54 protein-coding genes (2 of these 54 only partly in view) are annotated in these 57,671 nt (G+C 37.3%); 42 read left to right on the forward strand and 12 right to left on the reverse strand.

Annotated features, from left to right (window positions below; genetic code table 11):
- From IGL32_RS02245 to IGL32_RS02270, 6 genes are all read left to right on the forward strand, one after another.
- Positions 1–273, forward strand: partial view of a hypothetical protein gene (locus tag IGL32_RS02245; RefSeq protein WP_185931621.1) — the 3' portion only. The gene continues 789 nt to the left of window position 1, outside the view; only the last 273 of its 1,062 coding nucleotides appear in the window; its start codon lies beyond the left edge, outside the window; the stop codon is at positions 271–273.
- A 359-nt stretch (positions 274–632) separates the two neighbouring features.
- Positions 633–1,814: a protein kinase domain-containing protein gene (locus IGL32_RS02250; protein ID WP_202569254.1), complete on the forward strand. Its 1,182-nt coding sequence runs from the start codon at positions 633–635 to the stop codon at positions 1,812–1,814.
- 2 nt (positions 1,815–1,816) lie between these two features.
- Positions 1,817–2,101: a hypothetical protein gene (locus IGL32_RS02255; RefSeq protein ID WP_010825032.1), complete on the forward strand. Its 285-nt coding sequence runs from the start codon at positions 1,817–1,819 to the stop codon at positions 2,099–2,101.
- 487 nt (positions 2,102–2,588) lie between these two features.
- The gene (locus IGL32_RS02260; RefSeq protein ID WP_002355544.1) at positions 2,589–3,032 is read left to right on the forward strand and encodes a DUF3290 domain-containing protein; all 444 of its coding nucleotides are present in this window, start codon (positions 2,589–2,591) and stop codon (positions 3,030–3,032) included.
- A 15-nt stretch (positions 3,033–3,047) separates the two neighbouring features.
- Positions 3,048–3,695, forward strand: coding sequence for a DUF421 domain-containing protein (locus IGL32_RS02265; protein WP_002368017.1), 648 nt, complete (start codon positions 3,048–3,050; stop codon positions 3,693–3,695).
- A 66-nt stretch (positions 3,696–3,761) separates the two neighbouring features.
- Positions 3,762–4,832, forward strand: coding sequence for a lipoprotein (locus IGL32_RS02270; RefSeq protein ID WP_002371485.1), 1,071 nt, complete (start codon positions 3,762–3,764; stop codon positions 4,830–4,832).
- 42 nt (positions 4,833–4,874) lie between these two features.
- Here IGL32_RS02270 and IGL32_RS02275 read toward each other — a convergent pair whose 3' ends face one another.
- Together IGL32_RS02275 and IGL32_RS02280 are read right to left on the reverse strand one after the other, a co-directional pair.
- Entirely contained in the window at positions 4,875–5,189 is a 315-nt protein-coding gene (locus tag IGL32_RS02275; protein WP_002355547.1) for a DUF1827 family protein, read from the reverse strand.
- A gap of 194 nt (positions 5,190–5,383) precedes the next feature.
- Positions 5,384–7,624, reverse strand: coding sequence for an AAA family ATPase (locus IGL32_RS02280; protein ID WP_430600082.1), 2,241 nt, complete (start codon positions 7,622–7,624; stop codon positions 5,384–5,386).
- Between the two features lie 301 nt (positions 7,625–7,925).
- On the opposite strand from IGL32_RS02280, the gene IGL32_RS02285 reads away from it, so the two are divergent.
- The 3 genes from IGL32_RS02285 (at position 7,926) to ptsP (ending at position 10,281) form a co-directional block, all read left to right on the forward strand.
- Entirely contained in the window at positions 7,926–8,117 is a 192-nt protein-coding gene (locus IGL32_RS02285) for a hypothetical protein (RefSeq protein WP_002366170.1), read from the forward strand.
- Between the two features lie 170 nt (positions 8,118–8,287).
- Positions 8,288–8,554 carry a phosphocarrier protein HPr gene (locus IGL32_RS02290; RefSeq protein WP_002355551.1) on the forward strand — a complete coding sequence of 89 codons (267 nt, stop codon included), beginning with the start codon at positions 8,288–8,290 and terminating at the stop codon, positions 8,552–8,554.
- Positions 8,554–10,281 carry a phosphoenolpyruvate--protein phosphotransferase gene (gene ptsP, locus IGL32_RS02295; RefSeq protein WP_002361251.1) on the forward strand — a complete coding sequence of 576 codons (1,728 nt, stop codon included), beginning with the start codon at positions 8,554–8,556 and terminating at the stop codon, positions 10,279–10,281. Before IGL32_RS02290 ends, ptsP begins: the two co-directional genes overlap by 1 nt.
- A gap of 44 nt (positions 10,282–10,325) precedes the next feature.
- On the opposite strand, the gene IGL32_RS02300 is transcribed toward ptsP, so the two are convergent.
- From IGL32_RS02300 to IGL32_RS02310, 3 genes are read right to left on the reverse strand one after another with little or no spacing between them, the layout of a single operon-like run.
- On the reverse strand, positions 10,326–11,405 hold the full coding sequence (locus IGL32_RS02300) for a DUF916 and DUF3324 domain-containing protein (RefSeq protein ID WP_002386937.1): 1,080 nt from the start codon (positions 11,403–11,405) through the stop codon (positions 10,326–10,328).
- A gap of 35 nt (positions 11,406–11,440) precedes the next feature.
- Positions 11,441–12,178: a WxL domain-containing protein gene (locus IGL32_RS02305; protein ID WP_002358689.1), complete on the reverse strand. Its 738-nt coding sequence runs from the start codon at positions 12,176–12,178 to the stop codon at positions 11,441–11,443.
- A 54-nt stretch (positions 12,179–12,232) separates the two neighbouring features.
- Positions 12,233–14,608, reverse strand: a complete 2,376-nt coding sequence (locus IGL32_RS02310; RefSeq protein ID WP_002361253.1) for a hypothetical protein — start codon at positions 14,606–14,608, stop codon at positions 12,233–12,235.
- Positions 14,609–14,871: 263 nt separating this feature from the next.
- Between IGL32_RS02310 and tig the strand changes: the two genes are divergently transcribed.
- Together tig and IGL32_RS02320 are read left to right on the forward strand one after the other, a co-directional pair.
- The gene (gene tig, locus IGL32_RS02315; protein WP_002355556.1) at positions 14,872–16,155 is read left to right on the forward strand and encodes a trigger factor; all 1,284 of its coding nucleotides are present in this window, start codon (positions 14,872–14,874) and stop codon (positions 16,153–16,155) included.
- A 111-nt stretch (positions 16,156–16,266) separates the two neighbouring features.
- Positions 16,267–16,929 carry a hypothetical protein gene (locus tag IGL32_RS02320; protein WP_002366175.1) on the forward strand — a complete coding sequence of 221 codons (663 nt, stop codon included), beginning with the start codon at positions 16,267–16,269 and terminating at the stop codon, positions 16,927–16,929.
- A gap of 44 nt (positions 16,930–16,973) precedes the next feature.
- Here the strand turns inward: IGL32_RS02320 and IGL32_RS02325 are convergent, their stop codons facing one another.
- The 4 genes from IGL32_RS02325 to IGL32_RS02340 form a co-directional block, all read right to left on the reverse strand.
- Positions 16,974–18,896, reverse strand: coding sequence for a PTS fructose transporter subunit IIABC (locus IGL32_RS02325; protein ID WP_002366176.1), 1,923 nt, complete (start codon positions 18,894–18,896; stop codon positions 16,974–16,976).
- Between the two features lie 23 nt (positions 18,897–18,919).
- Positions 18,920–19,837: a 1-phosphofructokinase gene (pfkB, locus tag IGL32_RS02330; RefSeq protein ID WP_002358692.1), complete on the reverse strand. Its 918-nt coding sequence runs from the start codon at positions 19,835–19,837 to the stop codon at positions 18,920–18,922.
- Complete coding sequence (locus tag IGL32_RS02335; RefSeq protein ID WP_010706705.1) at positions 19,834–20,586, reverse strand: DeoR/GlpR family DNA-binding transcription regulator; 753 nt, start codon at positions 20,584–20,586, stop codon at positions 19,834–19,836. The genes pfkB and IGL32_RS02335 overlap by 4 nt, the downstream gene beginning before the upstream one ends.
- Before the next feature lie 138 nt (positions 20,587–20,724).
- Positions 20,725–22,284: a ClC family H(+)/Cl(-) exchange transporter gene (locus IGL32_RS02340; protein ID WP_002361257.1), complete on the reverse strand. Its 1,560-nt coding sequence runs from the start codon at positions 22,282–22,284 to the stop codon at positions 20,725–20,727.
- A 164-nt stretch (positions 22,285–22,448) separates the two neighbouring features.
- On the opposite strand from IGL32_RS02340, the gene pcrA reads away from it, so the two are divergent.
- The gene (gene pcrA / locus IGL32_RS02345) at positions 22,449–24,707 is read left to right on the forward strand and encodes a DNA helicase PcrA (RefSeq protein WP_002363179.1); all 2,259 of its coding nucleotides are present in this window, start codon (positions 22,449–22,451) and stop codon (positions 24,705–24,707) included.
- A gap of 125 nt (positions 24,708–24,832) precedes the next feature.
- Positions 24,833–26,863, forward strand: a complete 2,031-nt coding sequence (gene ligA, locus IGL32_RS02350; protein WP_116495119.1) for an NAD-dependent DNA ligase LigA — start codon at positions 24,833–24,835, stop codon at positions 26,861–26,863.
- On the opposite strand, the gene IGL32_RS02355 is transcribed toward ligA, so the two are convergent.
- The gene (locus tag IGL32_RS02355) at positions 26,860–27,075 is read right to left on the reverse strand and encodes a hypothetical protein (RefSeq protein WP_002399765.1); all 216 of its coding nucleotides are present in this window, start codon (positions 27,073–27,075) and stop codon (positions 26,860–26,862) included. The genes ligA and IGL32_RS02355 overlap by 4 nt on opposite strands.
- Between IGL32_RS02355 and IGL32_RS02360 the strand changes: the two genes are divergently transcribed.
- The 8 genes from IGL32_RS02360 to IGL32_RS02395 all read left to right on the forward strand — a co-directional run bounded on the left by IGL32_RS02360 (position 27,035) and on the right by IGL32_RS02395 (position 33,915).
- Positions 27,035–27,127 (forward strand): putative holin-like toxin, encoded by a 93-nt coding sequence (locus IGL32_RS02360; protein WP_306297391.1) that lies wholly within the window; start codon positions 27,035–27,037, stop codon positions 27,125–27,127. The genes IGL32_RS02355 and IGL32_RS02360 overlap by 41 nt on opposite strands.
- 317 nt (positions 27,128–27,444) lie before the next feature.
- Positions 27,445–27,750, forward strand: coding sequence for an Asp-tRNA(Asn)/Glu-tRNA(Gln) amidotransferase subunit GatC (gatC, locus tag IGL32_RS02365; RefSeq protein WP_002355569.1), 306 nt, complete (start codon positions 27,445–27,447; stop codon positions 27,748–27,750).
- The gene (gene gatA / locus IGL32_RS02370) at positions 27,750–29,219 is read left to right on the forward strand and encodes an Asp-tRNA(Asn)/Glu-tRNA(Gln) amidotransferase subunit GatA (protein ID WP_002361259.1); all 1,470 of its coding nucleotides are present in this window, start codon (positions 27,750–27,752) and stop codon (positions 29,217–29,219) included. The genes gatC and gatA overlap by 1 nt, the downstream gene beginning before the upstream one ends.
- On the forward strand, positions 29,219–30,649 hold the full coding sequence (gatB, locus tag IGL32_RS02375) for an Asp-tRNA(Asn)/Glu-tRNA(Gln) amidotransferase subunit GatB (RefSeq protein WP_002358703.1): 1,431 nt from the start codon (positions 29,219–29,221) through the stop codon (positions 30,647–30,649). The genes gatA and gatB overlap by 1 nt, the downstream gene beginning before the upstream one ends.
- An 18-nt stretch (positions 30,650–30,667) precedes the next feature.
- On the forward strand, positions 30,668–31,756 hold the full coding sequence (locus tag IGL32_RS02380; protein WP_002355572.1) for a diacylglycerol kinase: 1,089 nt from the start codon (positions 30,668–30,670) through the stop codon (positions 31,754–31,756).
- Positions 31,757–31,955: 199 nt separating this feature from the next.
- Positions 31,956–33,329, forward strand: a complete 1,374-nt coding sequence (gene rlmD, locus IGL32_RS02385) for a 23S rRNA (uracil(1939)-C(5))-methyltransferase RlmD (protein WP_156210138.1) — start codon at positions 31,956–31,958, stop codon at positions 33,327–33,329.
- Positions 33,330–33,458 carry a hypothetical protein gene (locus tag IGL32_RS02390; RefSeq protein WP_002355577.1) on the forward strand — a complete coding sequence of 43 codons (129 nt, stop codon included), beginning with the start codon at positions 33,330–33,332 and terminating at the stop codon, positions 33,456–33,458. It begins immediately after the preceding gene.
- A gap of 139 nt (positions 33,459–33,597) precedes the next feature.
- A complete protein-coding gene (locus tag IGL32_RS02395) occupies positions 33,598–33,915 on the forward strand; it encodes a thioredoxin family protein (protein ID WP_002355583.1) in 318 nt (105 codons plus the stop codon).
- Positions 33,916–33,957: 42 nt separating this feature from the next.
- Here the strand turns inward: IGL32_RS02395 and IGL32_RS02400 are convergent, their stop codons facing one another.
- Positions 33,958–34,803, reverse strand: a complete 846-nt coding sequence (locus IGL32_RS02400; protein WP_002392183.1) for a helix-turn-helix domain-containing protein — start codon at positions 34,801–34,803, stop codon at positions 33,958–33,960.
- Positions 34,804–35,201: 398 nt separating this feature from the next.
- Here IGL32_RS02400 and ptcA point away from each other — a divergent pair, with 398 nt between their 5' ends.
- The 9 genes from ptcA to IGL32_RS02445 all read left to right on the forward strand — a co-directional run bounded on the left by ptcA (position 35,202) and on the right by IGL32_RS02445 (position 44,665).
- Entirely contained in the window at positions 35,202–36,221 is a 1,020-nt protein-coding gene (gene ptcA / locus IGL32_RS02405; protein WP_002355587.1) for a putrescine carbamoyltransferase, read from the forward strand.
- A 66-nt stretch (positions 36,222–36,287) separates the two neighbouring features.
- Entirely contained in the window at positions 36,288–37,664 is a 1,377-nt protein-coding gene (locus IGL32_RS02410) for an APC family permease (RefSeq protein WP_002355588.1), read from the forward strand.
- Positions 37,657–38,754, forward strand: a complete 1,098-nt coding sequence (gene aguA / locus IGL32_RS02415) for an agmatine deiminase (protein ID WP_156210137.1) — start codon at positions 37,657–37,659, stop codon at positions 38,752–38,754. Before IGL32_RS02410 ends, aguA begins: the two co-directional genes overlap by 8 nt.
- Before the next feature lie 11 nt (positions 38,755–38,765).
- Positions 38,766–39,695 (forward strand): carbamate kinase, encoded by a 930-nt coding sequence (gene arcC, locus IGL32_RS02420; RefSeq protein WP_002363186.1) that lies wholly within the window; start codon positions 38,766–38,768, stop codon positions 39,693–39,695.
- 196 nt (positions 39,696–39,891) lie between these two features.
- Positions 39,892–41,478, forward strand: coding sequence for an amidase family protein (locus IGL32_RS02425; RefSeq protein ID WP_002386948.1), 1,587 nt, complete (start codon positions 39,892–39,894; stop codon positions 41,476–41,478).
- Between the two features lie 555 nt (positions 41,479–42,033).
- Complete coding sequence (gene pnuC, locus IGL32_RS02430) at positions 42,034–42,732, forward strand: nicotinamide riboside transporter PnuC (RefSeq protein WP_002364798.1); 699 nt, start codon at positions 42,034–42,036, stop codon at positions 42,730–42,732.
- 8 nt (positions 42,733–42,740) lie between these two features.
- The gene (locus IGL32_RS02435; RefSeq protein WP_002355594.1) at positions 42,741–43,385 is read left to right on the forward strand and encodes a deoxynucleoside kinase; all 645 of its coding nucleotides are present in this window, start codon (positions 42,741–42,743) and stop codon (positions 43,383–43,385) included.
- 349 nt (positions 43,386–43,734) lie between these two features.
- Positions 43,735–44,166, forward strand: coding sequence for a hypothetical protein (locus IGL32_RS02440; protein WP_002386950.1), 432 nt, complete (start codon positions 43,735–43,737; stop codon positions 44,164–44,166).
- Positions 44,167–44,278: 112 nt separating this feature from the next.
- Positions 44,279–44,665 (forward strand): DUF1149 family protein, encoded by a 387-nt coding sequence (locus tag IGL32_RS02445; protein ID WP_002358717.1) that lies wholly within the window; start codon positions 44,279–44,281, stop codon positions 44,663–44,665.
- A gap of 46 nt (positions 44,666–44,711) precedes the next feature.
- Here the strand turns inward: IGL32_RS02445 and IGL32_RS02450 are convergent, their stop codons facing one another.
- Positions 44,712–45,047, reverse strand: a complete 336-nt coding sequence (locus IGL32_RS02450; RefSeq protein WP_002358719.1) for a hypothetical protein — start codon at positions 45,045–45,047, stop codon at positions 44,712–44,714.
- A gap of 297 nt (positions 45,048–45,344) precedes the next feature.
- On the opposite strand from IGL32_RS02450, the gene IGL32_RS02455 reads away from it, so the two are divergent.
- The 12 genes from IGL32_RS02455 to IGL32_RS02510 all read left to right on the forward strand — a co-directional run.
- Positions 45,345–46,736: an L-cystine transporter gene (locus tag IGL32_RS02455; protein ID WP_002355598.1), complete on the forward strand. Its 1,392-nt coding sequence runs from the start codon at positions 45,345–45,347 to the stop codon at positions 46,734–46,736.
- Between the two features lie 132 nt (positions 46,737–46,868).
- Entirely contained in the window at positions 46,869–47,249 is a 381-nt protein-coding gene (locus IGL32_RS02460) for a VOC family protein (protein WP_002358720.1), read from the forward strand.
- Between the two features lie 152 nt (positions 47,250–47,401).
- Positions 47,402–48,568 (forward strand): serine hydrolase domain-containing protein, encoded by a 1,167-nt coding sequence (locus IGL32_RS02465; protein WP_002386952.1) that lies wholly within the window; start codon positions 47,402–47,404, stop codon positions 48,566–48,568.
- Positions 48,569–48,667: 99 nt separating this feature from the next.
- On the forward strand, positions 48,668–49,378 hold the full coding sequence (locus IGL32_RS02470; protein ID WP_002386953.1) for a DUF1003 domain-containing protein: 711 nt from the start codon (positions 48,668–48,670) through the stop codon (positions 49,376–49,378).
- Positions 49,379–49,966: 588 nt separating this feature from the next.
- Positions 49,967–50,917 carry a rhodanese-related sulfurtransferase gene (locus IGL32_RS02475; protein WP_002355603.1) on the forward strand — a complete coding sequence of 317 codons (951 nt, stop codon included), beginning with the start codon at positions 49,967–49,969 and terminating at the stop codon, positions 50,915–50,917.
- A gap of 178 nt (positions 50,918–51,095) precedes the next feature.
- Positions 51,096–51,479 (forward strand): LPXTG cell wall anchor domain-containing protein, encoded by a 384-nt coding sequence (locus IGL32_RS02480; RefSeq protein WP_167591296.1) that lies wholly within the window; start codon positions 51,096–51,098, stop codon positions 51,477–51,479.
- The gene (locus tag IGL32_RS02485; RefSeq protein WP_002361269.1) at positions 51,479–52,210 is read left to right on the forward strand and encodes a WxL domain-containing protein; all 732 of its coding nucleotides are present in this window, start codon (positions 51,479–51,481) and stop codon (positions 52,208–52,210) included. Before IGL32_RS02480 ends, IGL32_RS02485 begins: the two co-directional genes overlap by 1 nt.
- Positions 52,211–52,226: 16 nt before the next feature.
- A complete protein-coding gene (locus IGL32_RS02490; protein WP_002355607.1) occupies positions 52,227–53,006 on the forward strand; it encodes a WxL domain-containing protein in 780 nt (259 codons plus the stop codon).
- Positions 53,007–53,025: 19 nt separating this feature from the next.
- Positions 53,026–55,125 (forward strand): lectin-like domain-containing protein, encoded by a 2,100-nt coding sequence (locus IGL32_RS02495; RefSeq protein ID WP_002386956.1) that lies wholly within the window; start codon positions 53,026–53,028, stop codon positions 55,123–55,125.
- Positions 55,126–55,147: 22 nt separating this feature from the next.
- On the forward strand, positions 55,148–55,888 hold the full coding sequence (locus IGL32_RS02500) for a WxL domain-containing protein (RefSeq protein ID WP_002355609.1): 741 nt from the start codon (positions 55,148–55,150) through the stop codon (positions 55,886–55,888).
- A 75-nt stretch (positions 55,889–55,963) separates the two neighbouring features.
- Positions 55,964–57,058 carry a DUF916 and DUF3324 domain-containing protein gene (locus IGL32_RS02505; protein ID WP_002361272.1) on the forward strand — a complete coding sequence of 365 codons (1,095 nt, stop codon included), beginning with the start codon at positions 55,964–55,966 and terminating at the stop codon, positions 57,056–57,058.
- 201 nt (positions 57,059–57,259) lie between these two features.
- Positions 57,260–57,671, forward strand: the 5' portion of a protein-coding gene (locus IGL32_RS02510) for a hypothetical protein (protein WP_002363200.1). 38 nt of this gene lie beyond the right edge of the window; the window shows 412 of its 450 coding nt (coding positions 1–412); its start codon is at positions 57,260–57,262; its stop codon lies beyond the right edge, outside the window.

Consider the following 57,671-nt stretch of genomic DNA (forward strand, 5'->3'; position numbering starts at 1 on the left):
GTCCAACTAAACCTAATAGCGTATACAGCTTTGGGAGAAAAACAATCTTTATTTGCAACACTGACAAACTATCACTCGTTTGTTAAACAAGTGTTAATGAAAGAAAACGAAAGCGGAAGAACTATTGCGTGGTTATTAGATAATGCTCACGTGGGTGATGATGGAAGAATTCAGAAATTAACTAATGATTTGTCTACAAAAATTGAAGTGCTCATAGCAACTTATAATAATGAAAGGACAGACGTGACTGAAAATGAAAGAATCGAAAATTAAGACTTGTAAGTATCCAAATTGCAACAAAGAAGTTCCATCAGATAAATCTTTATTTTGTATGGAACATAGTCGTAGCTTAAAGGAAAAAAGAAATTTAGTTGGAACTGCTTTAGGTAGCGTAGCTATTCTAGGAGTGACTACTTTAGCAAACAGTATTATCAAGAAAAAGATATAGTTGGAATGTTTAATCATGTTATAGTCAAAAGATGAATTTAATAGAAAATTAATCTTTATTGAAAGCCATTTATTAAAGTTTAAATAGTTTTATAATAAAAAGCCTTTAATTAGGCTTTTTACTATATTACGACATATATTTCATTAGATATGATTACTTATAATAATGTTTGGAGTTGAAACTTGTGAATGTGGACTATATTCTAGATGAAAATGTTGATTTTTTTAAGGATTTTTCCAATAAAGTAATGGGGCAATTAACGGAAGAACAGTTATATGAAAATGTAGAAGATGAACGACTAAGATTTTGTTTCGCAGTATTTCAAAATCAGTTCAATTCTCTGTTATCTTTCTTGAATGAAAAAGCAAAGTTTAATAATCATTTTAATGCATCCTACAGTAAGAATTTAATTATATTAATTGATAAATATGAAGAATTGGAGAATGCACTATCTAAAACAGATTTTGCCTTTAAATTAATTGATGGTTATGTAGATACCATTCGATTTATTCAGCCGCACCTCAGTAATTATGGTGGGTCAGTTATTCCAGAAGACTATCAGTTGCTAATCATCGTTAAATACGAACCAATCATTTATTTTAAAAAGCAAATTGAAATTGTTAAGGAGAATAACAGTTTATATTCCTCTTTAAAACTGGTTAATTCAGGTTCTTATGCAATGGTTTATAAATTTAAAGACACTTTTTATAATCAGATTTTTGCGTTAAAAAGAGCAAGAAAAGAACTAACATCTGCTGAGTTAGTACGATTTAAAAAAGAGTTCGAAAATATGAAAAATATGGATTCCTTATATGTATTAAAAGTTTATAGCTATAATGATGATGCGAATGAATTCATTATGGAATATGTGAAACAAACTCTTAAAGAATATATTGATTCGAATAACACAAAATTACAATTATTTGAAAGAAAAAGGTTAGTTACTCAACTTTTTAATGCGTTTAAATATATTCATTCTAAAGAAATCTTTCATAGAGATATTTCTTTATCCAATATATTAGTAAAGGAATATGATGACAAAACAGTTATCTTAAAAGTCTGTGATTTTGGTTATCTAAAAGAATCAGATAGTACATTGACTCGCCAAAATACTGAGTTTCAAGGTAGTTTGAATGACCCACAGTTAAAAATTATGGGAGCGGATAAATACACTATTCAACATGAGATTTATGCGTTAACTCAAGTAATTTTTTATATAATGACTGGGAGAAAGAATTTGAATAATAATAAAAATAAAGAAGTAAAGAAGTTCATTGATTCAGGCATGAATACGGATTTATCTAAAAGAGTAAAAACTTTAGAGGAATTGAAAGAAGTATTCTTGAAAACAGATTGGAGTAGATAAGTTTGAATATCCAGAAAGCTTTAATAGAACTAACAATAGATGAATCGGTCACATGTAAACAACTTGCCGATTTTTATGATACTTTTCATACTGATAAAGAATTTACAGATGCAGTGGATTTTTTAAGTAGAAGTATTCATGTAGATATGGCTCAAATAAAAGAAGAACTCCGAAATTCCGAAGATAAGGGAAGTTTAGGTGTTTTGGAATATATACAGAAACACTATCTTTCAGCAATGTTGTTCATGAATCTACTCCCTCAAGAAAAACGCAGATTTATCCATTAAACAGTTTGGATTAGGTACAATTGATAGAATAGAAAAGTCACATTAAATAACATATAATTTTCAACTTTTGTTTTGTGATAATTGTCTAATCAATTTTCCTACTAAAATTAATGATTAAGAAGTAATAGGTGTATTGAGAAAAATAAAGGTTACACATTGCGTTGGTTTGTAGCAGAAATGGATTGCTTTCTAAGATTATTTATTGTATGATGAAGCCTGATAAAAAGGGACTTTCACTTATTTGAAAACCAATTTGCGGAACGCTGGTTTGCGGATAAATATCCAGATGTTGAACTGAAAAGTTTGATGTAAAATTAATTTGTAATCAATCGGTAGCTGAATCTTTAGAAGATTGAAGCTCGGCGCAATCATTCTCAAGATGATTGCGCTGAGCTTTTTCTTGTTATAAGGTATTAAAGTAGGCGTGATTGTTTTTTTTGAGATAGAATACTTACTATAACGAACCTATCAAGGAGTGGACAAGAACATGAATTTTTATGGCATCGAGTATTTAAAAAGCCAATCTAATTTAAATGATTACTTAAAGTATTTTTTTATTTTTGCTTTGTTAATCGGGCTAGTCATTGTGTTTAGTTTTTATGTGCGACATCAAATTCAAACGAAATATCGTGAATTAAGTATTATTATTTTTTTATCATTATTATTTGTTTTAGGGGTTCAATATTCCAATTATCAACTGAACCAAAATCAGCATTCACAATCTTCACAAATGGTACATTTTGTCGAACAAGTGGCACAGGAAAAAAAAGTTTCTCCAGAAAAAGTTTATGTCAATGGTACACAATTGGCTGACGGAACCATAGTTAAAATTGACGAAGTGTTTTACAAAATGAGTTTAAGTACGGATCAGCAGTCTTATACGTTACAAGAAACGTATTTATTAACACCAACGATTGAAATCATAAAGTAAAGTGAGGGAAAATTAATGCAGTTTTATAGTCCAATTATTATTAAATTTGCTTTAGGTATTATTTGTTTAATTGTCCAAATTAATTTGATGGGAAAAGGGAATTTGGCGCCCACATCGGCTATGGACCAAGTGCAAAACTATGTATTGGGGGGCATTATTGGTGGTGTTATTTATAATGATTCAATTACGGTGCTCCAATTTGTATTAGTGTTAATTTTGTGGACATTATTAGTCTTAATTTTAAAATTTGCAAAAGAACACAATCGCTATGTGAAGCAAATTGTGGATGGTAAACCCATTACTTTAATCAAGGATGGACAGGTTGTGGTGAAGGAATGTTTGAAAAATGGTATTTCTGCAAATGATCTAATGTTTAAATTACGAGCAAATGGTATTTATGAAGTCCAGCTTGTTAAACGGGCGGTTTTAGAACAAAATGGTCAATTAACAATCGTCGAATATGGCGATGAAAGTATTCGTTATCCGATTATTGTGGACGGTCAAGCCAACATGGATGTCCTAGAGTTAATCAAAAAAGATGAGCACTGGCTATTAACGCAAATCCAAGAACAAGGATTTCAAAGATTACAGGAAATCTATTTAGGTGAGTATTTATCTGGACAGTTAAGTTTATCGCCGTATGAAGAAAAAACGATTGCTTAGCTATACTTTTCATTCTACTTATATTAAAATTAAATGGTAATTCAATGAGTTTTAAAAGGAGGGAAAATGAAAACTAAAAAGATAGTTGTCGGGTTATTTTGTTCAATGATTGTTTTAATGGGGTGCCAACCAGATCAACGAACTGAAAAAATGAAAGAAAGTACTGAAGCAGAAGCAGTCCAAGTAACGAGTGGTGCCTCGGCAGCCACTAATGCCACTTCTGTAAAGCGGGAGGAGCAGACAAACACGAATGATCAACCGAAGGAGAGTGCTGCCAAAGTGAGTTATGAGCGTAATGGACATACCTTTGAAGTTGATGCTGTTTCTGGCGCTACAGTAGAAGCTAATAATGGACAATCAGGAATTAGTCCAGAAGAAAAAGCTCAAAAGATGTATTGGTCAGGTCGTCCAGAAATCGGGGAAGTTCAAGGGGATTATTATCATCATGAAGTCGTGTTTGATGGCGGCTATACGGCTTTAATTGATGTCGTTGTTAAGGATCAACAAATTCAGTTAGTGGAATTTGATGAACGTGGACCTAAAAACTATTATTCTGAAGAATGGGCAGGAGTGACAAAACGTTTATCCGGCTATGCAAATTTTCAAGCGAACAACGCCCGAACTGATCAATCGTTAGTGACCGTTGTTAATACGATGACTTTTCTAGAAAATCAAATGGTTGCTGAAAATCGCCTAGATGGCGCCTTCCAGACAGCCAAAGGTCAATCCAATAGCGCTAATAATGGCTATCTTCCTGCTGCTAGGGCTTTAGCCAAGGAAATCAAAGAACCTTCAAAAGAACATTATACAAGTCTAACAGAAGATTTTGAGGAGGGGCTTTCTGGACGTTTAACTGTTATTACGTTAAAAGATTCAGGGAAAATAACCGATCTTCGTTATGATGAATATTTTGCAGATACAGAAGAAGAGATTAAAGATGCGAAACTGAAGGCTTATTCTCGCCAATCAAAATATTTTTCTAAAGATTATGCTCAAAAATCGGGGGAAAATTTCAAAAAAGAAGTGGATGACTTAAGAAAAAAAGCAATCGAGGAAAATAAATTAGTCAGTCCGACAAATGAGGAAGCCTGGTCGGAAAATTATCAAAGTCTTGTAAAAAAAATAACGTCACAATAAATTAAAAAAACTGCCGAAGTGGGGAAACTTCGGCAGTTTTTTTTAGTTTTCCATGAGGGAAACTTTTAATGGAACAGACACTTCGGTCACATGGTTTAACTCAATGATAGAAATTTCATCTGGGTCATAAGCCTCTTTAGGTAATCGTTTTAACAGTTTTGCTAAAATTTCTTTTACTTCTGTCGGACGAATGCGACGATTTTTATTCATAATCAGAACTTCCACATGGTGAGCTGCTTCTGAATAGACAGCGGTCGTATTTCCTGCTGAGTAGACTTTTACAAAGTAAGCATCCGTGTTTTCCAATTGTTTATTTACTAATTGTTTGTAGCTATTGGTCACATTCACTAATTTCATTTTATCACCTCATTATAGTTGTGTGCTGCAAAAGAGCGTTTCCAATTATGTACAGGAGTTCCAGATTGAATTTTTTCTATGAGGAACAAGTATACGAATATCTTTCTTCTATTATAGTTTTTTTTGATGAAAATAAAAAGTGAAAAGCATAAAAAAATCCGCACGCATTGTTATTAATGCGTGTGGATTTTTGATTATTCTGCTTGGTCAGATGTTGAAGTTTCTGTTTTAGTCACTTCTTGTGCGCCAGTTACGATAATTTTACCTTCGTTATCTAACGCTGCGACTAATTGATGATTTTCAGGATGATCTAGATAGTATTCAGCAATGCCGTCTTCAATTTGTTCTTGAATTGTTCGACGTAAAGGACGAGCGCCCATTGCAGGATCATAACCTAAATCAACGAGTTTCTCTTTGACTTCTGTTGGAACCTCAATGTGTAATTTTTGTTTAGCTAATAAGCCATTTACTTCTTCTAACATCAAGCTGACAATGTTCATCAGGTTTTCTTTGCTTAATGCTTTGAATTCGATAATACCATCGAAACGGTTAAGGAATTCGGGGGTGAAGAAGTTGTTCAATTGACCTAAAACAGATTTAGTCACACCTTCACGGGCAGCACCGAAGCCAACGTTGGCTTCCACAGCTCCTGTTCCAGCATTACTTGTCATGATAATGATGGTGTCTTTAAAGCTGACTGTACGACCTTGTGCATCTGTTAAACGACCATCGTCGAGAATTTGTAAAAACATGTGTAAAACATCAGGATGCGCTTTTTCAATTTCATCCAATAAAATTAAACTATAAGGATTACGACGGACTTTTTCTGTGAGTTGTCCAGCTTCGTCATAACCAACATAGCCTGGAGGAGAACCAATCAGTTTAGAAACACTGTGTTTTTCCATATACTCACTCATATCAAAACGAACCATCGAATCTTCTGAACCGAATAGCTCAAAAGCTAATTGTTTTGCTAATTCTGTTTTACCAACGCCTGTTGGCCCAACAAATAAGAAGGAACCAATTGGGCGGTTTTGTTTGCCTAGGCCTATACGATTGCGACGAATCGCTTTAGCTACTTTATCGACGGCATCATCTTGTCCGACAACATGAGCTTTTAAGTCAACAGCTAAATTTTTCAATTGGGTTTGTTCTTTTTCTTTTAAGTCACCGACAGGAATGCCAGTTTTTTGTTCCACAATGGCTTCAATATCTTTTTCAGTGATGACGGGTGTTTCTTCATCGCTGATTTGTTTTTCTTTCATTGCTTGTAATTTATTGATTTGATCACGATAATAAGCCGCTTTTTCAAAATCTTCTTCTGCGGAAGCTTGTTGTTTTTGTTGTTCCGCTTCTGCTAATTTTTTATCAATTGTTTTTGGATCGACGAGTTGGATAGTTAGATTCATTTTTGAACCAGATTCATCTAACAAGTCAATCGCTTTATCTGGTAAAAAGCGATCTTGAATGTAACGATTGGATAAGTTTGCTGCTGCGTTAATCGCTTCATCTGTATATTTAACATGATGATAATCTTCATAACGTTTTTGCAAACCATGTAAAATCGTTATGGTTTCGGCAACGGTTGGCTCATCTACTTGGACTGGTTGCATCCGACGTTCTAAGGCAGCATCTTTTTCAATAATACGGTACTCATTTAAAGTTGTGGCACCGACTAATTGTAATTCACCACGTGCTAAGGCTGGTTTTAAAATATTGCCAGCATCCATATTGCCATCACCAGCAGCACCAGCACCCACAATTTCATGGACTTCATCAATAAATAAAATGACATTTTCAGCTTCAGTGATTTCTTCAATCAATTTTTGCATCCGTTCTTCAAATTGTCCGCGAATACCAGTTCCTTGAACAAGTGAAACCACATCTAAACGAATGACTTCTTTGTCCAATAATTTTTGGGGCACATCGCCATCGACAATTTTTTGGGCTAAACCTTCGACAACGGCTGTTTTACCAACACCTGGTTCACCGATTAAAACGGGGTTGTTTTTTGTACGGCGATTTAAGATTTCAATGACACGCTTAATTTCTTGGTCACGTCCTACCACAGGATCGATATCTCCTTGGCGTGCCGCTTCGGTGATGTTAATCCCATACTCGCCTAGTAAACCTTGACCAGCGCCAGCGCCTCCGCGAGGGGGTTGACCTCCATTACCACCATCACCAAATTGAGTGGGTGGTGTTTGTTGTTCATAAGGATTACCTTGTTGCATTTGGCGAGAAAGAGAACGATATAAATCGTCTAAACTCCCAAAGCCAAAAGGGTCTTGTCCCATATTTTGAGGGGAATTATTTGCTTGATTTTTTAATTTTTGATAGCAGCTTTGGCAATAGTCCAGTTGTTTTCTTTGACCATTCACATTTGCATATAAATGAATTGTTGCTTCATTTTGTTGACAATTTTGACAAATCATTGAATGAAACACATCCTTTCAAAATAACTGAGGCCAGAAAAATAGTTGTTTGCTCTATTATTTCTAATAAACAGACCATTTTTCCTCAAACCAGCCAAGTACTAGATAGCAGGAATAAATTCTGTCTATAAAACCACTTGACCATTTTTGACCTTTGAGGTTATTATAGCATTTTTTGTAAGAGAATCAAGTAAAAGACCTTGTTTAAAAAAAGGCAAAGATTCGATTTTTTTACAGACAATTGCGCCATTTTCAAGTAAACTATAAGAGTTGATATTTAAGAGAAAGAGTGGTGAAATCAATGGCTGAAAATCCTTTTGTAGAAAAAATTGCTTCATTAAAAGCTGGAGAAATCTCTGAATTAATCGTGGAGCAAAATGAATTTTTCCAATTTCGTGATGCTTGGATTTCTTTACCTGACCGCGCGGAAATTGTTGGAGAAGCGGGGTTAAATGGACGAATCATTTATCGTTACCAAAAAGAGGAAGAATAGTCAGTGCAAAACATCACGAAATTTAAGCAAAAAGTGTTGTGTAAGATAGAAAAAAATGGTAATCTTAGAAACTGAAAGGGTCTTTTTTCGAGTAGACGTTTGATTTTAGCGTATCAAGAAAGGAAAACCCTAACATAAAAATTTTTTATTTACGAAGGAGACCGATTTATATGGAAAAGAAAGAATTTCACATTGTAGCAGAAACAGGAATTCACGCACGTCCAGCTACTTTATTAGTACAAACTGCAAGCAAATTTAACTCAGATATTAACTTAGAATACAAAGGTAAATCTGTTAACTTAAAATCAATCATGGGCGTTATGTCTTTAGGCGTTGGTCAAGGTTCTGACGTAACAATCACTGTTGATGGTGCTGACGAAGCTGAAGGAATGGCAGCAATCGTTGAAACATTACAAAAAGAAGGATTGGCTGAATAATGTCTGAGATGCTAAAAGGGATTGCCGCAAGTGATGGCGTTGCTGTTGCTAAAGCTTACCTGCTAGTTCAACCTGACTTGTCTTTCAACAAAACTTCCGTAGAAGATACTGATGCAGAAGCAACTCGCTTAGACGATGCTTTAGCAAAATCTACTGAAGAGTTGCAAGCAATTCGCGACAAAGCAGCTCAAAGCCTTGGTGAAGCAGAAGCGCAAGTTTTCGATGCTCATTTAATGGTTTTATCTGACCCAGAAATGGTTGGTCAAATCAAACAAAATATCCAAGACAACAAAGTCAATGCAGAAGCTGCCTTGAAAGAAGTTACGGATATGTATATTGGTATGTTTGAAGCAATGGACGACAATGCTTACATGCAAGAGCGTGCAGCAGATATTCGTGACGTTGCCAAACGTATCTTAGCACATTTATTAGGTGTGACTCTTCCAAATCCTTCAATGATTAACGAAGAAGTAATCGTGGTTGCCCATGACTTAACACCTAGTGATACTGCACAATTAGACCGTACGTATGTTAAAGCCTTTGTGACAGACATCGGCGGACGTACTTCTCACTCAGCCATCATGGCTCGTTCGTTAGAAATCCCTGCAATCGTTGGTACAAAAGAAATTACTGACAAAGTAAAAGCAGGCGATATTTTAGCAGTGAACGGAATCATTGGGGATGTTATTATTGACCCAACAGATGCTGAAAAATCTGAATTTGAAGCAGAAGCAAAAGCTTATGCAGATCAAAAAGCAGAATGGGATAAACTAAAAAATGCAGAAACAGTGACAGCTGACGGCAAACATGTTGAGTTAGCTGCAAACATTGGTACACCAAAAGATTTAGAAGGCGTACACAAAAACGGCGGCGAAGCTGTTGGTTTATATCGTACAGAATTCTTATACATGGATTCATCTGACTTTCCAACTGAAGAGGACCAATACCAAGCGTATAAAGCAGTTCTTGAAGGAATGGAAGGAAAACCAGTTGTGGTTCGTACAATGGATATTGGTGGGGACAAAGAGCTTCCTTACCTAACATTACCACACGAAATGAACCCATTCTTAGGTTACCGTGCATTACGTATTAGCTTATCAGAACTAGGTGACGGCATGTTCCGTACACAAATGCGTGCATTATTACGTGCGTCTGTTCATGGTAACTTACGTATCATGTTCCCAATGGTTGCTACTTTGAAAGAATTTAGAGCAGCGAAAGCAATCTTTGAAGACGAAAAACAAAAATTAGTCAACGAAGGTGTTGAAGTTTCAAACGATATCCAAGTAGGTATTATGATTGAAATTCCAGCAGCTGCCGTATTAGCTGATAAATTTGCCAAAGAAGTTGACTTCTTTAGTGTTGGAACTAACGACTTAATCCAATACACAATGGCGGCAGACCGTATGAACGAACGCGTTTCTTACTTATACCAACCATACAACCCATCAATCTTACGTTTAATTAAAAATGTAATTGATGCAGCACACGCTGAAGGTAAATGGGCTGGTATGTGTGGTGAAATGGCGGGCGATCAAACAGCTGTTCCATTACTATTGGGTATGGGCTTAGATGAGTTCTCAATGAGTGCTACATCTATCCTTAAAACACGTAGCTTGATGAAACGTCTAGACACAACTAAAATGGCTGAACTTGCTGACCGCGCATTAAAAGAATGCGACACGATGGAAGAAGTCGTTGCATTAGTTGAAGAATATACAAAATAATTAAGTGATTATGAAAGCACATCGACAATTGTCGATGTGCTTTTTTATTGTTGCGATTCACGTATTTTTTTCTTGAAATAATAAATCGTGCTTCCCAAAATGAATAGAAAAACCAGCGTGATGCTACTCACCAGTTTCCAAGGGAAATTGGTGTGTTTTTCAGGTGGGAGGTTGACGGCGGTAGCATTGTATTTTTTAGCTTCTTTTTCTTGGATGACTAAGTGTTTTTCCCACGAATAGTCTTGATAGCCATCGTTTGCTTTGATTTTTACAGTATAATTTCCAGGAACAAAAGGTTGTTCCTTTAAGTCAATCCGATAATTAAAATTTGTATTAGGAGCCATTGTTAACGACTCTTGGTGATTTTCGTAGCGAGGTTTGGTTTCTTTTTCATAATACAAAGAGGCATCGACTTGTAATTTTTTAATCATAGCCGCTTGTTTGTTTTGGAGATTCATTAATACGCGGTTACGACCGTTAGCTTGATCGGTTTTTACTTCATTTAAAGATAATTCTGGCTGAACAGGTTCATCTGTTTCACTAAGTAAGACACCGACTACATAAGAAAAACGATTATTGATGGCCACACCGTTTTCTGAGTGAGCAGGTTGTTCATCTGACTTTTGTTCAAAGTAGAGTCCTCCTAAAACGTACCCATTAAATGGTTTTTCCGGTAAAGTAAGCTGACATTCAACAGTCTTGGTTGAGTGTTTAGGTAGGTGGATTTCTTTTGGCAATTGCGCAATCTCATTAAAAGTAAAAGGTGCAGACGGATCTTTTTTTGTTTCAGCATGAGAATAATCTGCCAAGCCATTATCATTAGTAATCGCTGCATTGGCTGAAGCTAGCACGGTAATGTCGTTGGCTGTTTGATTCGTTAGTTCGATTTGTAGCTTTTGTGTTTGGTTTGGAGCGACACGTAAATCAAAATAACTTGTCTCTTTGGTTCGTTGATTGTCGGGTAAAATGGCTTTTACAGAAAAAGTCATTTCGCTTGCTTCTACAGAATAAGAGCCAATAAAAAATAAAAAAATGATGACGCTAATAGCATGGAGCCATTTAAAAAGCTGCTGATTCATAGTGTGCACTCCTTTTTGACAATTTTTTATAACAAGGTATTGCATGAAGTTGTTTCATGCAATACCTTGTTTGTTTTCTTTTAAAGTGGTGTATCATCCAAAATCCAAGTAAGCGTTGTTTTATATTGTTTAGCTGCAACTTTTTTCGTTGTCGCAGGAACAGTTAATTGAATGCCTTGAGCAGCGGTCGCTCCGCTACCAAAAGCTAATGTCCAAGTGCCCATTCCTGTTGAAAGAGCGGCAGTCGCCACAGGAGAAGTGGCGGCACCAGTTGGATCCAAGGTTACTGGGACCGTTAATGGCGCCAAAGAAAGTAACTGTGTTGAATTGGGTGTTGCTGCTAAAAAGGTCAAGGATGCATTATCCAAAACAGCGGGTGTTGAATCACTTGTAGCAAATTGCGCACTCTGTTTAACTGATAATTTCCAGCCAAGATTTAGACCACGTTTGTCAGTTACTTGAACATAGTTTGGCACGCTAATTAAATCGCCAGTACTATTTTGCACTTGATCCAGTTGTGCCGAATAGATCGCTGTTCCGGCTTGAATTTGTTTTGATCCAAAATGGATATTTGAAACATAGTCAATACTAAGGGGTCCGGCTGTACCAGGTTGATGAGGATCAGCAGGATTAGGTGTCACAGGCTGAGAAGGGTTCGTCGGGTTGACAGGTGGCGTGACAGTATTATCAAGAGCAAACGTAATATCAGCGTTGGATTGAATAGAAGCGACTTGAGCTGCTTCAACTTTTGGACTATTTAAAAGCATAAGAGGCGTAGCAACGAACAAAATGCTTGAAATGCGCACGATCTTTTTCATTTTTTATTCCTTCTTTCTTGTTTATTTTTAACTTTTAAAAAAGCTAAATCCTAATTAGAGGGGTGTATCAGAAAGAATCCATTGTAATTCGGCAGTGTAAGATTCTTTGACCGTTAAATTAAGGTCAGGAGCAACGCTTAAAAAAAGTCCATTTTGTTGGTTCCAAGGAATTTCTACATTGTTATCGTCCGTTGCGGTGTGTTGATAAACTTCGGTTGCTAAAGAGGAGAGAGGAAAATCACTGCCATTTTTTCGATAAATGAAAGCTTGCTGGATCGTTTTATTTGTAGAAGTTGAATGCATGGGCTGACTCTCTCTTACCAACAAATGCCATGGTGTTTTTGCAACTCGACCATCGGCAATGAGGAAAGGAGCGCTGATGGTCGATGGTGAGTATATGGTTCGTTTGCTGGGGAAAGGTAAATTTTTAAAGGAAACTGTAGTTGGCATCTGCACAAAACGGAGGGTACCGTTTTTGATAGGTAAAGATTGTTCTTTAGTGATTGGCGTAATTGGCGTTCCGCCACCATCATTGCCAGTAACCGTGCTAGAAAATAAAAGAAATTGGTTTATCCATTCTTCTGTAACCGTTGCTGTATATTGTAAGGTGAATTGTGTATTGGCTTCCGTAAAATTATCTGCTGGCAGCGAATTATGATAACTCCAATACGGCAAACCAGTGGAACTATCAGTTAAAAGTTGAAGCCCAGCTATTGGCGTACTTAAACCTGCTGCTGATTGTTTTGTTAATGTAGCAGCTGAAAGTTGGGACAGTCCTTTAGGCACCGTTGCTCGTAATTGCTGATTCATCCACGTTGCTGGTTGATTGGTTAAACGTGTGGTTAACGTAAAACGAATGATTTGACCACTTACGACAGAGTTTGCAGCTTCCCAGAGCCCTTGTGCATTTTTCCGCTCAATGATTTGCGTAACCGTTAGTTGAGGCACAGGATAAGCAACTGTTTGAGAAACAGTAGAACTGGTTAACAAAGGCAGGCCAGTGCGATTGCTGAGACCTTGGACCCACAAGCTGACCGTTTCTCCCCCTTGGAAAGTGGGTAAATTAGCAAATTGAAAATGGCCATTGGAATCTAAGGACGTTGTGGAAATAGAACCACCATTTATTTGTACTTTAACTTGATAGGTTCCGTTAGATACTTGAGAAGCTTTACCTGAAAGTTGAGTTGAGCCGGCATTGGCGACTACGTTTGTGACTGGTTGGATTGACCAATTGACACTTTGGTCAGCTGAGGGGCTGCTTTGAATATAGTCGGTTGACGTTTTTGAACGAGCAAAGACAATTGTAGAGAGCGTGTCGCCATATTCTAATGGTGAAGCTAACGATGTCGAGAAATTTCCGGCTGCATCGACAGAAATCCCTTTCACCACAATGGGGGTAGTGGTGCCATCATGGCGGTTCAAGGTTAATTGAACAGAGTAGTTATAGTTTGGGTCTTGTACTTGTTGAATGGTCCCTGTTACAGTAGTGTCCAGATGATTTGGTTGAGTTAGTTTGGCTGGTGTGACTTGAGGAACGGGATAATTACCTAAACTAAGTTGAGCTTTGCTAATTATGCCTGTTTTTGTATTATTCCCAATAATAATATTAATTGCGCCTAATCCAGTGCCGACATCTGTAAAGGTTCCTCGAATCGGATAGTCTTTGCCGTTAAGAGCAGGAGGGATTGAAATTCCTCGTTTATAAAGTGCGCCCACATCAAACGAAATGGCGGCAGACCATTTGGTTCCGGGAAGTAACACCAAGGTGCTACTTGGAAAAGTCAGATAAACAGAATGATAAGTGCTACTATAAGAGAGGCTGACGCCGTTAGTTGAACTGTGAATATCTTGAGTGGCTGTTCCTGGATAACTGACAGTCCCTGTTAAAAGAGTCAGAAAATCTTGTTGCTTTAGAGTGTCGTTATCTAACTGGCTTGAAATTTCTGTAGGAAGTTGAATAGCAATAATCGGTCGATCATTAATTGCTAAGCCGATAAGTGTCACACTGTATTCATACGAAAGTGTGATAATATCTTGGTTATACGTTCCCGTGCTTAAGGTACTTTTTAAGGTGCTATTACCAACAGAAACACTAGCTGGCGTAGGTGCCATAGGTTCATCGTTTTCAGAGGAAGCATGGGTTTGCTCGGTTTCTTGTTCCACGATATCGGTTGCTTGAGTTGTTTGTTGTTCTGTTGAAACTGAAGTAAATGTTTCACTAAAAGTAGAGGCGTGAGTTGTAGGGTTCAGTGTTTCAGAATGAGCTATCAAAGGTTGAGTCAGCGATAAAAAAAGCCATGATATGATGCAAGAAAAGATTCCCCATACGAACTTATTCAAAACCATCCTCTCCTTTTTTGATATTATATGTATAATGACGAAAATATATAATGTGTAAATATTAAGTACATACATTCTATAATGGGCCATTCATAAAGTAAAGCGATTACATCCGATGGTGAACAAGATATTTTGTTCACAATCTTTTAGTGTTTTAAGAAGGAAATTTCTCGAAATTCTATGCTTTTTTAATCCGAAAAAATTAAAAAACTGATAGTTTGCTAAAAATCGAGTCTTTCTTTCACTTCTTAGCACTTAAAATATTTACATTTTCCTAGGGATAGTGTACTATTTAAAGGTATGCATAAATAAAGTTTGATGTATAAAATTAAATGTTATTCGGAGGGAAACAAATGTCTGCGAAATGGGAAAAAAAAGGCACTAATGATGGTGTATTAACTTTTTCAATCGAACAAGCAGTAATCGAAAAAGGATTAACGCAAGCGTTCAATAAAGTGAAAAAAAACTTAAACGTACCTGGTTTCCGTAAAGGAAAAGTATCACGTACTGTTTTTAACCGTATGTATGGAGAAGAAGCGTTATACGAAGATGCGTTAAACGCTGTTTTACCAGAAGCATATGAAGCGGCTGTATTAGAAGCAGGAATTGAACCAGTAGCACAACCAAAAATTGATGTTGAAAGCATGAATAAAGGGGAAGACTGGGTTATCACTGCTGAAGTAACTGTAAAACCTGAAGTAAAATTAGGCGAATACAAAAACTTAACAGTGTCTAAACAAGACCGTGAAGTAACAGATGAAGACGTGGAAGCACGTTTGAAACGCGAACAAGAATCTCAAGCTGAATTAGTAATCAAAGAAGATGCCGCTGCTGAAAATGGCGATACTGTAGTTATCGACTTTGAAGGCTTCTTAGGCGACGAAGCATTTGAAGGCGGCAAAGGCGAAAATTACTCATTAGAACTAGGTTCTAATTCATTTATTCCAGGCTTTGAAGACCAATTAGTTGGCAAAAAAGCTGGCGAAGAAGTAGAAGTAAACGTTACTTTCCCTGAAGATTACCAAGCAGAAGATTTAGCTGGTAAAGAAGCAGTCTTCAAAGTAACTGTTCATGAAGTAAAAGCAAAAGAATTACCAGAATTGGATGATGAATTTGCAAAAGACGTTGACGATTCAGTAGAATCATTAGACGAATTAAAAGAAAAATTCCGTAAAGAATTGACAGAAGCAAAAGAAGCAGCAGCTGAAGAAGCAAAAGACGAAGAAGCAATTCGTTTAGCTGTTGAAAATGCTGAAATCGTTGAATTACCACACGTAATGGTTCACGACGAAGTTCACCGTTCAATGGATGAATTCTTAAACAACATGCAACGCCAAGGAATTTCTCCTGAAATGTACTACCAATTAACTGGTTCTACAGAAGAAGATTTACACAAACAATTTGAAGGCGAAGCAGAAACACGCACAAAAACAAACTTAGTGATTGAAGCAGTTGCCAAAGCTGAAAACATCGAAGTAACACAAGAAGACATCGATGCTGAAGTGAAAGATTTAGCAGAACAATACAACATGCCTGAAGCGCAAGTACGTAAAGTATTAAACAACGACATGTTAGAACACGATATTCGTATGAAACGTGCTGTTGAAACAATTACTGAAACAGCTGTTGAAAAATAAACATTTTTAATAAGCTCTTCATTCGATAGAGTTTTCTAAAACTGTAGATGGAAGGTGTCTTTCATCTACAGTTTTTTTCATATAAAATAACTTTTGAAAGGGTGTGTCAAAATGGATAAAAATTATTCGAAAATTAAATATGGATTAGTGGTGTTTGGCATCTTATGCTTGACGTACAATCTCTGGGAATTTTTTACGGCTAAGTATTCAACAAAACAAGGTGTGACGTTTGTTATCGAATGTTTACTTGGAATTGGTCTAATCTTTTTACCGGATCTTGTCAATAAATTTTTAAAAATTATTATGCCACCGACTATCGTTTATTTTTACTGGTTTTTCTTATTTATTTCAGTATTCCTAGGAACCTCGTTGCATATGATCTCAATCATTTCGTTCTGGGATAAAATTTTACACTTTGTTAGTCCGATGCTGTTAACTGCTGTGGGTTATGGTATTGCTGGTTTCCTATTGAAGAAAACGAAGTACGCCGATGTTTCCCCGTGGTTATTTTTATTATTTGGGTTTGCATTTGCAGGGCTTTGTGGCGTCTTCTGGGAATTCTGGGAATTTATCTGCGATTCATTAGGGAACATGAACTTACAACGCTATAATATGTCCAACGGCCAACCATTTATTGGGCGTGCTGCTTTAATGGATACGATGGGGGATTTATTTACCAATACCCTTGGGGCCTTTGTGATGGGCGTGTACACGTATATCAGAAGCAAAGGAAATCCTGAGTATTTAGAAAATTATGCGATAAAGAGAAAATAATAAAAAAGCGATTCAACCATGGTTGAATCGCTTTTTTGCTTTTTTTAAGCAGGTACTTCGACAGGTTTTTTCAAAAGTCCGTAGACAATTCCTGAAATAATCGCCCCAATTAAGATGAACAATAGATATAGTAATGGATTACTTAATAGGAAGACGACGAAGATTCCTCCATGTGGTGCCAATAATTTGATACCAAACGCACCAACCAACGCACCAGTAAAGGCAGAACCTACCACGAAACTTGGAATCACACGTAATGGGTCAGCTGCTGCAAAAGGAATTGCCCCTTCAGTGACAAAAGAAAGTCCCATTACAATATTGGTTAAGCCGGCATCTTGTTGATCTTTTGTAAATTTATTTTTAAATAAACGAGTTGCTACGAAAATTGCTAATGGAGGAACCATTCCGCCAGCCATTACAGAAGCCATGACCACGCTGCCACCTTCTGCAACAGTACTTGCTAGCGTAGCTGTACCGAAAACATAAGCAGCTTTGTTAACTGGTCCACCTAAGTCGATGGCCATCATACCAGCTAATAAGGCACCAAGTAAAGCAGCATTTGTGCCATCTAAGCCAAGTAGGAAATGATTTAACGCATCATTAATTGCTTTCATTGGGATGTTAATGACTAACATTAATAAGCCTGTAATAATCAAACCAAAAACTGGATAGAATAAAATGGTTTTAATTCCATCTAATGATTTTGGCAAGCCTTTGAAAACTTTACGTAAAAGAACCACTACATAACCAGCTAAGAAACCACCGATTAGGGCCCCAAGGAACCCAGCTCCTCCGGCGTTTGCTAATGCACCAGCCGCGAAACCAGCAACTAAGCCTGGACGATCCCCGATACTAGAAGCAATAAAACCAGCTAAGACAGGTAACATAAAGCCAAATGCTGCGCCACCAATTTGGTTAAACCAGCTAGCTACGTCATTGTAATTCCCTAAATTGGCTAATTGATCTTGAGGAACCCCGATAAATTGATCAATCATAAAGGAAAGAGCAATGGCAATTCCGCCACCAATAACGAAAGGTAACATATGAGAAACACCATTCATTAAATCTTTATAGATACGAGAACCGATTGAACCTTCCGCTGAATCCTCTTGGTCGCTTGCAGCCGAGTCACTGCCATGGAAAGTAGGAGCTTCACCACTAATGGCTAAGTTAATTAGTTCTTCGGTTTTACGAATTCCATCACTGACGGGACGATTGACTAATTTTTTACCATCAAATCGATTCATTTCTACTTTTTTATCGGCTGCGACAATCACGCCATCAGCACGAGCAATATCTTCAGCAGTTAAACGATTTTTAATTCCTTCTGAACCGTTTGTTTCTACTTTAATGTCTACGCCCATTTCTTTTGCTTTTTTCTTCAGCGCATCTTCGGCCATGTAAGTATGAGCAATTCCTGTAGGACAAGCAGTCACAGCAATAATATATTTACGATTGCTTTCTGGTGCTGGCGTTGTTTGTTCTTGTTCTGCTTTTTCTTCCGCTTCTTTTTGATCTTCCGCTGCTTGGAAAAGTGCTTGTACAGCTTCTGGAGTTTCCGCTTCTTTCAATTTGCCAACAAATTCTGGATCGATAAGTAATCGAGAAAGGGCCGCAAGCGCTTGGAGATGTGTATCATTGGCGCCTTCTGGAGCAGCAATCATGAAGAATAGATAAGTAGGTTGTCCATCTAGTGCTTCATAATCAACACCTTTTTTACTTTTAGCAAAAAGAACTGTCGGTTCTTTTACGGCACTATTTTTTGCGTGAGGCATAGCGATGCCGTCGCCTAAACCAGTCGATGTTTGTGCTTCGCGTTTTAAAATTCCTTCTTTGTAAGTGTCAATGTCAGAGATGCGGCCACCATCGTATAATTTTTGGACCATTTCATCAATCGCGCCTTTTTTATCAGTAGCTTGTAAATCCATAATCATGACATCTTTTATTAATAAATCATTAATGTTCACTCTATTTTCCTCCCTTAGTGGATTTATTCTGAAATTTTTTCAATTGTTACTTCGTGAATAAGTTCTTGGATAAAATCTTCTGAGGCTAAATCATCAGAAAATGCGGTCGCGCTACCGCAAGCGACACCCCATTTGAAAGCCTCTAAAGGATCTTGTGTTTTTGAAAAGTTGCCAATAAAACCAGCAATCATTGAGTCGCCAGCGCCGACAGAATTTTTCAGTGGACGTTTTAAAACGTTGGAACGATAAACACCTTCTGTTGTGAAAAGTAATGCACCATCACCAGCCATTGAGATAATTACGTGTTGTGCTCCTTCTTCTAGTAACCGATGTCCATAAGGTAAAATATCTTCAATACTTGTAAAGGTTGTATGATATAATTCTGCCAACTCATGATTATTTGGCTTGACCAATAAAGGCTTTTGTGACAAAGCGTTCATTAAATCTTCACCTGTCGTATCAATAACAAATTCTGCGCCTTTTTCCTTCACAATTTGGATTAATTCTTCGTAAAATCCTTTGCGTAGAGAAGCAGGTGTACTTCCTGAAAGAACAACAATATCACCAGCCTGAACACGACTAACTGCTTGTTTTAGTTCTTGAATTTCTTCGTTTGTTAGAGCAGGTCCTAAGCCGTTAATTTCTGTTTCAGTATCTGATTTCAATTTAATGTTGATTCGTGTATCAGCAGACACGGGAGTGAAATTCGTTTGGATTTCTTCTTTTTTCAACCAATCAGCAATGAATGAGCCTGTAAAACCACCTAAAAAACCTAAGGCAGTGGATTCTGTCTCCATACGTTTTAAAATACGTGAAACGTTGATTCCTTTGCCGCCAGGTAATTTAAAATCATTCGTCATCCGATTTAAATCACCAATTTGTAGATGATCGACATGAACGATAAAGTCGATAGAAGGGTTTAAAGTCACTGTGTAAATCATTTGTTTGCCTCCATTAAAATAGTTTTTTGCTGGAATCCTTGAAGCGATTCAGCAGGGCAGTAGTCAGTTAGTAAAGTAACTGACTCTAATTCTTCCACTTTGGTAAACGTTACTTCATTAAATTTTGTATGATCCAGTAAAACATAGGCTGTTTCTGCTTGATGAATAGCCAAGGCTTTTAGCGCTGCTTCTTCGGGATCAGGCGTCGTTAAACCAAACTCTAAATGTGCGCCGTTAGTTCCTAAAAAAGCTTTGTTAAAACGAAAATGTTGTAGCTGTTCCATACTAGTGGCACCAATGATTGCTTTAGTGGAGAGCTTCAAAGTACCACCAAGCATAATAGTGGGAATTTCCATATCGCTAAGTTTTGCAGCGTGATGCACGGAATTCGTCACTACATGGATTTGTTTCCCAACTAAAAAAGGGATCATTTCTAACGTGGTTGAACCAGCATCTAAATAGATCATATCGCCATCTTGTACACAACTAACGGCTAAAGAAGCAATCTTTTGCTTTTCGTGCGTGTTTTTGATTGATTTTTCCGTCATGTTTTGTTCAAAGCCTAAATTAAGAATACGCTTAGCGCCGCCGTGAATGCGTTCTAACAAATTGGCGTCTTCTAATTCTTGTAAATCGCGGCGGATTGTGGATTCTGAAGCATTGAACAAGCTAGCAAGTTCTTGCGATTTGACGACTGATTTTTGATCTAACAATTGTAAAATTTTTTGATGTCGTTCTTCCGTAAGCATTTTCATCCCTCATTTCATGGATATAATAGCACAAATGAAAACGCTAATCAATCTAAAACGGTCAAAAACATTCAAAAAAATTAAAAAACAGTCATAAGAAAAAAAGAAAGCTGCTGAACTCAGGTTCAGCAGCTTTCTTTAATTCACTAAATCATTCGGTAAAGTTTTTTGATAAATCTCTTTTTTGACTTGGTAAGCGAGTTTTTCATCGGTCAAAATAATGAGCACATCGCCAACATGCATAACAGTATCACCATGTGTTAAAATTTCCGATTCGCCACGCCGAATGGAAGTGAGCAACATTTGTTTAGGCCAGACAAAATCACGTACCATCGTATCATCTAAGGAACTTTCTGCAGTGATAGGTAATTCGATAATCGTTTTGTGGCCACGAATATTACTTACTTTAGAAGGAACCAAACGTTCTAATAAGCTTTCATAAATTGGCTTGCCGCCAAGACTATCGATGGTAATATAACTAACTAAAGCGACAACCCCTAAAGACATTAAATGAGAAAAATTGCCGACCATTTCTGTTACTAAAATAATCGCTGTTAACGGTGCTTTACCAATCGCAGTAAAATAACCAGCCATGGCAAAAATTAAAAAGTTTTTCACAAAAATTGGATCCATCCCTACGTATTGGACAAGTAGACTGCCATACAATGTTCCGATAATGGCACCTAAAGTTAGAATAGGCAAGAAAATACCACCAGGGAGATTCGAACCGTAAGAAACCATTGAAAAAACAAAACGTAAAACCAGTAAGCCGACTAAAGCCCAAATCGTAGTCGGTTGATTGCCTAAAGCTAAAACAATTTGATTCCCACCGCCAAGTAAATGTGGAAAGAAATAACCAATCGGTAAAATCAAAATAAAAGAAACAAAACCATAATAATTAGAAGAAAGGCCTTTGATTTTTCCATATACTTTTGGTAAGGACAACAATGTTTTTTGATATATCCAACCTAATAATCCTAGCAAAACGCCCAGCAGTACTAATGTCCAATAGTACTCTAAAGGCAAAGATTTAACCGGACCAATATAAAGAACTGGCTGCAATCCGAAGAAATGCAAAGAAACAAAGTTAGCGGAAATGGCCGCAGAAAAAGAGGTTAACCAAACTAAAGGTGAAAAGGAATGGTGAACCTCTTCTAGAACAAATAAAAGTCCTGCGATTGGTGCATTAAAAGCGGCGGCTAAACCAGCACTGGCACCACTACTGATTAAAATTTTTTCTTCAGACTTGGTGCTTTGCCGCCATTGACTATAGCCTTGTCCAACCACTGCACCTAGTTGAATTGAAGGACCTTCACGTCCCAAAAATAGCCCAGGACTAATCGCTAAGATCCCACCGATAAATTTTTTCCAAAGCACTGGAAACCAGTGAATTTCTAATTGACCTTGAAGTTGTCCTTCCACTTGGGGAATGCCACTGCCTTTAATTGCTGGTTCGCTTTTGATCAGTCGTCCTAATAAATAAGCAAGCACGAGAGAAAATAAGAACCAAGGAATCATCCAAAAGGTTTTTTCGTGAAACGTTTGATACAGATGAACGACTTGTTCGCCAATTTTTTCAATGCCTAAGCGAAATAAGCTGACAACAAAGCCGACAAGAATTCCGACGACGATGCCTTTAAGGATAAAGCCGATTCGGGTACCATCTAATTGTTTAATTTCATGTACATCATTATTCATTTCATTTTTAGCCTCCATCACTACTTACTAATGTACTGCGGTTTGACTTGATTTACAAGAAAATTTCATATAAAAAGAAAAAGATTTTTTGTTCTTTTCTAAAGAACTTCAAAGGGATTTTTGGTATACTGTATAAGATTGAAAAAAGAGAGAGGACGTTTAATATGACACAAAAACATGCCTTGGTTCAGGGAATGAATCCTCGACAAGAAGAAGCCGTTTTGCATACAGAAGGACCACTGTTAGTCATGGCTGGTGCTGGTAGTGGAAAAACGCGGGTTTTAACACACCGAATTGCCTATCTAATTGAGGAAAAAGAAGTAAATCCATGGAATATTTTGGCGATTACGTTTACCAATAAAGCTGCTAAAGAAATGAAAGAGCGTGTAAATAAATTACTGGAAACGGGTGGCGAAGATGTATGGGTCTCCACTTTTCACTCCATGTGTGTAAGAATTTTACGTCGTGATGTGGATCAGATTGGTTACAACCGTAATTTTACAATTATTGACCCATCGGAACAAAAAACATTAATGAAACGCATCTTAAACGACTTAAATATTGATTCAAAAAAATATGATCCTCGCTCAATTTTAGGTACGATTAGCAATGCCAAAAATGAATTACAAACGCCTGAAAAAGTTGCTGAAATGCAAGGTTCCTTATATGAAGAAATTGTCGCAAAATGCTATGAAGCCTATCAAAAAGAATTGCGCAAAAACCAATGTATGGATTTTGATGATTTGATTATGAATACGATTCGTTTATTTAATGAACAACCAGATACGTTGGCTTTCTACCAAAATAAATTTCACTATATTCATGTGGATGAATACCAAGATACCAATCATGCACAATATACCTTAGTCAATTTATTGGCTGCACGTTTCAAAAATCTGTGTGTCGTAGGTGATGCCGACCAAAGTATCTATGGTTGGCGCGGGGCGGATATGCAAAATATCTTGGATTTTGAAAAAGATTATCCAGATGCCAGTGTAATTTTGCTAGAACAAAATTATCGATCCACCAAAAACATTTTGGCGGCTGCGAATGATGTCATCAAAAATAACCGTAACCGCCGCGAGAAAGAACTGTGGACAGAAAATATAGACGGTGAAAAAATTGTCTATTATCGCGGGGACACAGAACGGGATGAAACACAATTTATTGTGAGCCAAATCCAAAAAGAAATGCGGGAAAATGACCGAATTTATGGTGATTTTGCGGTATTATATCGGACCAATGCTCAATCCCGTGTAGTGGAAGAAATGCTCTTGAAATCTAATATTCCGTATACCATGGTGGGCGGACATAAATTCTACGACCGTAAAGAAATTAAAGATATTTTGGCTTATTTAAGTTTGATTGCCAATCCAGATGATTCGATTAGTTTTGAACGAATTGTCAATGAACCAAAACGAGGAATCGGTAAAAGTTCAATTGAAAAATTACGGCTATTTGCGGATACGCATGGTTGGGCTTTGCTGGAAGCTGCCCAAAATGTTGATTTGGCAAATATTTCAGGAAAAGCGGGTAAAGAGCTTGGTAATTTTGGCATGATGATTCAAGACTTAACGAAAACAGTGCCCTATTTAACGATTACAGAATTGGTGAAAGAAACTTTACAACGTAGTGGTTATCGGGAAGCTTTGATGGCGCAAAATAATTTAGAGTCTCAAGCTCGCTTAGAAAACTTGGACGAATTTTTATCTGTGACACAAGAATTTGATAAACGTTTTGAAGCGCAAAACAACGACGATCCAAATGGCGAAGAAACAAAATTGGCGGATTTCTTAACAGATTTAGCCTTGGTTTCTGATTTAGATAATTTAGAAGAGAGCTCTTCGCAGGTAACCTTAATGACGTTGCATGCGGCCAAAGGGCTGGAATTTCCAGTGGTCTTTTTAATGGGCTTAGAAGAAGGGGTTTTCCCATTATCACGTGCCATGCTAGAAGAAAGTGAACTGGAAGAAGAACGGCGCTTGGCTTATGTTGGTATCACACGAGCGGAAGAAGCCTTGTTCTTAACGAATGCTTATTCGAGAACATTATATGGTCGCACGCAATATAATCGACCAAGTCGCTTTTTAGAAGAAATTGAGGCGGAGCGTTTAATGAAACAAGGGGCGGCAGCCAATTTACAGAAAGCTCCAGCGCGCACCTTTGATCCTAAAGTATTTAAGCCCAGCGCAAGTAAACCAGCTTATACACAACCAGCTACAAAATCAGTTAGCAACAAAGTGGCAAGTGGTGGCGAAAAAGTTTCTTGGCAAGCAGGTGATAAGGTCCAACATAAAGCATGGGGCGTTGGTACAGTCGTTCGTGTAGGCGGTTCGGCCAAAGACTTAGAGTTGGACATTGCTTTCCCAGAAAAAGGCATTAAACGGTTGTTAGCGGCATTTGCACCAATTGAAAAAATTTAACATGCAAAATAGGTCAGCGATTTAATGAGAAATCATCATTAGTTAAATTCTTTTTATTTTCTATCTTAGTGTAAATGTGTTAAAAAGACGATAGGAGCATTACGCTTATGAGGAGGAGTTCTACGATGGAACAACAACCATTAACATTAACGGCGGCGACAACTCGTGCGCAAGAATTAAGAAAACAACTCAATCAATATTCCCATGAATATTATGTCAAAGATCAACCATCCGTAGAAGATTATGTTTACGATCGTTTGTATAAAGAGTTAGTCGATATTGAAACGGAGTTTCCTGATTTAATCACGCCAGATTCGCCGACACAACGTGTAGGTGGCAAAGTTTTATCTGGTTTTGAAAAAGCTCCGCATGACATTCCAATGTATAGTTTAAATGATGGGTTTAGCAAGGAAGACATTTTTGCTTTTGATGAACGTGTTCGTAAGGCGATTGGTAAACCCGTTGCTTACTGTTGTGAGTTAAAAATTGATGGGTTAGCAATTTCATTACGTTATGAAAACGGGGTGTTTGTACGCGGAGCAACACGAGGCGATGGAACGGTTGGTGAAAACATTACAGAGAACTTACGAACGGTTCGCTCTGTACCGATGCGTTTAACGGAGCCCATTTCAGTGGAAGTTCGTGGCGAGTGCTACATGCCTAAACAATCCTTTGTCGCATTGAATGAAGAACGTGAAGAAAATGGCCAAGATATTTTTGCCAATCCTCGGAATGCAGCGGCGGGAAGTTTGCGCCAATTAGATACAAAAATTGTGGCGAAACGGAACTTAAATACGTTTTTATACACAGTTGCTGACTTTGGACCGATGAAAGCGAAGACGCAGTTTGAGGCATTAGAAGAGCTTTCTGAAATTGGTTTTAGAACCAATCCTGAACGTCAATTATGTCAGTCAATCGATGAAGTTTGGGCCTACATTGAAGAATACCATGAAAAGCGGAGCACTTTGCCATACGAAATCGATGGAATTGTGATTAAAGTGAACGAATTTGCGTTGCAAGATGAATTAGGTTTCACTGTCAAAGCACCTCGCTGGGCGATTGCCTACAAATTTCCACCAGAAGAAGCAGAGACAGTAGTGGAAGATATTGAATGGACAATTGGGCGCACGGGAGTGGTCACTCCTACTGCGGTCATGGCTCCTGTACGAGTCGCGGGAACCACGGTTAGTCGGGCAAGTTTGCATAATGCAGATTTTATTCAAATGAAAGATATCCGTTTAAATGATCATGTTATTATTTACAAAGCCGGCGATATTATCCCAGAAGTAGCGCAAGTCCTAGTTGAAAAACGTGCAGCCGATAGTCAGCCTTATGAAATGCCGACACATTGTCCAATTTGTCATAGTGAGTTGGTGCATTTAGATGAGGAAGTGGCGTTACGTTGTATTAATCCAAAATGCCCTGCGCAAATTAAAGAAGGGCTGAATCACTTTGTCTCACGAAACGCAATGAACATTGATGGCTTGGGGCCAAGAGTGTTAGCACAAATGTATGACAAAGGATTAGTGAAAGACGTAGCGGATCTGTATTTCTTAACAGAAGAACAGTTAATGACTTTGGATAAAATCAAAGAAAAATCAGCAAACAACATTTATACTGCCATTCAAGGGAGTAAAGAAAACTCTGTCGAACGTTTGATTTTTGGCTTAGGGATTCGCCATGTGGGGGCGAAAGCGGCGAAAATTTTAGCGGAGCATTTTGGTGATTTACCAACCTTAAGTCGTGCAACCGCGGAAGAAATTGTGGCTTTGGATTCAATTGGCGAAACAATCGCAGACAGCGTTGTGACGTATTTTGAAAATGAGGAAGTTCATGAATTAATGGCTGAACTGGAAAAAGCCCAAGTGAACTTGACATATAAAGGTCTCCGGACAGAACAATTAGCAGAAGTGGAGTCACCTTTCAAAGACAAAACAGTTGTTTTAACAGGAAAATTAGCGCAGTACACTCGCGAAGAAGCCAAAGAAAAAATTGAAAATCTTGGTGGAAAAGTTACAGGGAGTGTTTCGAAAAAAACTGACATTGTGGTTGCTGGCGAAGATGCAGGCAGTAAATTAACCAAAGCTGAAAGCTTAGGCGTGACCGTTTGGAATGAACAAGAAATGGTCGATGCGTTAGATGCAAGTCATTTTTAAGAAGAAAAATTAACGTTGTCAGATTTTATGTAGTAATTTGATGGTATGCTTATTTTAGTCATAAAAGTTATATGAACGAGGACTTTCTGAGTTGAGAAAGGAGGTTGATGCTTATGCGCAATTCTTCTTATCTTAATGAAAGGAGCAATGTTTTTGTCCGTTGAAGCAGCGTTGGGACTGATGATTGGTTTTGCAACACTTGTTGTGACCATTATCTTCGTTATCTTAGCGCTTGTCTTAGACAACAAAAATAACCGTTCATAAGCTTTGAGGAGCTGAACGGTTAAGCGTTTGAAATAAAACCAATAACTCAGTAAGCCGCTAGTTCTTATAACTAGTAGTGGCTACTAGAGAAGTATGTTCCTGCATATCTCTCTTTTCATTTTCATAATAACATGTTTCCGTCATTTTTGCGAGCGACAAATTATCAATGAAATTCAAGGTTTCATCTAAAATATCCGACCATTTTATGGTAGAATAGGAACAGAGTGAACAGCTGTGCTAAGCTGTTTAAAGAAATACAATCCAATTGATTAATCTGAAAATGAAAATTTCAGTAAATGATAGAAAGAAGGGTATCTATGGCAATTACAGAAGAACAAGTCAAACATGTCGCTAAATTATCAAAATTATCTTTCTCCGAAGAAGAATTAGCGGACTTTACCAATCAACTAGATAAAATTATTGATATGGTGGAATTACTAGAAGAAGTAGATACAACCGGGGTTCCTTTTACTTCAAATGTGAATGAATCAATCAATGTCATGCGTGAAGACGTAGCGACACCAGGAATGGACCGTAAAGAATTAATGCGGAATGTTCCGGAATCAGAGAATGGTTACATTAAAGTGCCTGCAATTATGGATAACGGGGAGGCAGGAGCCTAATGGAAAAATTATACGACAAATCGTTAACAGAGTTACATGATTTATTGGTCTCAAAAGAAATCACTGCAGTTGATTTAACCGAAGAAACATTAAATCGTATTCAAGATACAGAAGAACAACTAGGTTCTTTTATCACAGTTAGTGAAGAAAAAGCAATGGCATTAGCCAAAGCGATTGACTTAAAAGGCATCACTGAAAGTAATCCATTAGCTGGGATTCCTATTGGGATTAAAGACAACATTGTCACAAAAGATATTTTAACAACAGCTGGCTCAAAAATGTTACACAATTTTGACCCAATTTATGATGCGACCGTGATGGATAAAGTCTATCAAGCAGATATGATTCCTGTCGGAAAATTGAACATGGATGAATTTGCCATGGGCGGAAGTACGGAAACGTCTTACTTCAAGAAAACAAAAAATGCTTGGGATCAAACCAAAGTTCCTGGCGGTTCTTCTGGTGGTTCAGCTTCTGCTGTCGCAGCCGGACAAGTCCCAGTTTCTTTAGGGAGCGATACAGGAGGTAGTATCCGCCAACCAGCCGCATTCAACGGTATTGTGGGCTTGAAACCAACTTATGGACGTGTGTCTCGTTTTGGTTTGATTGCTTTTGCTTCAAGTTTAGACCAAATTGGTCCATTGACACGAAATGTTAAAGACAATGCCTTAGCTTTAAATGCAATTAGTGGTTATGACGAAAAAGACGGCACTTCTGCAGGCGTTTCTGTTCCTGATTTTACGGCAGATTTAACTGGCGACATCAAAGGCATGAAAATTGCTTTACCAAAAGAATACTTAGGTGAAGGGGTACAACCTGATGTTCGTGAAGCGGTATTAAAAGCAGCAGAAACGTTCAAAGCTTTAGGCGCAACAGTGGAAGAAGTTAGCTTACCACATTCTAAATATGGGATTGCCGCTTACTATATTATTGCCTCTTCAGAAGCAAGTTCAAACTTACAACGCTTTGATGGCATTCGTTATGGTTACCGTTCCGAAAATGTCCAAAATCTAGAAGACGTCTATGTTAATTCGCGTTCCGAAGGCTTTGGTACTGAAGTCAAACGTCGGATTATGTTAGGAACCTTCTCTTTAAGTGCTGGTTATTATGATGCGCACTTTAAAAAGGCTGGTCAAGTCCGTACACTAATCAAACAAGATTTTGAGAATGTCTTTGCGGATTATGACTTAATCATTGGCCCATCAACACCAACTGTTGCTTTTGGTTTGGGTGAAAATATCAATGACCCAATCACGATGTATATGTATGATATTTTAACTGTTCCTGTTAACTTAGCTGGGTTACCAGGCATGTCAATTCCAGCAGGCTTCTCAGAAGGATTGCCAGTTGGTTTACAAATTATTGGAAAACATTTTGACGAACATACAATGTATAAAGCAGCCTATGCTTTTGAACAAGCGACAGATTTCCATACGAAAAAACCAGTCATTTTAGGGGGGAACGATTAATGAACTTTGAAACTGTCATTGGATTAGAAGTCCACGTAGAATTGAAAACCAACTCTAAAATTTTCTCCTCTGCGCCAGCGCATTTCGGAGCAGAACCAAACAGCAACACAAACGTGGTTGACTGGAGTTACCCAGGTGTTTTACCTGTGATGAATAAAGGTGCTTTAGAATTTGGCATGAAAGCAGCACTTGCCTTGAACTGTGAAATTTCAAAAGAAACACATTTTGACCGTAAAAACTATTTTTACCCAGATAACCCGAAAGCATACCAAATTTCTCAATTTGATCAACCAATCGGACATGATGGTTGGATTGAAATTGAAGTCGAAGGCAAAAAGAAAAAAATTCGCATTGAACGTGTGCATTTAGAAGAAGATGCTGGGAAAAATATTCACGGCACAGATGGCTATTCTTATGTAGACTTGAATCGTCAAGGCACGCCTTTAATTGAAATCGTTTCTGAAGCAGACATGCGTTCACCAGAAGAAGCGTATGCTTATTTAGAAGCGTTGCGTTCAATTATCCAATTTACAGAAGTTTCTGATGTGAAAATGGAAGAAGGTTCTATGCGTTGTGATGCCAATATTTCTTTACGTCCGTATGGTCAAGAAGAATTTGGTACTAAAGCGGAATTAAAGAACTTGAACTCTATGAACTTTGTAAAAAAAGGTTTAGCTTATGAAGAAAAACGCCAGGCCAAAGTCCTATTATCTGGTGGCGAAATTCAACAAGAAACACGCCGCTTTGATGAAGCAACTAGTACAACGTTGCTTATGCGTGTTAAAGAAGGCTCAAGTGACTACCGTTACTTCCCAGAGCCAGATGTTCCTCGTTTTTCAATTGATGATGAATGGATTGAAAAAGTTCGCGCTAGTTTGCCAGAAATGCCAGCCTCACGTCGTGCCCGTTATATCAGTGAATTAGGGTTACCTGAATACGACGCAATGGTCTTGACTTTAACGAAAGAAATGTCAGATTTCTTTGAAGCAACTTTAGCAAACGGTGCAGATGCGAAACAAGCATCAAACTGGTTAATGGGCGAAGTTTCTGCTTACTTAAACAGTGAAAAAGTTGAATTAGCCGATACTAAACTGACACCAGAAAATCTAGCGGGTATGATTACTTTGATTAACGATGGCACAATCAGCTCGAAAATTGCGAAGAAAGTGTTCAAAGAGTTAATTGAAAACGGTGGAGATGCTAAAGAAGTTGTCGAAGCAAAAGGCCTTGTTCAATTATCTGATCCAGCGCAATTATTACCAATGATTAACGAAGTTTTAGACAACAACCAACAATCAATTGATGACTTTAAAAACGGAAAAGACCGTGCAGTTGGTTTCCTTGTTGGACAAATTATGAAAGCAACTCGTGGACAAGCAAACCCAGGTGTGGTTAACAAGTTATTGCAAGAAGAGCTTTCAAAACGATAAGAAAGTAGCAGGCAAACCATGAAAAAAGCTAGAGTGATTTATAATCCAACGTCAGGAAAAGAGTTAATCAAAAAGAACTTAGCCGATATTTTATCTATTTTAGAAGAATGTGGTTATGAAGCCAGTGCATTTGCGACCACACCAGAAGAAAATTCAGCACGCAATGAAGCACATCGTGCTGCGCGGGCAGGATTTGATTTACTAGTAGCTGCAGGTGGAGATGGGACCATTAATGAAGTCGTGAATGGGATTGCTCCGTTGAAGCGGCGCCCTAAAATGGCTATTATTCCTGCTGGAACGACGAATGACTATGCACGGGCCTTGAAGATTCCTCGTGATAATATCGTTAAGGCAGCAGAAGTGATTAAAAAAAATCAAACTGTCAAAATGGATATTGGCCAAGCCGGCAAAAATTACTTTATCAATATTGCGGCGGGTGGTCATTTAACGGAACTGACTTATGAAGTTCCGTCAGAGTTGAAAAGTATTTTTGGTTACTTAGCGTACTTAGCCAAAGGAGCCGAAATGTTGCCGCGAGTGAAGCCGATTAAAATGCGCATGACGTATGATGAAGGTGTGTACGAAGGCAATGCATCAATGTTTTTCCTAGGGCTGACTAACTCGGTGGGTGGTTTTGAGCAAATCGTACCAGATGCTAAATTAGACGATGGTAAGTTTTCATTAATCATTGTAAAAACAGCCAATATTTTTGAGATTCTTCATTTAGTTGCGTTAATGTTAAATGGTGGAAAGCATGTTGAAGATCATCGACTAATCTATACAAAGACCAGCTATTTACATGCAGAAACGTTAGAAAAGAACAATAAAATGATGATTAATTTAGATGGTGAATATGGAGGCGATGCTCCAATGACCTTTAAAAATATGCATCAACACATTGAAATTTTTGCAAATGGTGATGCACTGCCGTCCAATGCAATTATGGGTTCTGTCTTAACTGGTAGCGATGAGATTGTCGTAGAATCAGAAGACGAAGAGGAAGAAGCATATAACGAAGCCAGCAAAGAATTTGTCAAAGAAGTTGAACGACTAACAGACGAAGATATTGATGGCGATGGAAAGATTGCCGAAAAAGAAAAGCACTAGGTAGTCCGTGAATAGCTAATGAAAGATTTAGTTGATAAGATCTTTCATTGGCTATTTTTTGACTAAGGGAAAGGGTCTCATTCTTTTATTTACCCAAAAAGCTCAAACGGAATTGCTAAATCGCCATGAAAATTCGTTGTTGCTTTTCTTAGGTATTTTCATTAGAATGAGTGAAGTGTATAAAAAGAAGGAGCGACTTATGAAAAATTATCCAGTAAAGAAAAATGACGTCATTGAAGTAGAAATCATTGACTTGACGCATGAAGGTTTAGGCGTGGCAAAAGTGGACCATTATCCATTATTTATTGAAAATGCCTTACCAGGTGAAAAACTTGAAATCAAAGTCTTAAAAACAGGCAAAAGTTTTGGTTATGGGAAAGTATTGACTGTCCTAAAAAGCAGTGAACAGCGTGTGCCCGTGAAAGATGAAAACTTTACAAAAGTCGGGATTAGTCCGTTGCAACATTTAGCGTACGGCGCCCAACTATCATTTAAAACACAACAAGTAGAAAATGTTATGCAACGTGTCGCTAAATTGCAAGAAGTCCCTGTTTTACCAACAATTGGGATGAACGATCCGTGGCATTACCGGAACAAAGCACAAATTCCCGTGCGTAAAATTGACAACCAACTACAAACAGGTTTTTTCCGGAAAAATAGCCATGATTTAATTCCGATGGAACATTTCTATATTCAAGACCCAGAAATTGATGCAGCAATTGTTAAAATCCGTGACATTATGCGTAAATATAGCGTAAAACCTTATAACGAATCTGATAATACAGGGAACTTACGCCATATTGTCGTTCGTCGTGGCTACCATACTGGGGAGATGATGGTTGTTCTAATTACGAGAACACCGAAATTATTCCCAATTAGTAAAATTGTGCCAGATATTTTGGAAGCTATTCCGGAAGTAGTCAGCATTGTACAAAATGTAAATCCAAAACGAACCAATGTCATTTTTGGCGACGAAACCATCTTATTACATGGGTCTGAAAAAATTACAGATACTATTTTTGATTTGAAATTTGAAATTTCCGCGCGTTCATTTTATCAAGTAAATCCACAACAAACAGAAGTGATGTATCAAAAAGTTAAAGAGTATGCGGCTTTAACAGGCAATGAAATTGTGGTGGATGCCTATTGTGGGATTGGGACGATTGGCTTAACTTTAGCCCAAGATGCAAAGCAAGTTTACGGTATTGAAGTAATTGAAGAAGCGGTCAAAGATGCAGAAAATAATGCTAAATTAAACAACATTGAGAATGCCACTTTCACGGCTGGTTTAGCGGAAAAATTATTGCCAAAATTAGTTGAAAATGGCTTGCAACCAGATGTTGTTGTGGTGGATCCACCACGGAAAGGGTTAGATGGTCAATTAGTAAACACATTAATTGAAACGCAACCTGAACGAATTGTTTATGTCAGCTGTAATCCAGCCACACTCGCTCGCGACATTGCATTATTAACAGAAGGTGGCTATGAAGCAAAAGAAATTCAACCAGTGGATAATTTCCCACAAACGACCCACATTGAATCTGTCACGTTATTAACAAAGGCGGTGGATTAAATGAATGAAAAAGAAAAAATGTTAGAATTAATTAAAAAGAAACAAGGCGGTGGCCGTTCTAAAAAAATGGAAACTCCCAAAAATGATCGTAAAAACATGCGCAAAGGGCCTAAAATTTTTAATAAATAAGCGGTTATCAGTAAAAAGTTGCCGCCCATTAATGAAATGGGCGGCAACTTTTTTGTTAAAGTATTCCTAGCCAAACAAATAAGTTGTTATTTTGCTAGTAAATCTGTTATTTTAGACAAAAGACAAGGAGGGCTATTCAGTGGAATATGTAACAACATTAGAAGAATTAGAAGAAAAAATTACAGACAATCGTCTACAAGCCGTCTTTTTGACAGCAAAAAATTGTAGTGTTTGTACAGTTGATAAACCGATTGTCGAAAAAATTGCAACAAAATATGAATTTCCTACATACATTGCAGAAGCTGATAAAAGTCCAGAAATAATTGGACAATTAAATGCTTTTTCTGCACCGACCATTATCTTATACTATGAAGGAAAAGAAATTCATCGCCAAGCTAAAATTATTAACTTTCAAGAAATTGAAAAGAGAGTTCGACAAGTACAAGAAAATAGTTAATCAAAAAGGAAGCCACCGATCACGGAGAGGCTTCCTTTTTAATTATCTCGCTAAATGTTCAGTTTGTTGTTGAGAAAAAAGTTGATAACTGACAAAAACTTCTGCTCTTTTGTTTACTTCTAATTTAACGAAAATATTGTGGATATGTGTTTTTACTGTCCCGATTGATAGGAATAGTTCGTTGGCTATATCTTGATTTGTTTTGCACTCTAAAAGTAACGAAAGCACTTCTCGTTCTCGCTGCGTTAATTGATAGGCATCACAAAAAGGCGCCAAAAGTACGGGTTCATCTGATTGATTTTCTTCCAATTTAGCAGCGTCTTTTTCAAGAACCGACAGAGGAAAATCACGATTACAGAAGTAGATAATGGCGATGGAGAGAATGATTGTATAAATATCTTCAGAAACGTTTCGGTTGTTAATTTTAAAGACAATATCAGAATATTGGTCAATGTTAAAAATAACGAAGGTATCTTCCAAAAGAATCGCCACACCGAAACCAATGCTTAGCCAACCAATAAAACGAAGATATTTTTTCGCAAGGGCTGATAAAGGATCTATTCGTAGTTGATAGAGCGCATAGCATCCAAGGTAAATTAAAAATAGCTGATTGGGTAAATAGTACAACCAAACTTTTAAGGCGGAATTTTGTGAAAATGGAATAGCTAGCATCCATAAACCAATTAAAAATAACCAGACAAATTGATAATTTTTAAAAGGACGACCACTAATAGTATTGATAATAGCCAGATAGGCAAAATTACAACAAATAAAAATGATGGTCTTTAAAAAAGGTGCGGTCATAAAGGTCTGATTATATTCGGTTGCAAACGAATTAATGAACTCAGTCATATAAACAATCACATTGTCACAAATAAAAATAACCATTAAAAAGAGAAGCAATAAAAAAATCGGTTGTTTATTTTTCAAGTAAAGATTTAAGGTAAAGGTTGAAGTAAACGAATATAAAATAATCAACAAGATGTTATAAATAAAAACAAATGTCACGATTGGAAACCCCTTTCATCTTTTATTTTAAGTGAATGATTTTTCAAAATAATTATACCATTTTCAAATCTATGATTGGTCAGAAATTAGAGAGAAATCCGCCTAAACTTTTATAAACCCCTGGTGTACCAACGGTTTATAACCATAAATAAACTTTTTTTAATGAAAAATTACGCCGAAAAAGAAAGCGTTTTCTAACTTTTGGTGGATAGTAAACTCTTCGCTAAACTTGGTAAAGTCAATGTGTAAACAAAAACAACTTTTAGGAGGAACACATCATGAAAAGAGATTACGTTACAACAGAAACATATACGAAAGAGGAAATGCACTACTTAGTCGATTTATCATTAAAAATTAAAGAAGCGATTAAAAATGGGTATTATCCGCAACTGTTAAAAAACAAATCTTTAGGAATGATTTTCCAACAATCTTCAACTCGAACACGAGTATCTTTTGAAACTGCAATGGAACAATTAGGCGGACATGGCGAATATTTAGCACCTGGTCAAATTCAATTAGGGGGACATGAAACGATTGAAGATACCAGCCGTGTATTGTCACGTTTAGTAGATATTTTGATGGCTCGTGTGGAACGTCACCATAGTATTGTTGATTTAGCTAATTGTGCTACCATCCCAGTCATTAACGGTATGTCTGATTACAATCATCCAACCCAAGAATTAGGTGATTTGTGTACCATGGTTGAGCATTTACCAGAAGGCAAAAAATTAGAAGATTGTAAAGTTGTCTTTGTCGGAGATGCGACACAAGTTTGTTTTTCTTTAGGATTAATCACAACAAAAATGGGCATGAATTTTGTTCACTTCGGTCCAGAAGGCTTCCAATTAAATGAAGAGCATCAAGCGAAATTAGCAAAAAATTGTGAAGTTTCAGGCGGTAGCTTTTTGGTCACAGATGATGCAAGTTCTGTTGAAGGCGCTGATTTCTTGTACACGGATGTTTGGTATGGCTTGTACGAAGCGGAATTATCTGAAGAAGAACGTATGAAGGTTTTCTATCCAAAATATCAAGTGAATCAAGAAATGATGGATCGGGCAGGTGCCAATTGTAAATTCATGCACTGTTTACCAGCAACACGTGGGGAAGAAGTAACTGATGAAGTAATTGACGGTAAAAATTCTATTTGTTTCGATGAAGCAGAAAACCGTTTAACATCTATTCGTGGCTTATTAGTATATCTTATGAATGATTATGAAGCAAAAAATCCTTATGATTTAATCAAGCAAGCAGAAGCGAAAAAAGAACTAGAAGTTTTCTTAGACACTCAAAGCATTTAACGGCCAACTGTCCACTGATTGAAAAAATGAATCAGTGGACAGTTTATAAAGAGAGGAAGAGTCTTCATGGAGGGGAAAAAGAAATTTAGTTTAACGAGTGCCATTTTATCAGTGATCTGTGTGGTTTTCGTTGCTGAAGCAGCGGCGCCTGTTGCTGCAATTGGTAATTCTCAGTTTTTTTGGTGGATTTTCTTATTAATTGCATTCCTATTGCCATATGGGTTAATTTCATCAGAATTAGGAACAACTTATATTGGTGAAGGGGGCATCTATGATTGGGTGACCAAAGCATATGGTCATCGTTGGGGTGCCAGAGTTTCTTGGTATTATTGGATTAATTATCCATTGTGGCTAGCTTCATTAGCCGTTATGACGCCAGAACTATTAACGACAATTACAGGTATTAAGTTTTCAACACCGATGATGATTATTGTTGAATTAATTTTTACTTGGATTGTGGTTTGGATTAGTTTTTATCCAGTCAGCGACAGTATCTGGATTCTAAATGGAGCTGCCGTAATCAAGATGGTTTTAGCTGTCTTAATTGGTGGGCTAGGATTGTATGTAGCCTTGACGAAAGGTGTTGCCAATGAATTTACCTTGAAATCAATGCTGCCAACGTTTGACTTAAGGAGTTTATCTTTTATTTCTGTAATCATTTTTAATTTGTTAGGGTTTGAAGTCATCTGTACGTTTGCAGATGATATGGAAAATCCTAAGAAGCAAATTCCACAAGCTATTGTAGCAGCGGGGTTAGTCATTGCGGCCATTTATATTTTTTCAGCCTTTGGAATTGGGGTAGCGATTCCCACCGATCAAATTAGTACCGGCAGTGGTATGATGGATAGCTTTAAACTATTGACAGGCTCGACAGAAGGTTGGTTCATTATGTTGATGGCTTTCCTATTCCTTCTTACGTTGTTCGGAAACATGATTTCTTGGTCATTAGGAGTCAATAATACAGCTTGTTATGCTGCTGAAAATGGTGACATGCCTAAATTTTTTGAAAAACGTAGTAAGAAAAATGACATGCCAATTGGGGCTGCTTTGATGAATGGCATTGTGGCATCGGTGGTCATTGTATTAGCACCAATTTTACCTAATCAAGATTTATTCTGGGCCTTTTTCTCCTTGAATGTCGTCCTATTCTTGTTATCGTATATCCCAGTTTTCCCAGCTTTTTATAAGCTTAGAAAAATTGATCCCGATACACCACGTCCGTTTAAAGTTAACGGAAAACCAGGATTTTTAAAAGTTTTAGTGGTTTTGCCAATGATTATGATTATTATTTCACTGATTTTCACAGCAGTGCCTTTAGATTTTAGTCCCGCAGCATTAAATGAAAAATTACCAATCACAATTGGGGCAATCATTTTTATTCTGTTTGGTGAAGTAATTATTTACGTGAAAAAAATTAAGAAGGGAACGAAAGAAAATGGCTAAACGAATTGTAGGAAGTACCCCTAAACAAGATGGCTTTAGAATGCCAGGAGAATTTGAACCACAAGAGAAAGTTTGGATGATTTGGCCAGAAAGACCGGATAATTGGCGTGATGGTGGTAAACCTGTCCAAGAAGCTTTTACTAATGTGGCCAAAGCAATTAGTCAATTTACACCGATGAATGTGGTGGTTTCTCAACAACAATTTCAAAATTGCCGTCGCCAATTGCCGCCAGAAATTAAGGTTTACGAAATGTCAAACAATGATGCCTGGGTTCGTGATTGTGGACCATCATTTGTCATTAACGACCATGGAGAAATCCGTGGTGTGGATTGGACATTCAATGCTTGGGGGGGATTAGTAGATGGTTTATATTTCCCTTGGGACCAAGACGATTTGGTTGCACAAAAAATTTGTGAAATTGAGCATGTAGATTCTTATCGTACAGATGATTTTGTTTTAGAAGGCGGTTCATTCCACGTAGATGGACAAGGAACAGTCTTGACTACAGAAATGTGCTTATTAAGTGAAGGTCGAAATCCACAACTTTCAAAAGAAGCAATCGAACAAAAATTATGCGACTATTTAAATGTTGAAAAAGTTCTTTGGCTAGGTGATGGAATTGACCCAGAAGAAACCAATGGTCATGTGGATGATGTAGCTTGTTTTATTGCACCTGGTGAAGTGGCTTGTATTTACACTGAAGATCAAAATAGCCCATTTTATGAAGCGGCACAAGATGCGTATCAACGTTTGCTTAAAATGACTGATGCTAAAGGACGCCAATTAAAAGTCCACAAATTATGCTGTCCTGTCAAAAATGTAACCATTAAAGGCTCCTTCAAAATTGATTTCGTGGAAGGAACCATGCCACGAGAAGACGGCGATATTTGTATCGCATCCTATATGAACTTTTTAATTACAAATGATGGCGTGATTGTGCCACAGTATGGTGATGAAAATGATCATTTGGCTTTAGAGCAAGTTCAAACGATGTTCCCAGATAAAAAAATTGTCGGCGTTAATACGGTAGAAGTTGTTTATGGGGGCGGCAATATTCACTGTATCACACAACAAGAACCAAAGCGCTAGGAGGGAAACAGATGTCAAAAATAGTGATTGCATTAGGTGGAAATGCGTTAGGAAATTCTTCGAAAGAACAATTGGCAAAAGCACAAACCGCTGCAAAATCCATTGTTGATTTAATTGAACAAGGCCATCAAGTGGTGATTGCTCATGGCAACGGGCCACAAGTTGGCAAAATTCGCTTAGCTTTTGAGGAAACGAGTCAATCTCCAGAAGATGTCGTACCGTTTCCTGAATGCACAGCAATGAGCCAAGGCTATATTGGCTATCATTTACAACAAGCAATTGATGAAGAACTAGTAGCCAGAAATTTAGGGGAACAACCAGTTGTTACGTTAATTACACAAGTCGTGGTGGATCCAAAAGACCCAGCGTTTACAAAACCAACAAAACCAATTGGTGGTTATTATGACGAAGAAACAGCCAAACAGTTGATGGCGGAAACTGGGAACGTCTATCAAGAAGATGCGGGTCGAGGCTGGCGACGGGTAGTTCCTTCACCAAAACCAATTGATATTTACGAAAAAGTTAGCTTGCGAACACTTGTTGATGCAGGACAAATCGTAATTGCTTGTGGTGGTGGCGGGGTTCCTATTGCCTATGATGGTCCAGTCTATCATGGTGTAGATGCAGTCATTGATAAAGACTTTGCGGCAGCAAAAATGGCTGAACTCATTGAAGCAGATGTTTTTGTGGTATTAACTGCAGTGGAACATGTTTTTGTTAACTTTGGTCAAGCAAATCAACAAGCTTTGACCGATGTTACGGTTACGGCAATGCAACAATATATAGAAGAAAATCAATTTGCGCCAGGTAGTATGTTACCTAAGGTGGAAGCGGCCATCAGTTTTGCAGAAAGTAAACCAAACCGCCAGGCGATTATCGGGCTTTTAGAATTAGCTTCGGAAGCAATCAAAGGAGAAAGTGGTACACGAATTACACAATAAATTCTCAGTATTTAACTTTTACAAAAGACTAAAACAAACGCATTTAGCGGACTATCTTAATCGTTAGAGAGTAGGACATCGGTCGTTTTGACAGATGTCCTACTCTCTATTTTGTCTTTTTAACGAACAAAACTGTTAGTTGTCATGCAAAAATAAACATAGTAAGATAATCTTTAAATGGTATAGGAGGATAAAAATGTCTAAATTTTTAAAAGTAATCGGAATAATTGCTGTTTTGTTAGTCATAATAGGCGCTGCAGCGTATTGGTTTATACTCAAAAAGTTCACTCCTGAGGCAGAAACCCCAGCAATGTACAATCAAGAGAGAATCGTTAAAACGATTGAAGACCAATTAAAAGAAACAGATGTACAAAAAGCTCGGACCAAAGCACCGTTGATTATTGAAAAAAATATCACTGAATTACAGCAAGCGATTGCCAACGGAACATTGACCTATGAAGAACTTACGGCGTTTTATTTGGACCGTATTTTACAGTTCGATCAAATAGATAATGGCATGAACAGCATCTCTGAAATCAATCCGCAAGCAATTAAGGAAGCCAAGGCATTTGACCAGCAAGCCTCTCAAACACCGAAGAAGCCTTTGTATGGTATTCCTGTGACTTTGAAAGAAAATATAAATACGACCAACATGATTTCGAGTGCAGGAGCTTATGCCTTACGCACGTTCAAGCCTAAGGAAGATGCGGAAGTAGTTAAGAAGTTAACAGAGGCGCAAGCTTTGATTTTAGGAAAAGTAAACTTATCTGAACTAGCGAATTATATGTCAATGAAAGCACCAAGTGGCTATAGTTCCAAGCATGGACAAACACTTAATCCTTATGGGCCGCTCAAAATAACACCTTCAGGTTCAAGTTCTGGGAGTGGGGCTAGTGTGACGATGAATATCGGCGCCTTCTCTTTAGGCACTGAGACGATGGGATCGATTGTTTCCCCCGCTTCTCATCAATCAGTGGTTGGTTTTAAACCGACCCACAGTTCAGTAAGTGGCGAAGGTGTTTTGCCATTGGCACCGTCATTAGATACAGTTGGCCCGATTGCCCGAAGTGTCGTTGATGCTGCGCAAGGCTATAATGCGTTTAAGAAAGACACGGTTCCGAGCATTGATTCAACGAAATTTACTAAAAATAACTTACAAGGTCAACGCATTGGGTTGCTAGAAATGCCAAGTGCTGAAGAAGAATTTACGGCTGCTAAAAAGGCCCTCCAAAAAGCAGGAGCAGAAGTGATTCCGGTAACGCCAGACATGGAAGGGATTGATGGTGGGAAAGTTATTTCCAATGAATTTAAGTTTGCATTGGAAGAATTTGCGAAACGTTATGACTTACCATTTAAAACACTGGAGGAACTAATTGCGTATAATCAACAAGATAAAAAGGTTCGTGCCAAGTATGGGCAAGATTTATTAGAAGCAGATGTTAAAAAGAAACAACCAGATAAAGAAATCATTCAAACAACCATTAAAAAAGCACAGCAAACGTTTGATGCGTTGCTAAAAAAACAACAATTAGACGGATATGCCTTTATTGATTCTGAAGGTACGGGTTTAAGTGCTGTGGCAGGATATCCTGAATTGACTGTTCCTTTGGCGAAAAACAGTGAAGGACAACCTTATGGGCTGACTTTTACACAAACTGCCAATAAAGAGCAAACGTTATTTGAGCAAGCTTACAGCTTTGAACAAAGTACAAAAGGACGGATAGTACTTTCAGACAACGAGCTGTTGGCAAACAGTAAAAAAATAAATAGAGATGAGCAGTAAAGGGAAACTAGGAATGGCGAAACATCCGTATCAAACCTAATAAAGATAATCGACCTACAAATGAAAGGAATTGTTTGTAGGTCGATTATTTAGGTGAGTCGTTTTTTTTTGCTTTTTTAGGCGAATGTTTTCATGTAATAAGTTAATAAGTGGCCAGATTCGAGAAATAAGGCCATCAATTTTTAAGCATTTCAATAAAAAGAGTGAACGATGGCTGTGTTTGAAGTATAAATATGTGCGGTTGCTTCCGCTTTCGCAATATTAATTTGAAGCGCTACCGTCGTAAAGGGTTCTGCTGCAGGAATTATTAGATGGAAACAAATCCATGAATACATAGAAGATTAAAACAAGATGAAGAAAATATTGTGGCAATAAAGGATATCAGAAAGCTTGCTTAATAACTATATGTAGTGTTTTGATATTTTTCGAATCAATATATAGTATTAAAATCTTCTTTTTATTCCGAAATCTGATTGACTTGTTTTTTAAAACGGAGTACTCTTATTGAGACGTCAACAGAGAAAAGTTTGGTTTTAGGAAGGTCGGAAATTTGTCGTGAATAAGAATTTTTTGGTGAATGATTTTAAAGGTTGGGAAACGAGAAGTTACTTGTTTTTAGCTTTGATGGTGGGGGTACAGTTGGTTGCGTTCGCTATCAATCCATCGAATTGGATTACGTTAGTAGGTGGTTTAGCCGGCATCATTTGTGTGAATTTAATTGCCCAAGGAAAAGTCAGCAATTACATTTTTGGGTTAATCAGTGCAGTGATTATTGGCTATTTTGGGTTAGTGACACGGGTATATGCGGAAGTTCTTTTACAAAGCTTCTATATTATTATGGACATTACAGGGCTTTATGCTTGGCTTCGGGCTAGCGAGGATGGCTCGGGTCAAGTAACCGAAGTAAAAGTTTTAAAAGGTATTCAGTGGTTGTATGCCTTTTTCACGTGGCTGCTCATTGGCGTAGCTGCATATATTTTGTTAGGCTTTGTAAATGATGCGCAACAAACATTAGATGCAATCACGTTCAGTGTTTCAGCGACAGGGATGTTATTGATGATTAAACGTTATCAATCGCAATTCGTGTTTTGGCTACTAGGAAATATTTTTTCAATTTTGTTATGGTTCCGAGCAGGGACGCACGCTGGTGGTGATTATGCGATATTTGTTATGTATTGTATGTATACTTTTAACTCAATTTTTGGTATGTTTAATTGGTTGAAGATAAAAAATAAAATGGAAAAAAATAGGTAGGGAGTTCGATGGCAGTGATTGTTTTAGCAGGTACGATTGGCGCTGGTAAATCTAGTTTAACAGCTTTAATTGCAAACCGTTTAGGTTCAGAAGCCTTTTACGAATCAGTTGATGATAATGAGGTATTACCTTTATTTTATGCGGAACCGGAAAAGTACGCATTTTTATTACAAATTTATTTTTTAAATAAACGTTTTGATAGTATTAAACAAGCATTAACGCATGAAAATAATGTATTGGATCGCTCGATTTATGAAGATTCATTACTTTTTCATTTAAATGCAGATTTAGGTCGTGCCAACGAAACAGAGGTCAAAGTGTACGATGACTTATTACAAAACATGCTCCAAGAATTGCCTTATGCTGCGCATAAAAAAAGACCTGATTTGTTAGTTCACATTCGTATTTCATTTCCCAAAATGTTGGAACGCATCAAAAAACGTGGCCGTCCTTATGAACAAATTGAGACAGATCCAACGTTGTATGATTACTATCAAATGTTGAACGAGCGTTATGATCAATGGTATGAAGACTATGATGAAAGTCCTAAAATTCAAATTGATGGCGATAAATATGATTTTGTCGAAGATCCTGAAGCGTGTCAATATGTCTTGGCGTTAATTGAGAAGAAAATTGAAGAATTAGAAAGATAAATAAAAAGAAGCAAGTCCGGACTTGCTTCTTTTTGACTTAAAATGTGGATAGATAGGCTAAAGTTGCTACTAAATAAAGGAGTGTAGTGCTAAATTATAGAATCGGATTTTAACCTTCCCCTAAGTTAAAATCGGATAATCTATCTATCGACAGTTTAAGTTTGTATAAAATAGCGGTAGCTATTATCAACGAAGTCATTCATCGGTTGACCTGACTTCTCTAGAAGTATACCATCGAAAATAACCGACAGTTGTTCAAAATTTGGACTTAGTAAGTGTAAATTTTGATTGAAAGTTTCTGTAAATCAATCATTTATTCAAAAAATAATGCTCGAAAGAAGGAAGATAAATGAGCCAAATTTGGTTTGAACGCATTCTACGTTGGCGCAAAAAAGCGCAACGATTTTTACAAGGACGTTATGCCCGGTTCGATGAATTGAATCGAACGCTGTTGCTAACAAGTGTCGTGCTGGCGCTCATCAATATTTTTACTGGCTATCTTTGGGTTCGGTTATTGATTTTAATCACAGTCGCCTACGTGTATTATCGCTTTTTTTCAAAACATATTCACCCGCGATTGAATGAAAATCAATGGTTTATTCTTCGAAAACAACGCCTAATGCAAAAGGTTCATGCTTTTCGCAAGCGACATATGACTCAGAAAGAGTATCGTTATTTTAAATGTCCAAAATGTCAGCAGTCATTACGTGCGCCGAAAGGACGAGGAACAATCAAAGTCACTTGTTCAAACTGTCAAAATCAATTTATCAAAAAAGTCTGATCTTCTGTGTTTTTTGGTCTAGGCAACTTTCGGACTTGTGGTATACTTGAGAAAAGAAACCATTGGATATTCTAAAAGGGGAATATCTTGTTAAAAAAGGAGAGAAAAAACAATGGAAATTAAACGCCAACAAGAAATTGTTGAAGCGTATCACTATGATATGCGAGTACCTGATTCAGAAGTAGAGACAGATTTACGTGTCAGTTTTTCACCAATTGAAGTAGAAGAAGAAAATTATCCAGAAAATAGCTCAGCACTTGTTGCTCGCTTAGAATTTCGAATTGTCTTTGACGAATTTGTTTTATCAGGGGCGATTAGCCAAATTAATCACATTATTGATCGTAAAATTGAAAAACAAGAAGATATTTCGCAAGAAGAAGTCGATGAACTTGTGCGTCCTTTATTTAGCATCGTCGAACGTTTATCTTATGAAGTAACTGAAATTGCTCTGGATCGTCCAGGTGTTCAATTGAATTTTCAACAATCAGAAGAAGCTTAAACTTTAAAAACAGCGTTTATAACGGATTCCGTTATAAACGCTGTTTTTATTCTTGTGAAGATTTAGCAACCAAAGCTTTTTTAAACTGTTCATAATTTTTTGTAGCGATATCCACATAAGCAATCGGCTGACCAACTTTGGTGATTTTTTCGGGAAGATAGGGAGCGAGCATTTCATTGTACAAAATGAACGCAGCTTCTGGTACTTCCTCTGAAAGAACATCATAACTGATAAAGTCAATTTCATAGGTTGGTTGAAAAAAGGCTTTGATGTTTTGCTGCTCTTTATTTGAAAAGAGCCAAGGACCTCCATTTGCAGGGCTCCCCACAAACAACGTCGCTCCATCACGGTTGACAGAAAGGATCCAACAAATTTTTTGCATACGCTTACACCTCCTAGAACTAAGTATACCACGTCAGCTTAAAAGAAAGAGGACAAAAAACAAATTATTTTTACAGTGACTAGTAAAACAACGCTTGGTGATAGTTTTAAACTATCACAACGGTTATTTTCTATCAAAAAGTAAGCAAATTATCCCACTATTTGCTATAAAATAAGGTACAATAGAACTATCACTGGAAACAGTTTGCTGTTTTCAGGGTATTTACTGGAGAGTGAGTACCGGGAACCTTTACTTCCTTTGATGTACTTGTCATTAAAAACATAGGGAGGAACTAAAATGACAACATTCATCACTGTATTAGTGATCCTTGCATTTATTGCTGTGTTATTCGGTTTCTACCAAATGCAAAAGAAACATTTAAAATTCTCAACACGTGTCTTTTCAGCATTGGGCGTGGGGATTGTTTTAGGTGCAATTATTCAATTTGCTTTTGGTACAGACAGTAAAATTACTACGCAATCAATGGAATGGATCGGGATTGTAGGTAATGGTTATGTAGCGTTTCTACAAATGCTCGTAATTCCGTTAGTATTTGTATCTATTGTAGGTGCATTTACAAAAATGAAAGAATCCAATAAATTAGGAAAAATTAGCTTTAATGTGTTAGCCACCTTACTAGGAACAACAGCAGTAGCTGCCTTGGTGGGGATTGGAACAACCTTAGCGTTTGGTCTTCAAGGGGCAAAATTCACGCAAGGTGCTGCAGAAACGTCAAGAATTGCCGAGTTAGCGACGCGTCAAGATGCGATTCAAGATTTGACGATTCCCCAACAAATCGTTTCATTCATTCCTAAAAATGTCTTTGCTGACTTTGCGGGAACACGACCAATGAGTACCATTGGGGTGGTAATCTTTGCTGCGTTTGTTGGTGTCGCTTATTTAGGCGTTCGTCGTAAAGCGCCAAAAGAAGCTGAATTTTTTGCAAATTTAATTGATAGTTTATATAAAATTACCATGCGAATTGTTACCTTAGTTTTACGCTTGACCCCTTATGGCGTGTTAGCGTTAATGATTAATGTTGTAGCAACAAGTGATTTTGTTGCGATTATTAACTTAGGTAAATTTGTGTTGGCATCATATGTGGCCTTAATCATTGTTTTTGCCATTCACATGCTGATTTTAATTACTTTAAAAGTCAATCCAGTTACGTATCTAAAAAAAGTTTTTCCAGTCTTGAGCTTTGCTTTTACTTCTCGTTCAAGTGCAGGAGCTTTACCATTAAATATTGAAACACAAACCAAAGCATTAGGTGTCGATGATGCCACAGCAAACTTTGCTGGTAGTTTCGGTTTATCTATTGGACAAAATGGTTGTGCCGGCGTTTATCCAGCTATGTTAGCAACCATCGTTGCACCAACTGTTGGAATTGATGTCTTTAGTTTACAATTTATTTTAATGTTAGTAGCAGTTGTCACAATCAGTTCATTTGGCGTAGCCGGTGTCGGCGGCGGAGCAACCTTTGCTTCTCTAATCGTTTTAGGCGCAATGAACTTACCAGTTGCAATTGTTGGTTTAGTAATTTCAGTTGAACCACTTATTGACATGGCGCGGACAGCTGTTAACGTTAACGATAGTATGGTTGCAGGCGTGTTAACAAGTGCTCGTATTCATGAATTAGATCGTGATGTCTTAAATGATCGCGACGTTGTCTTAGATGCAAATATCTAAATCAATAAAACGAAAAGTGTTTGAGCAATGTCTTGCTCAAACACTTTTTTTGAATTTTAAGCGAAAGTGCAGTAATTATTTAAAAGAACGTATATAATAAGTTGTTAACTAAATTCAAAAGGACGTGAAGGAATGTTTTCAAACCAAGTAAAGATTATGTTATATGTGAATAATGTTGAGGAATCTAGTCAATTTTGGCAAACGTTTGGCTTTGTTGAAAAGGAAAGAGAGGAAGTTGACGGCACATTGGTGGTAGAAATTGCACCAAGTGAATCAGCAGAAGCGATTATTGTTTTATATGATTTGGCCTTTATTCAAAAACATTCACCAGAAGTGGCGGGGAATACCCCTTCTTTAATGTTTGCTAGCGATGATATCATTGGTCTCTATAAAAAAATGCAAGAGGCTGGCGTTACTGTTGGTGAAATGGTTCAATTGCCAACAGGCTTAGTTTTTAATTTTGCAGATAACGATGATAATTACTTTGCTGTGATGGGGCAAGAAAGTAAATAAAAAACAGCTTGGCACCAGAATCAATCTAGATTCCGGTGCCAAGCTGTTTTTTATAAAAGTTGAAAGTTTTATAAATTTTACTAAAATCTGTAATTTTCATGAAAATATAGCGTATGATAATGCTGTTAATAGAATAGGCGGAGGTAAGCGGTATGCGTAAACGACATGCAAAGAAAAGACATGGAGGAGTGAATTGGCTTTTTATAGTATGTTTGTTGGTGGTGATTGGTGGTAGTGGTTATTTAATAAAAACGTTCTTTTTCACTAGAGATTCACAAGTTAGTCAAGAATCGAAAGTGGTCTTGGAAGAAGATCGCCGAAGTGATAATTATGCGAATTTAACGAAAGAAATAGTTGCACCAGATAGTGGCGAACTTGATCAAAAAATTCAAGAAACAAATTATATTGGTTCGGCTTTGATCATTAAAGATGATCAGGTTTTAGTAAATAAAGGATATGGCTTTGCCAATTTTGAAAAGCAACAAGCCAACACGCCAAACACAAGGTTTCAGATTGGCTCAATTCAAAAATCTTTTACCACAACCTTGATCTTAAAAGCAATTGAAGAAGGTAAACTTACATTAGATACAAAACTCGCTACGTTTTATCCGCAAATTCAAGGTGCTGAGGATATTACGATTAGCGATATGTTGAATATGACAAGTGGTTTAAAGTTATCAGCAATGCCTAATAATATCGTTACCGATGAAGAAATTATTCAATTTGTTAAACAAAATACCATTCAAGTCAATAAAGGAAAATACAATTATTCCCCAGTAAATTTTGTCCTTTTAGCAGGAATGTTAGAGAAAATGTATCAACGTACCTATCAAGAATTATTTAATAATCTTTATCACAAAACGGCTGGTTTAAAGAATTTTGGCTTCTATGAAACCTTATTGGAACAGCCCAATAATTCAACAAGTTATAAATGGACAGAAGATAATTCATATAACCAAGTGCTCTCAATTCCTGCAGCTAGTTTTGCCCATGAATTTGGGACTGGTAATGTGGATATGACGACAGGTGATTTGTATTGGTACTTACATCAATTAACGAGTGGACATTTAGTTTCCACCGCACTTTTGCAAAAATTATGGACGTCTTCTCAGCAAAGCTCTTATCATGGCGGCATCTATGTTCATGATAATTATTTACGTTTACACGGCGTTGAAGCGGGTCAACAAGCCCTGGTTTTATTTTCAAAAGATATGAAGACAGGGGTCATATTGCTAACTAACTGTGTGAATCCAGCGAAATACAAAGAATTAATTGGTTCGTTGTTCCATGATGTAACCAATTTAACTGTTAAATTTTAAAGCAGAAGTAACAACGATCACTCCCAAAGCCTTTTTAGGTTTCTTCTGAGAGACTTTATATTAAAATAAAGGGAAGAACGATCAAAGGGAGTGACGAAGATGAAACAATCAAAAAATAAACAAGTTGTTATTGGTGAACCAACGAAAAAAAACATTTATCTTCAAGATATAGAACAGGAAACGCAAGCTTTTATTCTCCAAAACAATCCACAATTGACAGCTGAATCGATGATTACATTGGCGGAGTTACTTAATTATCGTTTGGATTACATGAAACAATTGGTCGCAAATGATTCTGAAAAAATCCAACAACTGAATGAATTGGTGGTTCAACATATCAAAGAAGATAAGCTGATTTCCAATAATATGAATGAAAAGATGGAAAAGAAATTAACCTTTGGCCAACGAGCAGCGGATACCATTGCTAAATTTGGCGGTAGCTGGGTGTTTATTGGCTTCTTTTGCTTCGTGTTGATTGCTTGGATCGTGATTAACTCTACCACTTTATTGGGACAACCATTTGACAAATATCCTTATATTTTGCTAAATCTCGCCTTATCTTGTTTAGCAGCTATCCAAGCACCGATTATTATGATGAGTCAAAACAGACAAGAAGCCCGTGACAGAGAACAAGCGAATAATGATTATAAAATTAACTTAAAAGCAGAAGTAGAAATTAATTTATTACATGAGAAAATGGATTATATTATCAATAATCAACTAGAAAATTTGGTGAAAATCCAAAATATTCAAATTGAACTTTTAGGTGAATTGCAAGAACAACTCGCCGCGACTTCTGAAAAGGAGTAGTATATAGAAGAGGTCGGGACAGAACCGTTTAGCTCCGAGAACCAAGTAGGTACTGATTAACATCTATTTGCTTTGCAAATAGTGTTTCTCAGCAATAAGAAGAAATTTCCGAAAATTGTCATAAAACACAACGAGGAACGAGTTGATGTTGCATGATACCTACCCGGTGTTCTTTAATTTTTGGAGACCAAGTAGGTATTGTTCATCATCGAATCACTACGTTCTTCGTGATTCTCAACAATTTCGGCTTATTGTTTTCTCGCCAAAGGCTCGTCACAGTTTTATCCTTGTAAGTTCCGAAGGACCTTCACCAAGTAGGTACGATGATTTCATCTGTTCATGCTTCACAGTGAAACATCGCAACTCTTAGAGCTGTAGCTCTTTTGAAGGCTGTACTGTGACGAGACGCATGTCGAGAAAACACCTTAGAAGTTGTTGAGATCGGAGCAACGCGTAGTGTTGGTTCTGTTCCCGCCGTTTATCAGGCTTTTTTTATTGTGTGTAAATACACAAGCAAAATAATCGCTTTCCCTTTTTTATTTACCGTATAATGGGATAGAATGACTTTATACAAAAGGGGAAAACAAGATGAAATACCAAGTATTACTTTATTACAAATATACAACAATTGAAGATCCAGAAGCTTTTGCGAAAGAGCATCTAGCTTTTTGCAAATCATTAAACTTAAAAGGCCGTATTTTAGTAGCGACAGAAGGGATTAACGGAACGTTATCTGGTACTGTCGAAGAAACAGAAAAGTATATGGAAGCAATGCAAGCAGATGAGCGCTTTAAGGATACATTCTTTAAAATTGATCCAGCAGAAGAAATGGCCTTCCGCAAAATGTTTGTTCGCCCACGTTCTGAATTAGTGGCGTTGAACTTAGAAGAAGACGTTGATCCATTAGAAACGACGGGGAAATATTTGGAACCTGCAGAATTTAAAGAAGCCTTATTAGACGAAGACACTGTTGTAATCGATGCTCGTAACGATTATGAATATGATTTAGGTCATTTCCGTGGTGCCGTGCGCCCAGATATCCGTAGCTTCCGTGAATTACCACAATGGATTCGCGAGAACAAAGAACAATTTATGGATAAAAAAATTGTTACCTATTGTACTGGCGGGATTCGCTGTGAAAAATTTTCTGGCTGGTTATTAAAAGAAGGATTTGAAGATGTTGCTCAATTGCATGGTGGTATCGCCAACTATGGAAAAAATCCAGAAACACGTGGCGAACTTTGGGACGGCAAAATGTATGTCTTTGATGACCGAATCAGTGTCGAAATTAATCATGTTGATAAAAAAGTTATTGGGAAAGACTGGTTTGATGGGACACCTTGCGAACGCTACATTAACTGTGCAAACCCAGAATGTAATCGTCAAATCTTAACTTCAGAAGAAAATGAACATAAACATTTAGGTGGCTGCTCATTAGAATGTAGCCAGCATCCTGCCAACCGTTATGTAAAAAAACATAATTTAACAGAAGCAGAAGTTGCTGAACGTTTAGCTTTGTTAGAAGCGGTTGAAGTATAAAAATAATAAAAAAATAAACAAAAAAACTTCGAAAATTATTTTTCGAAGTTTTTTTGTTTATTTTTTTGTCTTTAAAAGTGTTGATTTTAAAGCTTTCTTAGCTAAAACCATTTTATTTTTTAAAAGCGTCTGAAAAAAATAAAAAAATCTAATAAATATTTCTTTTATATAATGTTTATTGGCTGGGCCAGTCAATGTTGAAAATGGGGAAGGAGGAATTCAGATGAAAATCATAAAAAGGTTTAGTTTGGTATGTTTAGGGCTATTGATCATTGGGTTGCAAACAAAAAGCGTTATGGCTGAAGAAAATAATTATGAATCAAATGGTCAAGCGAGCTTCTATGGTACCTACGTTTATGAGAATGAAAAAGAGTCAAATGACGTAGCGTATACCCAACAATCAGAAGAACAGGGAAGAAACAATTTAGCTGCTTCTGGACAAGCAGTTTTACCTAAAACAGGCAAGTCTGAAAATCCGCTGTATTCCTTGATAGGAGTTAGTTTGTTGGGGATAGTCATTTATTTAATTAATAAAATGAAACGAGAGAAGGAGTTTATTTAATGAAAAAAACTGTTTTACTTACATCGGCAACCATACTTTTAGGCGTAGGGTTTCAAGCAATAAACGCATCAGCAGCAGAAACTTTTCCGAAAGAATACAATACAGAAGGCACAATTACTTTTGAAGCAGGTGATAATGAAATCACACCGCCTGTTGATCCAGAAAATCCCGATCCTACTGATCCAGTAGACCCAATTGATCCTCCAGGGCCAGGAACGGGTGGTGCCTTATCAATTGATTATGGGTCAAAATTTAAATTTGGTACACAAAAGATTTCTACGGCAGATCAAACGTATTATGCTGCGCCAGATGAAATGAAAGATGGTTCAAAAAAACCAACCTATGTACAAGTAACTGATAAAAGAGGAACGTTAGCAGGATGGAAACTAACGCTTTCCCAACCTGAACAATTTAAAACAGCTACTGGAGAAGAACTAGTCGGCGCTCAATTGACGTTTACAAAGGCAGAAGCTGCCTCAATGGTGGATGAAAAATATAAACCTACTGAAGTCAGTAGTACTATTTCCTTAACACCTGGTGTAAATAATAATCTAGCGATGAACGCTAAAAAAGAAACAGGTGTTGGGACTTGGGTTTATCGCTTTGGTTCAAATGAAGCAACAAATAAAGAAGCTGTCCAACTATTCGTTCCCGGAAAATCTGTAAAGCTTGCACAACAATATTCAACGAAGTTAGTTTGGGCATTAGAAGATACTCCCGCTAATAATTAAATAAAGGAGAAAAGCAATGAAAAAACAATTCACAGGAATCGTTCTATGCAGTACATTTGCAGTTGCTGGTTGGTCCTTACAAGCGAAGGCAGAGGAGCCAAAAGAGTATCGTTCGAATGGTTTAGTAGAATTTATTCCGAACGTAGATCCGACAGAGCCGGTTGATCCAGAAAATCCCGATCCAGAAAAGCCAGTCAAACCAATTGATCCGACAGACCCAGAAGGTCCCAATCCTGGTACCCAAGGACCGCTGTCTATTGATTATGCTTCAAGTTTTGACTTTGGGAAAAATCGTATTTCGAATAAAGACCAAGTATATTTTGCAAGAGCACAGCAATATCAAGAGAATCAAAAAGAAACACCAAATTTTGTGCAAATTTCTGATAATAGAGGAACCAATAGTGGTTGGTCTTTAACGGTTACGCAAAAGGAGCAATTTAAAGCAACAAAGGCGACTTTAAATAGTCAGTTGACAGGTGCGCAAATTTCTTTAGCTAACCCGACCGTTAATAGTAATGCGCAAAATGTTGTGAAACCAGAGGCAACAAATAAGATTGCCCTTGTTCCAGGAACCGCATCGCTAGTGGCAGCTGCGAAGCAAGGAACCGGTGCAGGAACCTGGGCTACTTATTGGGGCAAAGTAGAAGTTGTTGCAGAACGCGATGAAACCAATACGGTACACAATGTTAATGTTACAAAAGATGTTGCGCTATCAGTACCAGGGTCAACCCCTAAAGATGCCGTGAAATATCAAACAAAATTATTGTGGACGTTGACGGATGTACCAGGAATTTAAAAAGTAGAGGTGAAGAGAGATGCGAAACAAACAAAGCCTAGTCTTTTTGGCAAGTAGTTTATTCTTACTAATCCTTGCGCCTATTACTAGCGAAGCGATTAGTAATCCTTCGACAAATATCAACGAAGTCAATCGGGAAATAGTGGAGGAATCGGCCAATGATCAGGCAACTAGCGCTCCTTCTCACTCGGAAACATTAGAGCAAGAACCTTCCCTAGAAACGACAACAACAACCGATAATCATCCAGCAGAAACAGACCAATCAACGGCTACTTTAGAACCTAGCGAACAACAAAAGGATGACGGTACCAGTGCAACGGAATCGGTGATAGTTGAACCACAGCCGCGCATGTTGGCTGCGCCATACGCTACTTCATTGCCGGATGATCCTAACATCATTCCAATCGACAAGGTGTTTCAAGAGCCAATTGGAAATGCAACAAGTATTTTAGAAGGTGGGAAGTTATTACAACTAAACCCAGCTGTTAAATCACAAAAAGGCGCTATTTGGTCAAAAAAACCAATCAGTTTATTGTCGGATTTTACCTTTAAAAGTTATTTGTATTTAGGAAACGAGTATGCAAATGCTGGTGATGGTATGACCTTTACCTTAACGAATGATCCTAGAATGTCCACAACGCCTCAAGAAGTCATTGGTTCACCTGGGATGGGAATCGGTGCATACTCCACGAAAGCTGGTCAACCTTATGTTAGAAATGCCTTATCGATTGAGTTTGATACCTATAAAAATACTGGTAGTTCCAACCGAATGGACCGAGAAATTTCACAAGATAAGGGAAATGGACATTTAGCTTTTGTCACTCCGAAAGCTAATAACAACAACTATACAGGGGAGCATTCAGGCGTCACTGTTGCGCCAACCTATCTATCTAATGGAACCTGGCGCATGTTGACTGTTCATTGGAATGCCGCAACCAAAGCATTAACATATGATTTAGAAGGTGTGGGCACGAATACGTATGTAGTTTCAGATTTAAATGCACAATTTGGCGCAACAACGGTTTATTGGGGCTTTACATCATCCACAGGTGGCAAATACCAAGAGAATGCTTTAGCAATGACACAAATTCCTACCAACGTTACGTCACAAGCAGCCCTTAGCGTGAATGGTCAGGAATTTAGCTCAGCTGTTGAAGCAGTGAAAAATGATCAGGTGAGACTACGGAATACATTGAATATTGACAATGACTTTATCGAAGATCGTCAACCGCAAGTAAGCATTGACTTACCTGATGAATTAGCATATGAAGAAAATTCATTAACGATTGATGGTAAAAAGGTAGCAGCCAAAGATCTGACACAAACAGGGAATCACTTAACAATTGCTTTAAATGACTACCTAGTTTTAAAGAAGGACATGATGATTGAATTAAAAACAACCCTTCAAGATAATACGCCCGAAAAAGTTTTAACTATGAACTTTGACTATTATGAAGAAGGAACCTTACTGCAAAAGTCAAATAATGTAACGATTACTATTCCTAAACCAACAGAAAAAACAGTAACCGTTTTTTATAAAGACGCAGAAGGTAAAGATATTGCTCCACCTAAAAGTGTAACAGGGAAAATTGGTGCACCCTATCAAGAAAAACCCCTAGATATTTCTGGCTATGTTTTTACAAAAGACTCGGGCAATGCGGAAGGAACAATGACAGAGGAAACAAAAGATATTTATTTTTACTATCGTTTAGGGGAACTATATTTTAAAGAGGCACCAAAACAGATTACTTTTGGTACGGAAAAGATACGTAATCAACCACTAATTAAACTTGGGCATCCCACCGAAGGACTCAAAGTCGTGGATGAACGTAACGCAAATAATTGGCGCCTGCAACTAAAGCAAACGCAACCGTTAACAAATGATTCAATTGTAATGCCAGATGTTTTTTCTTTCGTTTCAACTGCTGGAAGCTCTCAGATTACAAATGAGGCAATTACGCTTTTAGAAAGTAATCAGAAAGGTGAAACAGATTTAACAGCATTACTTGATGAATCAAAACAACAAGGAATTCAAATCAATGTTCCTGTAGCTTATCAAAGAGTTGGAACATTTAAAGCTCGTTTATCTTGGGCGTTAGAAGATGTGCCAGGAAATTAAAGAAAAGAATGGAGAAAAGAAAATGAAAAAAGTAACAACAGTATGTTTATCCACATTTATTTTAGGGAGCTTAGGCATGACTTCTCAAGCCTTTGCAGAAGATGGCGGTAGTTATACATCTAATGGTATCGTAGAATTTACACCAAGTGAAGAGCCAACTAATCCGGTTGACCCAACGGATCCAACTAATCCAGTTGATCCTATTGATCCAACAGATCCTGAAGGTCCTAATCCAGGAACAAACGGTCCGTTGTCAATTGATTATGCGTCAAGTCTAGACTTCGGTGTTCAAAAAATCACGTCGAAGGATCAGACTTATTTTGCTGCTACCCAAAAATACAAGACGGTAGGCGCAACCGATGAAGTCAAAGAAGGGCCTAACTATGTCCAAGTAACAGATAACCGTGGAACCGAAGCTGGCTGGTCATTAAAAGTGAAACAAGAAGGACAATTTAAATCAACTTCTGGTAAAGAATTGACTGGGGCAGCTATCACGTTTAAAAACGGAAATGTAGTGACTGCTTCAGATTCAGGCAAACCAACAGGCCCAGCCACAATCACGCTAAATTCAGATGGTAGTCAATCAGATGTAATGAGTGCAGCGAAAGGAAACGGTGCAGGAACTTATTTATTTGATTGGGGAACAGATGCAACTACAGCCGCTAAAAGTATTGAGTTAACTGTTCCAGGTTCTACAACCAAATACGCTGAAAAATACGCCACAAAATTAACATGGACGTTGACAGACGCTCCAGGAAATTAAACGAGTTTTAAAAAGAAGAATAGCGGGGAACATAGTTACCTGCTATTCACTACATATAGAAAAGGAGTAAATAATTTGAACAGAAAAAAACAACGATTTCTTTTTTTTCCGATACTACTAATTCTTTTAGCGTTAGTACCTAGCAATGGTTTTGCCAGTGAATTTAATTTTGCGGTTACGCCTATTCCATCAGAAAAACAAGTAGATAAAGAAAAAACTTACTTTGATTTATTACTAGCACCAAATGAAGAAACTGAGTTGAAAGTGAACTTGCGCAATGATACAGATAAAGAAGTAAAGGTAGGTATTTCCATCAATAGTGCCATTACCAATTCAAATGTAATCGTGGAGTATGGTGAAAATAAGGGGAAAAAAGATCAAAGTTTAGCGTTTGATATAAAAGACTACGTTCAATACCCTAGCTCAGTTCGTTTAAAACCGAAAAGTGAACAAACGGTTTCTATTAACGTCAAAATGCCTAATACACCCTTTGATGGAGTGTTAGCTAGTGGTATCACTTTTAAAGAAGAAACGTCGGATGAAGGCAAACGCCAAGACGATAAGAGTCAGGGGTTATCCATTAAAAATGAATATTCGTATGTCGTTGCATTATTGATGCAGCAAAATAAAAAAAAGGTTGAGCCGAATTTACTTTTGAAAAAAGTCTCACCAGGACAGATTAATGCTAGAAATGTGATTTTAGTCAATCTACAAAATGATCAAAAAACATATATTAACCAAGTTGCATTTTCGGCAGAGATTACCAAAAAGGGACATGAAGAAGTTTTATATAAAGAGGAAAAAGCAAACATGCAAATTGCACCAAATACCAATTTTTCTGTTCCCATTGCGCTAAAAGGGCAACCGCTTAAGCCAGGAGATTACCATTTGTCTATGACCGTTGTTGGGAATAAAGATGCTGCAGGCTCATTTAAAAAATCAATAAACAATGAATCGATATCTTTTAGAAATCAATGGCAATTTGAAAAAGACTTTACAATTAATGGTGAAGTTGCCAAAGAATTAAATGAAAAAGATGTCACCTTAAAAGAAAATCATTCGAATTTATATTTGATGATTGGCTTACTACTATTATTGATAGTGATTTTAATCATTGCCTGGTTGATTTGGCGAAAAAAGAAACAGGAAAAAAACGAAAGAGAAATATAAAGAGTAGTTAATTTTTGATTTGATCATCGGCAACGTTTTTGTTTGTTTTTGCTTATCAAACATGCAGTTTATTCAACAAACCTAACTCAAAAAAAGAAATAATAAGAAGGAGTATTGTTAAATATCGTCTGATACCACTTTACTAGTTATATTTTTTGTTTTGTTATGTAGCTAAAGTATTTGGCAATATATGTGAGAAAAATGGATAAATACAAACATTTACTATTATGGAGTACATTGTTACTCTCGTTTTTTCAAGTAACCAATGTGCAAGCAGCAGAAGAACGGAATCCAATTTATAATCCGACCAATCCAACAGAAGAAATTTATCCGATTGAGAATACTGGCACACCAGAAAAAATGGAAGAAACAAATGAAAGTACTATGACTAGCGAAACGCAAGCGGAAGAAAGTAGCGAAGACGTTAGTAAAAAAGAAGTGACAACCAATAATCCAAAAACAAATGAAGAAAGGCCTTCTTCCAAGAAAAGTCAGCATCAAGTATTTTTCACGGATGAATTATTTGATGCTAGCCATATCACCATTGTACCAAATAGCACAGGCGGTGCTGGAACGGAGGGGCAAAACACTTTTTACTTGAATTTCATACGGG

This window comes from Enterococcus sp. AZ035, assembly GCF_050548325.1.
GTDB lineage: Bacteria > Bacillota > Bacilli > Lactobacillales > Enterococcaceae > Enterococcus > Enterococcus faecalis.

What these genes read in the sequence shown, in the direction of transcription:
- aguA (WP_156210137.1), top strand. Translation starts at nt 37,657, where the DNA reads ATGGCTAAACGAATTGTAGGAAGTACCCCTAAACAAGATGGCTTTAGA.
- IGL32_RS02380 (WP_002355572.1), top strand. Translation starts at nt 30,668, where the DNA reads ATGAAAAAAGCTAGAGTGATTTATAATCCAACGTCAGGAAAAGAGTTA.
- IGL32_RS02460 (WP_002358720.1), top strand. Translation starts at nt 46,869, where the DNA reads ATGTTTTCAAACCAAGTAAAGATTATGTTATATGTGAATAATGTTGAG.
- gatC (WP_002355569.1), top strand. Translation starts at nt 27,445, where the DNA reads ATGGCAATTACAGAAGAACAAGTCAAACATGTCGCTAAATTATCAAAA.
- IGL32_RS02260 (WP_002355544.1), top strand. Translation starts at nt 2,589, where the DNA reads ATGAATTTTTATGGCATCGAGTATTTAAAAAGCCAATCTAATTTAAAT.
- IGL32_RS02320 (WP_002366175.1), top strand. Translation starts at nt 16,267, where the DNA reads ATGGATAAAAATTATTCGAAAATTAAATATGGATTAGTGGTGTTTGGC.
- IGL32_RS02445 (WP_002358717.1), top strand. Translation starts at nt 44,279, where the DNA reads ATGGAAATTAAACGCCAACAAGAAATTGTTGAAGCGTATCACTATGAT.
- IGL32_RS02355 (WP_002399765.1), bottom strand. Translation starts at nt 27,075, where the DNA reads ATGGTCACAACAAGTGTTGCAAAACCAATCATCAGTCCCAACGCTGCT.
- IGL32_RS02310 (WP_002361253.1), bottom strand. Translation starts at nt 14,608, where the DNA reads ATGGCCCATTATAGAATGTATGTACTTAATATTTACACATTATATATT.
- IGL32_RS02265 (WP_002368017.1), top strand. Translation starts at nt 3,048, where the DNA reads ATGCAGTTTTATAGTCCAATTATTATTAAATTTGCTTTAGGTATTATT.
- IGL32_RS02340 (WP_002361257.1), bottom strand. Translation starts at nt 22,284, where the DNA reads ATGAATAATGATGTACATGAAATTAAACAATTAGATGGTACCCGAATC.
- IGL32_RS02455 (WP_002355598.1), top strand. Translation starts at nt 45,345, where the DNA reads ATGACAACATTCATCACTGTATTAGTGATCCTTGCATTTATTGCTGTG.
- gatB (WP_002358703.1), top strand. Translation starts at nt 29,219, where the DNA reads ATGAACTTTGAAACTGTCATTGGATTAGAAGTCCACGTAGAATTGAAA.
- IGL32_RS02290 (WP_002355551.1), top strand. Translation starts at nt 8,288, where the DNA reads ATGGAAAAGAAAGAATTTCACATTGTAGCAGAAACAGGAATTCACGCA.
- pfkB (WP_002358692.1), bottom strand. Translation starts at nt 19,837, where the DNA reads ATGATTTACACAGTGACTTTAAACCCTTCTATCGACTTTATCGTTCAT.
- IGL32_RS02475 (WP_002355603.1), top strand. Translation starts at nt 49,967, where the DNA reads ATGAAATACCAAGTATTACTTTATTACAAATATACAACAATTGAAGAT.
- IGL32_RS02335 (WP_010706705.1), bottom strand. Translation starts at nt 20,586, where the DNA reads ATGCTTACGGAAGAACGACATCAAAAAATTTTACAATTGTTAGATCAA.
- ptcA (WP_002355587.1), top strand. Translation starts at nt 35,202, where the DNA reads ATGAAAAGAGATTACGTTACAACAGAAACATATACGAAAGAGGAAATG.
- IGL32_RS02425 (WP_002386948.1), top strand. Translation starts at nt 39,892, where the DNA reads ATGTCTAAATTTTTAAAAGTAATCGGAATAATTGCTGTTTTGTTAGTC.
- IGL32_RS02270 (WP_002371485.1), top strand. Translation starts at nt 3,762, where the DNA reads ATGAAAACTAAAAAGATAGTTGTCGGGTTATTTTGTTCAATGATTGTT.
- ptsP (WP_002361251.1), top strand. Translation starts at nt 8,554, where the DNA reads ATGTCTGAGATGCTAAAAGGGATTGCCGCAAGTGATGGCGTTGCTGTT.
- IGL32_RS02300 (WP_002386937.1), bottom strand. Translation starts at nt 11,405, where the DNA reads ATGCAATACCTTGTTATAAAAAATTGTCAAAAAGGAGTGCACACTATG.
- IGL32_RS02435 (WP_002355594.1), top strand. Translation starts at nt 42,741, where the DNA reads ATGGCAGTGATTGTTTTAGCAGGTACGATTGGCGCTGGTAAATCTAGT.
- IGL32_RS02275 (WP_002355547.1), bottom strand. Translation starts at nt 5,189, where the DNA reads ATGAAATTAGTGAATGTGACCAATAGCTACAAACAATTAGTAAATAAA.
- pcrA (WP_002363179.1), top strand. Translation starts at nt 22,449, where the DNA reads ATGACACAAAAACATGCCTTGGTTCAGGGAATGAATCCTCGACAAGAA.
- IGL32_RS02400 (WP_002392183.1), bottom strand. Translation starts at nt 34,803, where the DNA reads ATGGTTATTTTTATTTGTGACAATGTGATTGTTTATATGACTGAGTTC.
- IGL32_RS02410 (WP_002355588.1), top strand. Translation starts at nt 36,288, where the DNA reads ATGGAGGGGAAAAAGAAATTTAGTTTAACGAGTGCCATTTTATCAGTG.
- IGL32_RS02280 (WP_430600082.1), bottom strand. Translation starts at nt 7,624, where the DNA reads ATGATTTGTCAAAATTGTCAACAAAATGAAGCAACAATTCATTTATAT.
- gatA (WP_002361259.1), top strand. Translation starts at nt 27,750, where the DNA reads ATGGAAAAATTATACGACAAATCGTTAACAGAGTTACATGATTTATTG.
- IGL32_RS02440 (WP_002386950.1), top strand. Translation starts at nt 43,735, where the DNA reads ATGAGCCAAATTTGGTTTGAACGCATTCTACGTTGGCGCAAAAAAGCG.
- IGL32_RS02495 (WP_002386956.1), top strand. Translation starts at nt 53,026, where the DNA reads ATGCGAAACAAACAAAGCCTAGTCTTTTTGGCAAGTAGTTTATTCTTA.
- IGL32_RS02285 (WP_002366170.1), top strand. Translation starts at nt 7,926, where the DNA reads ATGGCTGAAAATCCTTTTGTAGAAAAAATTGCTTCATTAAAAGCTGGA.
- IGL32_RS02485 (WP_002361269.1), top strand. Translation starts at nt 51,479, where the DNA reads ATGAAAAAAACTGTTTTACTTACATCGGCAACCATACTTTTAGGCGTA.
- ligA (WP_116495119.1), top strand. Translation starts at nt 24,833, where the DNA reads ATGGAACAACAACCATTAACATTAACGGCGGCGACAACTCGTGCGCAA.
- IGL32_RS02450 (WP_002358719.1), bottom strand. Translation starts at nt 45,047, where the DNA reads ATGCAAAAAATTTGTTGGATCCTTTCTGTCAACCGTGATGGAGCGACG.
- tig (WP_002355556.1), top strand. Translation starts at nt 14,872, where the DNA reads ATGTCTGCGAAATGGGAAAAAAAAGGCACTAATGATGGTGTATTAACT.
- IGL32_RS02490 (WP_002355607.1), top strand. Translation starts at nt 52,227, where the DNA reads ATGAAAAAACAATTCACAGGAATCGTTCTATGCAGTACATTTGCAGTT.
- IGL32_RS02470 (WP_002386953.1), top strand. Translation starts at nt 48,668, where the DNA reads ATGAAACAATCAAAAAATAAACAAGTTGTTATTGGTGAACCAACGAAA.
- rlmD (WP_156210138.1), top strand. Translation starts at nt 31,956, where the DNA reads ATGAAAAATTATCCAGTAAAGAAAAATGACGTCATTGAAGTAGAAATC.
- IGL32_RS02500 (WP_002355609.1), top strand. Translation starts at nt 55,148, where the DNA reads ATGAAAAAAGTAACAACAGTATGTTTATCCACATTTATTTTAGGGAGC.
- IGL32_RS02390 (WP_002355577.1), top strand. Translation starts at nt 33,330, where the DNA reads ATGAATGAAAAAGAAAAAATGTTAGAATTAATTAAAAAGAAACAAGGC.
- arcC (WP_002363186.1), top strand. Translation starts at nt 38,766, where the DNA reads ATGTCAAAAATAGTGATTGCATTAGGTGGAAATGCGTTAGGAAATTCT.
- IGL32_RS02305 (WP_002358689.1), bottom strand. Translation starts at nt 12,178, where the DNA reads ATGAAAAAGATCGTGCGCATTTCAAGCATTTTGTTCGTTGCTACGCCT.
- IGL32_RS02465 (WP_002386952.1), top strand. Translation starts at nt 47,402, where the DNA reads ATGCGTAAACGACATGCAAAGAAAAGACATGGAGGAGTGAATTGGCTT.